Here is a 57,671-nt window from a genome sequence, read left to right on the forward strand (position 1 = left end):
ACAGATGCTTCTTCACCTGCGTTAGTGACGATTTGACGAAGTGGTGCTTCCATTGCACGTAATGCAAGTTTGATACCTACATCTTGTTCTTCATTATCACCTTTTAAGGTTGCCGCGACTTTAGTTGCTGCACGAACTAATGCAACACCACCACCGGCAACAATACCTTCTTCAACTGCGGCTCGAGTTGCGTGTAATGCATCGTCCACTCGATCTTTTTTCTCTTTCATTTCAACTTCAGTTGCTGCACCAACTTTAATTACAGCTACACCGCCAGCAAGTTTAGCCACGCGTTCTTGAAGTTTTTCTTTGTCATAATCAGACGTTGATTCTTCGATTTGTTGACGAATTTGAGCTACACGACCTTTGATTTGAGCTTCATCACCTACACCATCGATGATCGTGGTATTGTCTTTGTTGATGACTACACGTTTTGCTTGACCTAAATCTTCTAATGTCGCTTTTTCAAGTTCCATACCGATTTCTTCAGAAATCACGGTACCAGCAGTTAAGATCGCAATATCTTGTAACATTGCTTTACGACGATCACCAAAACCAGGTGCTTTCACTGCTGCAACTTTCACGATACCACGCATGGTGTTCACTACTAAAGTTGCAAGTGCTTCACCTTCGATATCTTCAGCGATAATTAATAATGGTTTACCCGCTTTTGCCACACCTTCTAATACTGGAAGCAATTCACGGATGTTGGATACTTTTTTATCTACTAAAAGAATGTATGGGTTGTCTAATTCAACAGTTGCCGTTTCTGGTTTGTTGATGAAATAAGGTGATAAATAACCACGATCGAATTGCATCCCTTCCACAACCGCTAATTCATCGTCAAGACCTGTACCGTCTTCTACGGTAATCACGCCTTCTTTACCCACTTTTTCCATTGCTTGAGCAATTAATTGCCCCACAATGCTGTCTGAGTTAGCAGAAATTGTCCCAACTTGCTCAATTTCTTTAGAAGTTTCACAAGGTTTAGATAAATTTTTAAGCTCAGAAACAACCGCACTTACTGCTTTATCGATACCGCGTTTTAAATCCATTGGATTCATACCTGCAGCCACAGCTTTTAAGCCTTCATTTACGATGGCTTGAGCAAGAACTGTTGCAGTCGTAGTACCGTCACCCGCTGCATCATTGGCTTTAGAGGCAACCTCTTTCACCATTTGTGCACCCATATTTTCAAATTTATCTTCTAATTCAATTTCACGTGCGACAGACACACCGTCTTTAGTAATAGTTGGTGCGCCAAATGATTTATCTAAAATTACATTACGACCTTTCGGGCCAAGGGTAACTTTTACCGCATCTGCTAGTACATTCACACCTTTAAGCATTTTTACGCGTGCATCGTTACCAAATTTTACGTCTTTTGCTGCCATTTTCTTTTTTCCTTAATTTAAATTATTCCACAATAGCCAAAATATCGTTTTCAGAAATGATTAACATTTCTTCACCATCAATTTTTTCACTTTTCACGCCATAACCATCATTGAAAATGACTGTATCACCCACTTTTACATCTAAAGGTTGAACGGTGCCATTTTCCAAAATACGACCCTTACCCACTGCCAATACTTTCGCACGGGTGGATTTAGTCGCTGCTGAGCCAGTTAATACGATACCGCCAGCTGAACGAGTTTCTACTTCTTCACGTTTAATGATTACACGATCGTGTAAAGGACGAATATTCATGATTAATTTCCTTCTTAAAAATTAGTTAACGCATTCCCTATATAAGGAGGATTTTTATGATTTCAAGGGGGATTATTAAAAAAATCTAATAAAATATTTTTCCTATTCTGTCGTTTTTTACGTAAAATTCTGCCCGTCTTGCATAATAAACAAAAAAAGGAATAACGATATGCACTTAACTTCCAGAGAACAAGAAAAACTCATGCTTTTCCTCGCGGGCGAACTTGCAGCAAAACGCAAAGCACGTGGCGTTAAATTAAATTATCCAGAAAGTATTGCCTATATTGCGAGCCATTTACAAGAGGCGGCCAGAGATGGAATGAGTGTGGCGGAGGTAATGCAATATGGAGCAACCCTACTCACCGTTGAAGATGTGATGGAAGGCGTTGCTGAGATGGTACACGAAGTACAAATTGAAGCTACTTTCCCTGATGGCACGAAGCTTGTTACCGTGCATAATCCAATCAGATAACCGTAGGGTGGGCTTTAGCCCACCAAATAAAAATATCAATGGTGGGCTTTAGCCCACCAAATAAAAATATCAATGGTGGGCTAAAGCCCACCCTACAAGGAACCAAGATATGATCCCAGGCGAATACCAATTAGCCGAAGGCGATATTCTCGCTAATGTCGGCAGAAAAACCATAAAAATCGAAGTAACCAATTCAGGCGACCGTCCAATCCAAGTCGGTTCCCATTACCATTTCTTTGAAACCAATAATGCTCTTAAATTTGACCGCACTTTAGCGCGTGGAATGCGCTTAAATGTTCCATCTGGCAATGCAGTACGTTTTGAACCCGGTGAAGTGAAATCAGTCGAATTAGTCGCTTTTGGTGGTTCGCAAACTATTTACGGCTTACATAATCAAATTGATAGCAAATTATAAGGTAGGGCAAGATGGCATTAACAATTTCAAGAGCTCAATATGTAGCAACTTATGGCCCAACCGTTGGCGATAAAGTCCGTTTAGGCGATACCAATTTATGGGCAACCATTGAACAAGATTTATTAACCAAAGGTGATGAGTGTAAATTTGGTGGCGGTAAAAGCGTGCGTGATGGCATGGCACAAAGCGGCACTGCAACTCGCGACAATCCGAATGTATTGGATTTTGTGATTACCAACGTGATGATCATTGATGCTAAATTAGGCATTATCAAAGCAGATATTGGTATTCGCGATGGTCGTATTGTCGGCATCGGACAAGCAGGTAATCCTGACACTATGGATAACGTCACGCCAAATATGATTATCGGTGCTAGCACGGAAGTACATAATGGCGCACATTTAATTGCGACTGCAGGCGGTATTGATACCCACATTCACTTTATTTGTCCGCAACAAGCACAACATGCGATTGAAAGCGGTGTTACCACGTTAATTGGTGGCGGAACAGGCCCTGCTGACGGCACACACGCGACAACTTGTACACCGGGCGCATGGTATATGGAACGTATGTTCCAAGCGGCAGAAGCTTTACCTGTTAACGTAGGATTTTTCGGTAAAGGAAACTGCTCAACTTTAGATCCGCTACGTGAACAAATTGAAGCGGGCGCATTAGGTTTAAAAATCCATGAAGACTGGGGTGCAACACCAGCAGTGATTGATTCTGCATTAACCGTCGCTGATGAAATGGATGTCCAAGTGGCTATTCACACCGATACGCTTAACGAAAGTGGCTTTTTAGAAGATACCATGAAAGCGATCAATGGGCGTGTTATTCACACGTTCCATACGGAAGGTGCGGGCGGTGGCCATGCGCCTGATATTATCAATGCGGCAATGTATTCCAATGTATTGCCTGCTTCAACTAACCCAACTCGTCCGTTTACGAAAAACACCATTGATGAACATTTGGATATGTTGATGGTTTGCCATCACTTAGATAAACGCGTGCCGGAAGACGTAGCTTTTGCCGATAGCCGTATCCGCCCTGAAACCATTGCAGCAGAAGATATTTTGCATGATATGGGCGTCTTCTCGATTATGAGTTCAGACTCTCAAGCGATGGGACGTATTGGCGAAGTGGTGATTCGCACATGGCAAACCGCAGATAAAATGAAAATGCAACGTGGTGAGTTAGGCAATGAAGGAAACGATAACTTCCGCATTAAACGCTACATTGCGAAATACACTATCAACCCAGCAATTGCACACGGTATTGCGGAGCATATTGGTTCGTTAGAAGTGGGTAAAATTGCGGATATCGTGTTATGGAAACCAATGTTCTTTGGCGTAAAACCAGAAGTAGTAATTAAAAAAGGTTTTATTAGCTATGCGAAAATGGGCGATCCAAATGCCTCTATTCCAACACCGCAACCTGTATTCTACCGTCCAATGTACGGTACACAAGGTTTAGCAACGGCACAAACTGCCGTATTCTTCGTTTCACAAGCGGCTGAAAAAGCGGATATTCGTGCAAAATTCGGTTTACACAAAGAAACCATTGCCGTGAAGGGCTGCCGCAGCGTGGGTAAAAAAGATCTCGTTCACAACAATGCTACGCCTGAAATTACAGTGGATCCAGAACGCTATGAAGTGCGTGTAGATGGGGAGCTTATCACTTGTGAACCCGTGGATACGGTGCCATTAGGACAACGATATTTTATGTTCTAAGCAGAAAAGAGCGGTCAAATTTTAAGGAGAATTTACGATGAAACTTTGGTACTCTACTACCAGCCCGTATGTACGTAAAGTGCTGGTAACGTTGAAATATCAACAACTCTTAGACAAAACAGAACTGATTAAAATTGGTTCATCATTTGATGCAAGCTCTCCGCATAATCAGGCGAATCCTCTGGGTAGAGTGCCTGCGTTAGAACGTAATTGTGGTAATTGGCTTTATGGCAGTTTGCTCATTTGCGAATATCTCGACCAAAAAGGCAAGGTAGAGCCTAAACTCATTCCAGAAAGTGGCAAGCCACGTTGGGCAGCGTTAGCGTTGCATAATTTAGCCGATGGCATTATGGAAAACACCGTGCCGATGATGGCTGAAAAAATGCTTCGCCCTGAAAGTGAATGGTGGACAGCTCGCCATCAACAACTAACTGAACGCAATCGTCAAAGTTTTGCAAGACTTGAGCAAGACTTAAAACCATTTGGCACGGAATTAAACATTGGTACGTTAACGGCTGTTGCAGTCATTGATTGGTTCTTGTTTAGAGCAGAAAAAATTGGATTAGAGCTTGCAAAAGAATTTCCAAATTTAACCGCTTGGGCGGCAGAGATGAATGAAAAATATGAGGTTTTAAGAGAAACAAAGCCAACTTTGTAACCATTTTTGTGGCGTCACGAAATTGGTCTAAATAACCTAATTTCTCTGTTTTTTCTTTTGCCAAATCTCCCTATCCCTCTTTGCTAAAGAGGGGGAAAGAATGAGCGAGGGTTTATATCATTGTTCTACTTTGATATGGCAAATATAAATGAGTCAGATGACAGAAAATTTATAAGGAAAATCCCCTCTTTAGCAAAGAGAGGTAGGGGGAGATTTGGCAGCCTTAATTAGAGAAGAAAATAAGTAATACAAAAATGAAAATCCTCAACCCCATTCTGCCTATTATGGATACCATTTTAGGTCATTTAACTAGCCTTCAAGATGAAGGCAAAATTACCCATCAAACCATTGAACGCGTGGCATTGCAGTGGTATGAAAGTGAGCGCAACATTCTGCGTAAAACGACGAATACGGGGCGCGAAGTTGCCTTTCGCTTACTCAAAGAGGGGCAACGCTTGAAACACGATGACGTGGTGTTTATCAGTGATGAATTAGTGATTGCGATTGAAATTTTACCGAGTGAAGTCATTGTGCTATCGCCGAAAACCTTGCCAGAAATGGCTCGCGCTTGTTATGAAATTGGCAATAAACATTCGCCACTCTTTTTAGATGGTGATGAAGTGACATTACCTTACGATAAGCCGATGTTTGAATGGCTGCAAGCCGCGGGATTTCATCCGCAAAAAGCAGAACGCCGTTTAAGCCAAGCGTTAAGAGCAAATTCTGCACAAGGGCACGGGCATTCGCACAGCCACGATCACACACATTCATATGGCAGTTATCATCATCACGGAGATGGAAATTGGCACCAGCATTAAACCGAAGCCTAGCAGATTTGGGTGCGTTGTTGCACTTGGTCGATCCCACCCTGCCGATTGGTGGATTTAATCACTCCAACGGCTTGGAAACCTTCGTCCAGCAAGGTATAGTGGAAAACAAAGCGACCCTCGAAGAATATGTGCAAACCCAGCTGTTGCAGAACTGGATTTACAACGACGGAGCGTATCTTTCCCTTGCATTCGATGCAATGTGTGAGGGGAATTTTGACCGCTTGTGCGAACTGGATTGGCAACTTTCCGCCACCAAAGTTGCACGCGAAAGTCGTGAAGGGAGTTTCAAACTCGGCGTACGATTGCTGAAAATTTTTATTCGCTACGAAACACATGCGTTGCTCACAGCTTACCAGCAAGCGATTGCGGAAAAACGCGTGCAGGGCTATTTCCCGATAGTGTTTGCAATGGTTGCCCAAGCCATGGGTTTAAGCAAAGCCGACACACTCTATGCGTTCTACTACAACGCAGCAGTTGGTGCAATCACTAACGGCGTAAAACTTATTCCGCTTAGTCAAATGGACGGGCAAGATATTTTGTTCGATTTACGAGCATCTCTTGTTCAAGCAGTGGAATTAAGTTTAGAACCCGATTTAGATTGGCTTGGTGCGGCAACGCTGGCGAATGATATACGAGCAATGCAACACGAAGTACTTTATACGCGACTTTATATGTCGTAAGTGCGGTCATTTTTTATTGAGATTTTACTATTACAGAAGTGCTTATGAGTTTTTTCTGTGATCATCAAAAACGAAAGGAACATTATGCGTAACTACATTAAAATTGGCGTGGCAGGCCCTGTTGGTGCGGGCAAAACAGCCTTAATTGAAAAACTCACTCGCGAAATGGCGAGTGAATATAGCGTGGCAGTGATTACTAACGATATTTACACCCAAGAAGATGCGGAATTTTTAACTAAAAATAGTTTACTTCCGCCAGAGCGAATTATGGGTGTTGAAACGGGCGGTTGCCCACATACTGCAATTCGTGAAGATGCGTCAATGAACTTAGAAGCAGTCGATGAAATGGTTGCACGCTTCCCTGATGTAGAAATCGTCTTTATCGAATCGGGTGGTGATAACTTATCTGCCACCTTTAGCCCTGATTTAGCAGATGTGACTATTTTCGTGATTGACGTCGCACAAGGCGAAAAAATCCCGCGTAAAGGTGGTCCTGGCATCACCCGTTCTGATTTATTAGTGATTAACAAAACTGACCTAGCGCCATTCGTTGGGGCTGATTTAAGCGTTATGGAAAGCGATGCACGCCGTATGCGTAACGGTCAACCGTTTATTTTTACCAATTTAATGAAAAAAGAAAATCTCGATGGCGTGATTGGCTGGATTGAAAAATATGCTTTATTGAAAAATATAGAAGAACCTAAAGCCTTAGTGAGATAAAGCACTCTCCTCTCTTCTTTTGAGGAGGGGGAATTTTACAAATTTAATCGATTATGAACAGTACGCTCAAACTCTCAACTAAACTTTCTCCAAGCGGTAAAACTCAGCTTGCGGAATATTTTGCCACCCCACCTTTCAAAGTGATTACGTTACCTGCTTATGCTGATTCTTGGGAAAATGGACTTAGTGCAATGCAAATGTCTTCTTCGCCAGGATTATTGGCAGGGGATCGAGTTGATATTCAAATAACGCTCGAAAAATCTACCGCACTTTCTTTAAATACGCAGGCATTTACTCGAGTTCAGGCAATGAATGAGGGGGATTTTGCCGAGCAAAATACATTGATTCAACTTGCTGAGAAAAGTCGTTTATTTTACTTACCTCATCCATTGGTTTTGCACAAGAATTCTGCTCTTAAGCAAAAAACGTTAATCAATGTGCAACCTGAGAGTACGCTCATTTATGGTGAAATTGTGGCTATTGGCCGAGTGGCAAATGATGAACGTTTTGAATTTCGCCAATTTTCTTCTCATTTAAAAGTTCAGCTTGTGCAAGAAAATGGGAAAGTTAAACCGCTGATGTTGGATTGTATTCAGTGGTTGCCGGCTAAAATGAATTTAACCGCTTTAAGCCAAATGGAAGGTTTTTCACATCAGGGATCATTGGTTTACATTAACTTACAAAAAACATCTGCAGAAATTAAGAAGATAGCGCAACAGCTTCAACAGCAAGAAACAGATAAATCCTTACTTCTTGGTATATCTCAGTTGAATGAAGGTGGGGTGATTGTGCGAGTGTTAGGGCATAGAGCAGAGCAAATTCAGAACCTGTTTGAGAAAATTGGTGAGCAGTTAAAAGCTGCGTAAGATTGATAGAAAACTTGTTTTCCCCTAAAAAAACTAATCCGAAAAATGAAAATATGTCTTGAGAGCATTTCTTGAAAATGTGATCTCGGTCAAGTTTTTTCCCCTTAAAATTTCTATAATGGCATCAAATTAACTAACCAGAAAAGGTGATTCAAATGACTCAATTTAGAAAAGAAGTAGATTTACTCGGTGAACGTGATGTACCAGCAGATGCATACTGGGGTATTCATACATTAAGAGCGGTAGAAAATTTCAATATTTCTAACGTAACTATTTCTGACGTACCAGAATTTGTACGTGGCATGGTGATGGTGAAAAAAGCAACGGCTTTAGCCAATGGTGAATTAGGTGCAATTCCAAGTGATATTGCAAAAGCGATTGTAGCAGCTTGTGATGAAATCCTTACCACTGGAAAATGCTTAGATCAATTCCCATCAGATGTATATCAAGGTGGTGCAGGTACGTCTGTCAATATGAATACCAATGAAGTGGTTGCTAACCTTGCCCTTGAAAAAATTGCCCATAAAAAAGGCGAATATAACGTGATTAACCCAATGGATCACGTTAATGCAAGCCAATCAACCAACGATGCGTATCCTACTGGTTTCCGTATTGCGGTGTATAACAGCATCTTAAAATTGATCGATAAAATTCAATATTTACACGACGGTTTTGATAATAAAGCAAAAGAGTTTGCGAATATTTTAAAAATGGGTCGTACCCAATTACAAGATGCGGTGCCAATGACTGTTGGTCAAGAATTCAAAGCTTTCGCCGTATTACTTGAAGAAGAAGTTCGTAACTTAAAACGTACTGCAGATTTACTCCTTGAAGTAAACCTTGGTGCGACTGCAATCGGTACTGGTTTAAATACTCCACAAGGTTATACAGAATTAGTTGTAAAACATCTTGCTGAAGTAACAGGATTAGCTTGCGTACCAGCAGAAAACTTAATTGAAGCAACATCTGACTGTGGTGCTTATGTCATGGTTCACGGTGCATTAAAACGTACAGCAGTAAAACTTTCTAAAGTATGTAATGACTTGCGTTTACTTTCTTCTGGTCCACGTGCTGGTATTAAAGAAATTAACTTACCTGAATTACAAGCTGGCTCTTCTATCATGCCTGCAAAAGTAAACCCAGTTGTTCCAGAAGTGGTGAACCAAGTATGCTTTAAAGTAATTGGTAACGATACCACTGTGACTTTCGCATCTGAAGCAGGTCAATTACAATTAAACGTAATGGAACCAGTGATTGGTCAAGCAATGTTCGAATCTATCGACATTTTAACGAATGCTTGTGTGAACTTACGCGATAAATGCGTGGATGGCATCACTGTAAACAAAGAAATTTGTGAAAACTACGTGTTTAATTCAATCGGTATCGTGACTTACTTGAATCCATTTATCGGTCACCACAACGGCGACTTAGTGGGTAAAATCTGTGCTCAAACAGGTAAAGGCGTACGTGAAGTGGTATTAGAAAAAGGTTTATTAACAGAAGAACAATTAGATGACATTCTTTCTGTAGAAAACTTAATGAACCCAACTTACAAAGCGAAATTAAATAAATAATCTCGCTGAGAGATAAAAAGAGCGGTCAATCTGATCTGCCCCCAAAAAGTTAGACTGTTATTTAAAGGATTGTTTTCGATATTGTATCGGACTCAGTCCTTTTAATTTTAGTTGAATCCGTCGATGATTATAGTAATCCAAATAATTTATGACAGCATCAACTATCTCTTCTTTTGTTTTAAATTCTCGACCATAAAAACATTCCGTTTTTAATCGCCCAAAGAAACTTTCCATCGCGGCATTGTCCAAGCAATTCCCTTTTCTCGACATACTTTGAATAATGCCATATTCAGCCAAGATTCGACGATAAGCTACCATTTGATATTGCCAACCTTGGTCTGAATGTAAAATGACACCACAAGCTTTATTTAATCCTTTGACGGCTTGCATTAACATGTCCTCTACTTGCGCCCAGTTTGGGGAATAGCTGAGATTATAGGAGACTATCTCATTGTTAAATAACTCTAAAATTGGAGATAAATAGACTTTACTCCCATCTTTCGCCTTAAACTCGGTGATATCGGTCACCCATTTTTGTTTCGGGGCTGTTGCGCTAAAATTACGTTCAATATGATTTGGGGCAATCACCCCTATCGTGCCACGATAGGTCGTAAATTTCTTGCTTTTTCTTGACCGCACTTGAAGCCCAAGTGTCTGCATTAAACGTTGAACTTTTTTATGATTCACGCCTGGCAAGCTGGCATGAACACGTCGGTAGCCATAATCAGGATGATTGGCTTTGATGTGTTGAATGGTCTTTTTCAACAACTCATCCTTATCCGGTTTAATCTGAAGTTTCGCAAAAAACGTACTACGCGCTAACTGTGCAAAGCCTAAAAGCCATTTTAACGGATAGCGTGTTCTTAACCTTTGGATAATTTCTGTTGCTCGGCTTCGTCCTGAAGTCTGAGCCTTCTCAACTCCTTTAGGTAGGCCACCTCCGCTTCAAGCTGTAAAATTCTCAGGCGTAAACGGTCTTCTTCAGTTTTGGGGGGCGGTGGCATTCTGGCGTATTTAGGTTTCATTGGCGGTCTTCCTGATGGTTTACGGGGAATCAGTCCTTTTATGCCACTTTTTTCAAACCGTTTCAACCATGTCCCGACTAGGGCGTTGGAAGGAATATTGTAAAAACGCGCGGCTTCTCTAATACTCATTTTCCCATTCAAAATAGGTTGAAGAACCTGTAATTTAAATTCGATTGCGTAGTGTTTACCCATAAAAAAATCTGCACCTCAATTGTTGGTTTGTTGAGTCCAACTTTTGGGGTGCAGATCAATCTGATCGCTCTTTTTCATCTAAAATGGAAATAATATTGGCACAATAAAAACAGTTACCAACATAACAATTAAGGTAAACGGTACGCCGATTTTAATAAAGTCAGCAAATTTATAGCCCCCGGCCCCACCACCATGGTATTCACTGGAGAAGAGACTGGTGTCATAAATGCAGCAGAAGCGGCTATGGCGACGACCATCGCAAATGGCACAGGAGACACATTAAGTTGCTGAGCAAGAGAAATCGCAATGGGTGCCATCAAAGTTGCAGTGGCTGTATTCGAAATAAACAATCCGACTAATGCACAAAATACAAAGAGCACAATCAATACAGGATACATTCCCCAGCCATCAATGATTTGAGTCAGCCATTTCACCGCAAACTCTACCCCACCTGTTTTTTGAAGTGCGGTCGAAAATGGCATTATTCCGATAATCAAAATAAGACTTGGCCACTGAATGGAATCGTAAGCACTTTTAGCGTCCACGCAACGGAAATAAGCCAACATTAAACAACCAATCAAGGCAGCTATAACATTCTGCACAGCACCTGAAACCATCAGTACCACCATAGTTAAAATGGATAGTAAGGCTAGTGGTGCTTGACGTTGAGCGGGTAAGGCACGCTCTATTTCTTTCGGATAATTCAATACAAGGAAATCTTTTCAACGATCACGCATTGCTTGAATGAGACGCCAATCGCCAATACATTTAATTGATAGCTAGAACGCAAATGAAGTTGATCTAAGGTTTTACCCACGAAAAGGGACGTGCTTTTCACCACCAAACGTTTGGTACGATCTTTCAAACCATATTCATTAATTAGCTCATTCATGGAGCTTTGCATGGTATCTTGATTGCTTTCATCGTTATTATCAGAAAGCCATCGACGGGCAATAAGCATATAACCCATACCTAGCACTAAGATCAATAATCCGATTGCGTGAAATCAAAAAATTCAAGGCGAAGATTCGTATCTTTCACTAATTCCGCATTCACCACAAGGTTAGGGGCTGTCGCGATTAACGTCATCATCCCACTGATTAATCCTGCCACGCTTAATGGTATCATTAAGCGTTTTGGTGAAATATTCATTTGACGACAAATCATTATTACAACAGGGATAAACACCGCAACCACGCCAGTGGAGCTCATAAATGCGCCTAATCCAGCCACTGAAAGCATCAGTAAAATAAGCACTTTAGCTTCACTATTTCCCGCAACTTTCAAGATGCCATCACATCCATACGAATTTTATTATGCACAAATAAAATGATCGCTGCGCCAAGCAACATTAATGTCCAAAATAATGGGCTCACCCAAAGTGCATGATCAAGAATGGTATTCACACTCTATCCTTTAATCTTACGACCTTTCACTCTAACTATTCTTCTATGCCTAATGCTTTCTTCACGGGTGAAAAACTACGACGATACTCTGATAAAGGACCAAGCTCAGCTAATTTTTCTAAATGTAATTTGGTCGGATACCCTTTATGTTGAGCAAAGGCATATTCAGGGTGTTTTTTATCTAACTCTTCCATTTCCTGATCTCGCGCAACTTTTGCCAAAATAGAAGCAGCACTAATTTCAGCGACAAGTGAATCCCCCTTCACTACCGCTTGAGCTGGTAAATCAAGGTTAGGCGGAACACGATTGCCATCCACCAACACAAAGTGCGGTTGAATTTTTAAGGCTTTTACTGCTCGTTCCATCGCTAGCATGGAAGCATGAAGAATATTCAGTTCATCGATCTCAGCTGGCTCTGCTCGTCCCATTGCCCAAGCTAAGGCTTTCTCTTTAATTTCTGCTGCAAGTGCAAGACGTTTTTTCTCACTGAGCTTTTTAGAATCTGTTAAACCTGCAATCGGATTATTAGGATCTAAGATCACTGCAGCCGTTACTACTGCCCCTACTAAAGGCCCACGTCCTACTTCATCCACGCCCGCAAATACTTGATAACCTTCAGGATAAACAAAATCAGTCATGTTTTTGCTCCAATAAATCAATTACAGCTTGTGCGGCTTGGCTATCCGCATCACATTGAATTAATTTGTGTAATTCAGTAAAACGTTGAATTAAAACACTGCGAGATTTGACCGCACTTTCGTCATCGCCCAAATACTGAGCAAGTTGTTCTGCTAATTTTTGCGGTTCGCAATCTTCTTGAATCATTTCTGGTACAAGCATTTCATCCGCTAATAAATTAGGTAATGAAATATATTTTGTTTTGACTAATCTTTTTCCCAAGAAATACGTGAACGGCTTCATTCGATAGCCCACTACCATTGGTGATTTACACAACATCGCCTCAAGCGCTGCGGTACCCGAAGCAAGTAAAGTCGCTTCGGCGGCAATCATCACTTGGCGTGCTTTACCATCAATTAAATGCATATCGAGATCAGGTGCAATCTGAGCCCTTATTTCCTCAAATTGCTGGCGACGTTTTTCATTCACCAAAGGAACTAAAAACTGCAAGTCTGGATATTTTTCTTTTAATAACAAAGCAGTTTTTAGAAATGGTTCAGTAAGAAACCCGACTTCGCTACCACGGCTTCCCACTAAAATGGCAAGATAACGTCCTTTTTCATCAATACCTAAGGTTTGGCAAGCTTCCGTTCTATTTGGTTTTAATGGAATCGCATCTGCCATAGTATGGCCAATAAAACGACAAGGCACATTAAAACGATCATAAAAGGCTTTTTCAAAAGGAAGAAAAGCTAATACTTGATGGGTTGCTTTAGCAATTTTATAAATACGATTTTGACGCCAAGCCCAGACAGATGGACTCACGTAATGAATGGTTTTAATTCCTTTTTCTTTTAATTTCAGTTCAACAGTAAGATTAAAATCCGGTGCATCAATACCGATAAATACATCCGGTTTAATATCAGAAAGTTGTTCGATAATACTGCGACGAATTTTTAGCAATCGGGGCAAATGTTTGAGGACCTCTACTAGCCCCATGACAGAGAGCTCTTCCATATCAAAAAAGCTTTCAAAACCTTGAGCAATCATTCGCTCTCCGCCAATCCCGACAAACTTAGCTTGCGGATAGTAGCGTTTAAGCGCTTGAATGAGACCTGCACCAAGAATATCGCCAGATACTTCACCGGCAACAATCGCAATAGTCGGATTTTCTTTTATCATTAAATTTATCCTAAAAAACGACCGCACTTTGAACAAATCATAGTGCGGTCTCTTTGTTATTCATCACTTTCTCTTAATGAGAAAAGAAACGTTAATTAGCGAATAATGCCACGGGTAGAACGTTTGAAGAACTCCACAAAGAAACTAATTGCAGATTCAGTTTGTGCAATTTGTTCAATTTCAGGCAATACTTCTTCAAGGGTTTTACCACTGCGGTAAATCATTTTATAGACGTTACGAATCGCATGCATGGTTGGTTTATCAAAACCACGACGTTTTAATCCTTCAAGGTTAACACCAAAAGGTTGTGCATGGTTACCTTGAGCCATCACATAAGGTGGCACATCTTGGCTAACCATAGAACCACCACCTAGCATAACGTGTGCCCCTACAATCACAAATTGATGAATCGCAGACATTCCACCAACAATCACAAAATCGTCTAATTCAACATGACCAGCAAGTGTTGCGTTATTTGCTAAGATACAGTTGTTCTTGATTTGGCAATCATGCGCAACATGTACGTTTACCATGAGTAAATTGTTATTACCAATACGTGTTACACCACCACCTTGGATAGTGCCGCGATGAATCGTCACATGCTCACGAATACGGTTTCCATTACCAATAATGGTTTTTGTTGCTTCACCCTTATATTTTAAATCTTGGTTTACTTCACCAATGCTGGCAAATTGATAAATCTGGTTATCTTCACCAATCACGGTGTCACCTTTCACGACAATGTGAGAATTTAAAACAGTACGTGCTTTAATCTCAACACTTCCTTCAATAATACAAAAAGGACCGATAACAACATCTTCGCCAATAACTGCGCCATCAGCGACAAGCGCGGTCGGGTGAATTTTTGCACTTGGGTGGATCATACTTACCCCTTAATTTTCTTTAATTATCGACGAGCACACATTAATTTGGCTTCACAAGCTACTTCACCGTTTACGGTTGCAATACCCGTGAATGCTGTAATACCACGACGTTCTTTAATCACTTGAACGTTCAATTCCATTTGATCTCCAGGTAATACTGGGCGTTTGAAACGCGCCTCATCAATACCTGCGAAATAGAATAATTCGCCACCTTTTAATTCATGGGTTTTAAATGCAAGCAATCCCATTGCTTGTGCCAAAGCTTCAAGAATTAACACACCAGGTAAAATCGGTTCACTCGGGAAATGACCAGTAAAGCAAGGTTCGTTTACACTAATATTTTTAATTGCTTTTAACCACTCACCTTCTTTGTAGTCCAACACGCGATCCACTAATAAAAATGGATAACGATGTGGCAATAAGGTCATAATTTCTTTTGCTTCAATCACTTTACTTACTCGATTCTCTGACACGTCTAATACCTTTAAAATAAATAATAATAAAACATTGAGATTATACGATATTTCTGTATAAAAATAAAACGCACCCAAAGGTACGTTTTAAAATCTTAACCAAGTTTTTTCTCTAGGGCTTTCAATCGTTTATTCATACCATCAATTCCCAAGGTAAGTGCGGCTGTTTTTCGCCACTCTTTATTGGTTTGTAATGGTATACCTGATGAGTATACGCCTGGCTCAGTAATTGGACGCATCACCATGCCCATGCCTGTCACGGTTACTTTATCACAGATTTCCATGTGACCATTAATCACACTTGCTCCGCCAATTAAACAATAACGGCCCACTTTTAAGCTACCCGCCATAATCACACCGCCAGCCACCGCTGTACCTGTACCAATATGAACGTTATGGGCAATTTGACAAAGATTATCAATAATGACGTTGTCTTCAATGACAGTCGCATCTAAGGCACCACGATCAATACAAGTGCAAGCACCGATTTCGACATTATTACCAATAATCACTTGACCTACCTGTGGAATTTTCACCCAGCGACCACGATCATTCGCATAACCGAAACCATCACTACCGATGACTGCTCCTGATTGAATTAAGCAATTTTGTCCAATTTCTACTTCATGATAAACGCTTACGTTTGCCCAAAGCTGTGTACCCTCACCAATTTTTGTGAATTTACCCACAAAACAACCCGCGCCAATAATCACGTTATCGCCTAATACAACACCTTCTTCAATAACGGCATTTGCACCAATTGATACATTTTTACCAATTGACGCTTTTTCAGAAATAACAGCACTTGGGTGGATATTTTGAGCCGCTTTCGGAGTGGTATCCATATATTGAGCTAATACGGCGTAAGCAACATAAGGATCTTTGACGATAAGTAAGTTACTTTCAGGTGAGCAAAATTCCACATCCGCTTCTGACACGACAACAATACCTGCTTTAGATTCAGCTAATAAAGGACGGAATTTTGCATTAGAAATGAAGGTAAGCTGGTTAGGTTCTGCTTTTGACAATGCGGCAATATTATTAACGACAACGTCGGCGTTACCGCGAAGGGTACCGCCGACTTTTGCTGCTAATTCCTGTAAAGAATAGGATTTTTGCATTATGAGAACCTATTATTTTTTCTCTTCAGTTTTTACTGGAGCTGCTTTTTCAGTTGCTGGAATAGATTTTAATACTTCTTCAGTAATATCTTTACCATCTATTGCAAAGACTACAGAGTTAGCATCTAGAACATAAGTATAACCTTTTGCTTTTGCTAAATTATTAGTTGCAACTTGAATGCTTTCTAATAATTTACCACGCTCTTCAGTTTGACGTTTTTCGTTTAACTCTTGGAACTCTGCCACTTTTTTATCTTGCTCTTGCATTAATTTATTTAATGCAGCTTCTTCATCTGAACCAAATTTAGTGATTTCTTCTTGGCGTTTTTGAATTTCAGCTTGACGTAAACGAGGTGCATCTTTTTGTAAAGCTGCAACTTTTTCTTCTACTTTTTTACGAGATGCTACAATTTTGTCATCAATTTCTTTCTTACTTGCAGCAAGTTTATCCGCCATTGGTTTGAATTCTGCATCTAACTTATCTGCTACAGCTTGACGATCTGGGTGATTTTGAAATAAATAACCCGCGTTGATGAATGCGATATTTTCATCTGCAGAAGCAAAACCTGATGCAAGTGCAAGACCTAAAGAAAGTGCGGTAACTTTTACTACGTTTTTCATATTTGAATTTCCTTAAATTAGTTTAGTGAATATTTCTGTGTCAGCTAACTCACTGACACAGAACGAAGATTTTGACTTAAATAGAACGTAAAAGTTCAATTTATTAGAAAGAACCACCAATACTAAATTGGAATTGTTCTACATCATCATTTTCATATTTTTTGATTGGTTTCGCGTAAGAGAATACCAATGGTCCAATTGGTGATTGCCATTGGAAAGCGACACCAGTTGAAGCACGGACTCGACCTGCTTTACTGTAATCAGGTAATGTTGCATAAATCGGAGATGATTTTAAGCCTTCTTTATCTGATTTCCATTTTGTATTCCAAACGCTCGCTGCATCAACGAAAAGTGAGGTTCTTACGCTATTTTGGCTTTTATCTCCAACAAATGGGGTTGGAACAATAAGTTCCACGCTTGCTGTAGCCATCGCGTTACCACCAACGACATCTGTACTTTGATACCATTGGTGATATTTATCTTGATAAATCGCATTAGGGCCTACCGCACCATAAGCAAAACCACGTAATGAACCGATACCACCTGCCGTATAAAGTTGATAGAACGGTACACGTTTACCGCCTAGGCCATTTGCATAAGAAGCGGTTGCTTTTCCTGATAATACCCAACGATGATCACGATCTAATGGGTAGAAGCCTTGAAGCTCAGCACTTAATTTATAATATTTATTGTCAGATCCAGGAATGGTGACACGACCACCTAAACTTGCTTTTACCCCTTTAGTTGGGAAATAGCCACGGTTTAGGCTGTTGTAGTTCCAACCAAATGAGAAATCAAAATCATTAGTTTTGATTGAGTTTCCAGTTAAATTCATTGACTTCATGTATAAATCACGGTTGTATTCATACGCGAAGTTACTGATTTTATTATAAGTATAACCTAATCCCACATAATATGAGTTGTTCTCATTAACAGGGAATCCTAATGTGACATTACCACCGTAAGTTGTACGTTTATAGGTTGATGAAGTATCACTTTTCGAGTTATCGTAAGTTTCATAGAATACGTTTCCACCTAAACTTACCCCATCTTTAGTAAAGTATGGTTCTGTATAACCCAAATTTACACTTGTACCATAGTCATTACGTGTACCGGCTAAACTTACCGCGGCACCAGTTCCCAAGAAGTTATCTTGTTTCACACTTGCTTGATAGCTGATACCACTCTCTGTACCATAACCGATACCAAAGTTAATACTACCAGTATTACGTTCTCTTACTTTATATACGACATCTACTTCATCATTAGAACCTTGAATTGGTTCAATACGATTTTCTACGCTCTCAAAGAAGCCTGTTCTATCTAAACGTACTTTACCTAACTCAACTAATTGTGAGTTATACCAAGTCCCTTCTTGCTGACGCATTTCTTGACGCAATGTGCTATCTGCAGAAACCGTATTACCTTCAAAACGAACTTGACGTACAGATAAACGACGTCCTGCATCAACTACAAAGGTTAATGCTAATGTTTTATTTGCATCATCAAAAGTTGGTACAGTATTCACTGTTGCACTACCGTAACCACGTTCACCTAATTTATCTTTAATTAAGCTTTCTACGTATTGTACATCTGAACGTCTGAAAGTATCATTTAAGTGAAGTTCACTTAATAATGGTTGTAACTCATTAGCCATACCACCTAAGTTACCAACAATACGAGCAGAACTTAAATTGTATTTTTCACCTTCACTTACATCAATAGTCACATCTGCTTTTGTATGTTCTTCATTTAATTGAACATCTGTTTTTGTCACTCTAGCTTTGGCATAACCATTATTTTGGTAGTAATCTTGGATAGCTTGAATATCTTTATCAAACTGAGAACCATCAAACTTATTCCCCCAAAGTTTCCACCAAGAATCTGGTTGAAGCTCCATTTGTTCTTGTAACTTACTGCTAGAAATCACTTCATTTCCATTAAAAGTCACTGAACGAAGTTTTGCCGTATCATCTTCATCAATTTGAAGCGTAATTTCTGCGCGGTTATTTGGTAAAGTTGTCACGATCGGATCAACTTTCGCATTATAACGACCTACACTCTTATAATGTTCTCTTAAGGTTTTCGCAAACTCTTCTAATTTCGCACGATTTAAAACATCACCACTCTTGAAACCATTTGCATCAAGGTTTTGTTTTAATGCTTCTGTTGGAATAACTGAATTACCTTTAATATTCACTTCAGAAATGATTGGTTTCGCAATAACGCTCACAACTAATGCATCGCCATCCTGGAAAGCTTTAACATCATCAAACTGTCCACTTACGAATAATGAACGTACAATATTGGCTACATCTTTATCCGTTACACGCTGACCACTACGAACAGGAAGGCTTGCTAGAATTTGCTGTTCTAAGTCTCCTTGAGCACCGTCAACACGAATGTCTTTTGCTACAAAGGGTGCCGCAAATACACTCGTTGTAGTACCGAATAATAAACTTGCGATTAGAAGTTTTTTCATCGACTTTATCCTATAAAAAACAATAGTTATAAACGTAAGAAATCATTAAAAAGCACAAAAATTGTTTGAATTAACAAGATTATGAGCCCTATACGATAACTTAAATTTTGTACCCGTTCTGAAACAGGTTTTCCTTTGATAGCTTCCGCCGCCAAAAATACGAGATGTCCACCATCTAAAACTGGCAACGGAAATAAATTCATTATGCCTAAATTCACACTAATCAACGCAAGAAAACTTAAGAAATAAATCACACCTGCGTTAGAAGATGCGCCTGCACCTTGTGCAATTGAAATTGGCCCCGCCAAACTGGAAAATGAAAGCTCGCCACTAAATAATTTTCCGATTGCCTTCACAATAAACCAAGAAATTTGGCCTGTTTTTTCCACACCCTTTTGTAGGGCATCAAGAATACCATATTTTAATTCAGTTCGATACTGTTCGCCAACTTTTAAGAAAGTCGGACTTAGCCCAACAAACCATTTACCATCTCGATTCTTCTCAGGTTGCAAGGTTTTATTAAAAATTTCTTGATTACGTTCGACCTTGATTGTAAAAGGCTGACCTTGTTGTACCTGTGCAACAAAAGCTTTCCAGTCAAGTGCGGTCGAATTTTCTGATAAAATTTTATCACCAATCAATAAGCCCGCTTTTTCTGCTGGAGAGTTTTCCACCACTTTTGATAATGTCATCTCCACTTTACTTGAAACGGGATTAATCCCTAATGTTTCAAATGCTGTTTCTTTATCTGGTTCAAATGTCCAATTTTGCAGATTAATGGTTCGTTGATAAGGTTGGTCTTCACCAAAAGGCGTTAATGTGAGTTCAACCGAATCAGAACCTAACTTATCAGTGAGCAATAAATTAATGGTTTCCCAATCGGGGGTATTCTTCCCATCAATTGCCAAAATCTGGCTATTCGGTTCAATTTGAGCCATCGCAGCTGGAGAATTTGGTGTGACGTTTTCAATGACCGGTTTAACACTCGGAATCCCAACAGAATAAATCACCCAATATGCCAAAATCGCAAAAATAAAATTAGCAAGGGGACCTGCAGCAATCACAAAAGCACGTTGCGCAACAGATTTACTTTCAAATGCCTGCGATTTTAATTCTGCGGGAACTTCTTCATTTCGCCCGTCAAGCATTTTTACATAACCGCCAAGCGGAATGGCTGAAATCGCAAATTCAGTGCCTAATTTATCTGTGCGTCGCCAAATCACTTTACCAAAGCCAATCGAAAAACGATGAACTTTAATACCGCACTTTCTTGCGGCCCAAAAGTGACCGTATTCATGTACAGCAACCAGCACAGCAATTGCAACAATAAATGAGCCAAGCGACCACAAAAACGACATGTTCTATCCTATAACACAAAGAAATAGAAGTATGTGAAGAATGGTACTGCGGCTGTTAAGCTATCAATACGATCTAAAATACCGCCATGGCCTGGAATTAATTGACTACTGTCTTTAATGCCTGATTCACGTTTAAACATACTTTCGGCTAAGTCACCCAATACAGAAATAGCCACTGTTGCCACAGAAAGCACAATAAAACCACTCATTGCACGACTACCTAATAAGGTTTCACCTGAGAAATGGATAAATACAAATGCCAATACAGCTGCAGTGATCATGCCACCAAATACGCCTTGCCATGTTTTCCCAGGTGATACTTTCGGTGCAAGTTTGTGCTTACCAAAAGCTCGTCCAGCAAAATATGCACCTGAGTCAGCTGCCCATACTAATACAAATACATATAGTAATAAGAATAAACCATGATGTGGATCAGCAGTGTAATTATCTAAACGTAGACGTAAGACGGCGGCAACAAAAGGAATCAACGTAGAAAACGCAAACAAGAGTTGTAAAGGAATATTTTTGCCCCAAAACTTCGCTGAACTTGGATAAGTCACCACTAACACCAATGCAAGTGCCCACCAACCGACAGAGTTTAGCAATAACAACGGTAAGTAGTTTTCAAATACCCGACCCGCATCCAAATAATTACCTTCGTTATAAAGCCAAAGGAAAATAAATGCACCTAAAAATGCCGCGATACAAAGGCGTGCTAAAGGATTTTTAAAACGAGCAAATTGAGCCCACTCCCAGATACCAAGCGTCGCCACAAAGCCTAGGGCTAGGGCAAAATAAAATGGGGTAAATAAGAACAAGGCACATAATACCAAAGCAATCAACACAATGGCTGATAATACACGTTCTTTAAGCATAAGTTCTCCGCTTATTCTGTCCCGCCAAAACGGCGATGACGTTGTTGATAGCAGGCAATAGCCTGATTAAAATCTTTTTCACTAAAATCCGGCCAAAGCACATCTAAAAAACACAATTCCGCATACGCAATTTGCCAAAGCAAGAAATTGCTAATACGCTGCTCACCGCTTGTGCGAATTAATAAATCGACTGGCGGCTCATCTTGTGTGACTAAATGTTGCTGGAAAAGTGATTCATTAATATCACTCACCGAAATCTCATTATCTTTTACTTTTTCAGCTAATTGTTGGGTCGCTTGAACAATATCCCAACAACCACCATAATTCGCCGCAATATTTAAGGTAAGTGCGGTATTATTTTCCGTTAAATTTTCTGCTTTTGCGATCTTCTCTTGCAATTTTTCACTAAAACGAGAAACATCACCGATAATCTTTAAACGAATATTATTTTTGTGTAATTTTTTGACTTCTCGATCAAGCGCTTGCATAAAGAGTGTCATTAAAGCGCTCACTTCTTGCTCGGGACGATTCCAGTTTTCGCTGCTAAATGCATATAACGTCAAAAATTTAACACCAGTTTGTCGTGCATAACTCACCGCACGGCGCACTGCTGCCACACCATTTGTATGGCCAAAAATACGCAGCTTATTTTGTTGCTTCGCCCAGCGCCCATTACCATCCATTATGATGGCAACGTGTTCGGGAATATTATTGTTATCAAGTTCTTTCATTCTAAAACATTCGGATTTTATGACCGCACTTTGGTGTATTCTACATTAACTTTTTAATCAGCGAAGCTGCTAATTCACGTGCTTGCTTATCTACGGCTAAGACATCATCAATGCTTGAAATAGTAGAAGCTGGCATTTGCTCAACCGCTGCTTGGTTAATTTTCGCAATATCCGTAAATTTAATATAGCCATCTAAAAAAGCTTGTACGGCAATTTCATTTGCCGCATTCATTGCGGTTGTCGCATACTGCCCTTCTGCAAAAGCATCGATCGCTAATTTTAAATTTGGATAACGATTAAAATCAGGTTCGATAAACGTCAATTCTTTGATTTTAAAGAAATCTAATGGTTCCACACCACTGACTGTACGATTTGGATAAGCCATAGTTTCCGCAATTGGAGTACGCATATCCGGATTGCCCATTTGAGCGATGACCGAACCATCTACATAACGCACCATTGAATGAATAATAGATTGAGGATGAATAATCACTTCCATTTCATCAGCCGATGCATTGAAGAGCCAGCGGGCTTCAATGTACTCCAAACCTTTATTCATCATCGTGGCAGAATCCACAGAGATTTTTTTACCCATTGACCAGTTTGGGTGAGCGACGGCTTGTTCTGGCGTAATATGTTCAAACTCGTTTAATGGCGTATAACGGAAAGGGCCACCAGAACCAGTTAAGACAATTTTACTGACCCCTAATTCTTTCAAAGGACAGAATCCGACTTTTTCTTGCGCTTCAGGCGGTAAAGATTGAAAAATCGCGTTATGCTCACTATCAACAGGCAATAATTTTGCTCTTGACTGTTTCACTGCATCAATAAAGATCTGGCCACAAGTCACCAACGATTCTTTATTCGCAAGCAAGACTTTCTTACTCGCTTTTACTGCTGAAAGAGTTGGTAGTAATCCAGCCGCCCCAACAATGGCTGCCATAACTTGATCGGCATCTGGATGTGCTGCCAACTCACAAATGGCTTTCTGCCCAGCTAAGACTTCCGTTTTAATGTGGTGTGAGACTAATTTCTCTCGCAATACCTTTGCTGCATTTTCATCATCTAATGCAGCAAAGTGCGGTTGAAATTTCACGCATTGTTCAAACATTGTCTCAACATTTTTGCCTCCCACTAACGCAAAGGCATGGTATTTGTCAGGATTATATTCGATAACAGAAAGGGTGCTATGACCAATAGAACCGGTTGATCCTAAAATAACAAGATTTTGTTTTTGCATAAAATTTCGACCGCACTTTGTGCTTTTATTTTTTTATCAGAATAGAACAAGGGCAGACACTTGGTCTGCCCCAAAACATGGTTCGACAATTAGAAATCCATTAATTCTTTTTCTTTATCTGCTAAGATCTCATCCACTTTTTTGATATAGCTATCAGTCACTTTTTGAATAATTTCTTCTGCTTTGTGTTGATCGTTTTCGCTGATTTCTTTGTCTTTTAATAATGCTTTGATTTTATCATTTGCATCACGACGTACGTTACGAATCGCGACTTTACCTTGCTCACCTTCGCTTTTTACGATTTTGATTAAATCACGACGACGTTCTTCAGTTAATGGAGGAAGAGGCACGCGAATTGTTGTGCCTGCTGAAGATGGGTTTAAACCTAAATCAGAAGTTAAAATCGCTTTTTCTACTGCACTGATTAAAGAACGGTCAAATACTGTTACCGCTAAAGTACGCGCATCTTCTGCAACAACGTTAGCTAATTGACGAAGTGGTGTCGCTGCACCATAGTATTCCACTTGGATCGCGTCTAATAAGCTTGGTTGTGCACGGCCTGTACGGATTTTTGCAATATGCCCACGCAACGCTTCGAGGCTTTTTTCCATACGAGCTTCAGCATCTTGTTTGATTTCATTAATCATTCATCTGTCCTTTTAATAAATAAAGATAAAACACAGTGATTTTACTGGATTTTTAGGGAGTTTTGAATAAATTTATTCATAAAAAAGGCGAGATTGTCTCTCGCCATTTTATTCTTTAAAAAATCAACTAATCGTTGTGCCTTCTTCTGTGCCAAGTACCACTTTGCGTAACGCACCTGGTTTGCACATATTAAATACACGAATTGGCATACCGTGGTCACGAGCGAGTGTGAACGCAGCTAAATCCATTACTTGTAATTCTTTATCAATTACTTCTGCATAAGATAATTTATGGTATAACTTCGCATTAGGATTTTTTGCTGGGTCGCAATCATACACACCATCAACTTTAGTCGCTTTTAAAACGATATCCGCTTCAATTTCGATACCACGTAAGCATGCCGCAGAATCTGTAGTAAAGAACGGGCTACCTGTACCGGCTGAGAAAATAACTACACGTTTTTCACGTAACATTTTAATCGCTTCAGACCAATTATAGGTATCGCAGATACCATTTAATTGGAAAGCAGACATTAATTTTGCATTCACATCTGCACGGTGAAGCGCATCACGCATCGCCAAGCCATTCATCACAGTTGCAAGCATCCCCATATGGTCTCCTACTACGCGATTCATGCCGGCTTTAGCTAATTTTGCGCCACGGAATAAGTTACCGCCGCCGAGCACAACACCAACTTCCACGCCCATTTCAATTAATTCTTTAATCTCTAACGCCATACGATCAAGGATTGAAGGATCGATACCGAAGCCCTCATCTCCTTGTAATGCTTCACCACTTAATTTCAATAAAATACGTTTGTAAATTGGTTGGCTCATTTGTCTTTTCCTTTGTCGGTTACAAAATTTGGCTTATTCTAGCAAAAGAGCGAAAAAGTTAAAAATGGAAATTGGTCAGAAAAGTGCGATAAAATATCGCTGTCTTGATTTTATAGGTAAACTTTATGAAGATTTCAAAAACCTCACAAATTTTAACCGCACTTTTTTCTTTGGCTTGTGCCATTGCTGCCGGTTATTTGATTTTACGAGGTTCAGGGATGTTTCCTGAGCCATCTATTAGTCTGATTTTACTCACGGCTATTTTCATTATTTTATTAAGTAGTAGCCGAAAATCTTTCTATTTTATTTTATTACCCTTAGTTTGCTTACACGCAATTTATACGCCGACAGGCTTAAATTTTGGTGCGCCAAGCTACCAATATATCGCTTCGGTTCTTGCAACAGATATGTTAGAGACCAAAGAGTTTCTCATGCAAATCCCTATGAGCAGCTATTTAGCAGCCTTAGCTATTCCAGTTTTAGTCTTTTTACATTACAAAAGTGCGGTCAAATTTGGGGTGAAATTTTATCGCAATAAAACATTCATTGCTCTCGCTACCCTGTTGATTGGCTACAACTTACCGATTGCTGCGCCATTAAAAGAAACAATAGATTCGAGTGTACAAATTGTTAATGAATGGCAAAAATTGAAAAAAATGTCACAGGAAAGCAACTGGGGACAATCCACATTAGAAAATTCTAAATACCAAGATTATGTGATTATTTTGGGTGAAAGTGCGAGAAAAGATTACTTGCATGCGTATGGATACCCCGTAAATGACACACCATTTATGTCATCAGTAAATGGTACACTGATTGATGGTATGACATCTGCCGGAACCAACACTGTGGCCTCATTGCGCTTAATGTTAACGTTACCTGATAAAGAAAAATGGGAACCAAACTATGATTTAAGCTTAGTGGATCTCATTAAGTCTGCAGGTCTGAAAACCTACTGGCTGTCTAATCAAGGTTTCTTAGGTGAATATGACACGCCAGTCGCTTCGCTTGCATCAAAATCTGATGAAACCATTTTCTTGAAAAAAGGTGGGAGCTTTAATTCGACAAACTACAGCGACTTTGATCTAATCCCTAAATTTGCCCAAGTTTTAGAAGATCCAACGCAAGGTAAACGCTTTATTGTATTACACATTTATGGCTCACATCCGCTTGCTTGCGATCGCGTTGAAGATTACCCGAAAATTTTCAATGATAATGACATCGAAAAAAAGAATGAATACTTAAATTGCTATATTACATCCATTAAGAAAACCGATGATTTTATTAAGAAAGTGTATGAAACCCTCAAAGAAAACGAGCAAAAAACACACCGCACTTTCTCGATGGTTTATTTCTCTGATCATGGCTTGTGCCATCAGGAAGATGATAAACATGGTGTGACTTTATTTAACCAAAACTGTCACAGCCAATTACATCATAATATTCCGCTCTTTAAAATTTCATCTGATGATACGGCACGTAAAGAATACAAAGCCTTTAAATCTGGTTTGAATTTCTTAGAAGGTATCGCTAATTGGATAGGGATTAAAAATCCGAAGCTCACTTTGGAGGAAGATTTATTCTCTGAACAAGCTGACAAAGACGATTATGGACTGAAAAAACTGATTGAAGAAAAATATCGTAAAGATGCAGACCCTGCCATCGATATTCGTCCAAAGAAATAAAGCATCTCAAATTTAAGATAACAAAAAAGCCGATATTGAATATCGGCTTTTTTATAATATCTCAATGGAGAAAATTAAGCGTTACCGCCAGTGATTTTTGCTACTTCAGCAGCAAAGTCTTCTTCTTTTTTCTCGATACCTTCACCTACTTCTAAACGGATGAAGTTAGACACTGAAGTATTTACTGATTTTAAGAAGTCGCCTACAGATACAGAAGGATCCATTACGAATGGCTGACCTGTTAATGAAACTTCACCAGTGAATTTCTTCATACGGCCTTCAACCATTTTCTCTGCGATTTCTTTTGGTTTGCCAGAGTTAACTGCGATATCAATTTGGATTTGACGCTCGTGTTCAACTACTTCTGCAGGTACATCTTCTGGGTTCACGAATTCTGGTTTAGATGCCGCTACATGCATTGCCACTTTTTTAAGTTCATCAGCTGAACCTTCACCCGCAACTAGCACACCGATTTTCGCGCCGTGTAAGTATTGAGCAATAACTTGACCATCTAAGTAATCAACACGACGGATGTTCATGTTCTCACCGATTTTAGCCACTAATGCAGCACGTTTTTCTTCAAATTGTGCTTGTAACGCTTCGATAGTCGTACCTTTGTGTGCTGCTGCGAAATCAGCTACTTCGTTTGCTAAACCTAAGAAACCAGCATCTTTTGCTACGAAGTCAGTTTCACAGTTCATTTCAACTAATACACCGAAACCATTTTCTACACGAGCAAGGATAACACCTTCAGCTGCAACACGACCTGCTTTTTTAGCTGCTTTAGCTTGACCAGATTTACGCATGTTGTCGATTGCTAACTCGATATCACCGTTTGCTTCAACTAATGCTTTTTTACATTCCATCATACCGGCACCGGTACGTTCACGAAGTTCTTTTACTAATGATGCTGTGATTTCAGCCATTTTAAAAATCCTCTGTCGAAAGTACGATTTATTTTGACCGCACTTTTAGATAAAAATATAGGGGCTAAACTTTAGCCCCTATGCCAATTAATCGTTTGATTATTAAGGGCTTCGCCTTACTGCAAAACTTAAATTATTCTGCGTCAGCTGCTAATTCTTCAACAACTTGAGCTTCGTTACCACGACCTTCTTTAACTGCCGCTGCAGCTGCAGAAACGTAAAGTTGGATAGCACGAGTCGCATCATCGTTACCAGGGATAACGAAATCTACGCCAGCTGGAGTTGAGTTAGTATCAACGATAGCAAATACAGGAATACCTAGGTTGTTTGCTTCTTTAACCGCGATATGTTCGTGGTCTGCACCGATAACGAATAACGCATCTGGTAAGCCGCCCATATCTTTGATACCGCCAAGGCTTAATTCAAGTTTTTCCATCTCACGGGTACGCATTAACGCTTCTTTTTTGGTTAATTTGTCAAAAGTACCGTCTTGAGATTGAGTTTCTAAATCTTTTAAACGTTTAATTGATTGACGAACGGTTTTCCAGTTAGTCAACATACCACCTAACCAACGGTGGTTTACGTAATATTGTTGACAGTCTAATGCTGCAGCTTGTACTGCTTCTTGAGCCGCACGTTTAGTACCAACGAATAATACTTTACCGTTGTTGCTAGCAATACGGGTTAATTCCGCTAAAGCTTCGTTGAATAAAGGTAAAGTTTTTTCTAAGTTGATGATATGAACACCGTTACGAGCACCAAAAATGAAAGGTTTCATTTGTGGATTCCAGTAACGAGTTTGGTGTCCGAAGTGTACGCCCGCGTTGATCATGTCGCGCATTGAAACTTGTGCCATAATATTTTCCTTTTGTTGGGGTTGAGCCTCCACATATCAGCTAATCGACCGTTTGGCACCCCGATTAAGCCTTAATGATATGTGTGTGTTGTTAATAATTAAAAACGCTGCTTTTGAAACCCAAAAACAGCGGTGCGATTTATACCATAAAGTGCGGTCAAAAACCAGTTTATTTTGTTAAATTCATCACTTTTCTTGCTTTAATAAACAATAAAGGGGGACGATGCCGCAAATCTTTAAATTCATCATGCCATTGTGGCTGCTCGGCTAACATTGGTTCAGCCATTTGTTCAATTTGAAAGCCCTCAGCAATTAAATCATTAATAATCGTTGCTGTCGTGCGGTGATACGTTTTAAAAGGTTGTTGAAACCAATTTCGCTCTCTTAACCCTTCATCACGGTAATGATTTAAACGATAAGCGACTTGCTGTTTTTTCTCATTTTTTTCCCAGCGCTCCCCTTCTTTATGGCAAGTTGTAATCGGATGCTCTTGGGAAAAAACTAATGTGCCATTAGGCTTAAGCTTGTTGCCTATCATCGCTAATAAAGCGGGAAAATCTTCAATATAATGAAAAGCAAAAGAGCTGGTAATGACATCAAAATCACTTTCTGGCAATTCCGTTAATTTTTCCATCGGTAACTGATATAACGAAAAACATCCTGAAAATTGACCGCACTTTTGCAGATCTTGTTCAGCTTGCTCTAGCATTTTAGCTGAAAGATCTGTTCCCACTACGCTCTTCGCATTGTTTTCTAAATAGAGTTGTAAGTGTCCACCCGTTCCACAACCTAGATCGAGTAATTTTTTTCCTTGTAAATCAGGTAACAGGGAAAGCATAGTCGGCTTTTCCACTATTTCATTGAGACTGATTGGGTTAGATCGAAGTTTTTGATAAAGTGCAAAGAAATTTTCTTTATCATAAACGCTCGTTTTGTTACTCATCTCGTTTCCTATGTAAAATTAAAAAGGGCGTATTCGATATGCCCCTACAATATTAACGCAAAAACTTATCCTGCGAAACTTGCAAACCATCCTAAGTTTGCGCCTACTTGTGCCACAATATTTAACACACCGAATAAGATCACAAAGCCAATCATAAAATTACCGCCATATACTTTATAAGTTGCATTTGGAAATTTTTGGCGACTGGCTTTAGCAAGTAGTGCTGGCACGATTGCTGCCCAAATGGTTGCAGCTAATCCAGCATAACCAATGGCAATCACGAAGCCATAAGGGAATTGTAAACTTAACAATAGCGGCGGTAAGAATGTCACCAATGTGGTTTTTGTTCTACCTAATACGCTGTCATCAAATTTAAATAAATCGGCAATATAGTCAAATAAACCTAACGTTACCCCTAAGAATGAGGTCGCAATGGCCATATAAGCAAAGAAATTCAATACGACGGCAAGGTATTCCACTTCAATATATTTGTGTAATGCTTCTAATAATGCCGATACATCACCGCCTTTTTCAATTACGGGTGCAAATTCTGTACGTGGTAAATTACCTTGCACCGCAAGCTGCCATAAGATGTAAATCACTAAGGCTAAGCCTGTACCGATAAAGATCGATTTCATTACACGACTACCATCACGATCGTAATATTTGACGAGGCTCGGTACATTTCCGTGGAAACCAAAGGACACTAAACAAACTGGAAGTGCGGTCAATAAATAAGGTAAATAAGTTTGCTCACCTTCTACAATACTATTGAATAACACCTCTGTTTTCACCGAACTCAATAAACCTGCGGTAGAAAGGAAAAAAGCGACTACCATTCCAACAATCAATACAGTTGTGAAACGATCCACAGCTTTAGTAGAAAGCCATACAAAAGCTGCAAGAATAAAACAGAAAATTAAGGATCCAGAAGTACGTCCAATATCGACCGCACTTTCAGCAGAACCAAAAGCTTGATTAAGCAAGTTTTGTGTAATACCGCCGCCAGAGGTGATATAAGCATAAGTTAAAATATATAAGACGAAAGCAACAGAAAGACCGTTGATAATATTCCAACCTTTACCTAACAAATCTTTCACGATGGTGTCAAAGCTTGAGCCAGTAGGATAATGTAAGTTGGCTTCTAAAATCATCAAACCTGATGTGGTCATACAGAACCAAGTGTAAACCAAAGCTAGAATAGAGCCGATAAACCATACACCTGCTGTCGAGGTTGGGTTAGCAAGCATACCTGCACCAATCGCGGTACCCGCAATAATCATGGCACCGCCTAATAAAGAAGGAGATTTTTTTATTGTCATAGTAAAGTCCTAGAATAAGATTTGCACTATTATAATAGTACAAACTTAAAAAACAATCTTTTTGTATCGACAAAACGCAATAAATTCATATAATCAGCCATCTCAATAAAAGGATAATTCATGAAAAAACAACTCAAAAGTTTTGCTTTTGCTGTATTAGCAGGGGCGGTTATCACGTCTTGTGCGGATTCTGCCTCAATCAATCAAGAAGCAGAAAGCAGCTATACACAAGAAATGGGGAAAATTCGCTCACAAGGTGCGATTGATACCACATCAAATACCGCAAGACGTATTCATCATGTCTTTAACAAAATGGTGCCTTATGCTAACCAAGAGAATGAGACAGGCTTGGAGTTTAACTGGCAAATTAATGTTATTAAATCTAAAGAACTCAATGCTTGGGCTATGCCTGGCGGGAAAATGGCTTTATATACAGGTTTAGTGGATACCTTACAACTAAGCGATAATGAAATCGCCGTTGTAATGGGCCATGAAATGGCACATGCTCTAAAAGAACACGGTAAAGCCAAAGCTAACTTCGGCACAATAAGTGCTATCGCTGGTGCTGTGGGTGGAACAGCATTATCTGCCGTAGTAGGTGCGGATATGACTGATTTAGTTGCACTGACCAAAGACTTTGCTTTAGATAAACCGTACTCTCGTAGCGCAGAAACTGAAGCGGATGAAGTTGGATTAATGCTAATGGCTCGCTCAGGTTACAATCCACAAGTTGCGCCTGGTTTATGGCAAAAAATGGCTAAAGCCTCTGGTGGTTCTCAAGGCGTTCTTGACGTATTAGCTTCTACTCACCCGAGTGATGAATCTCGCCAAGAAAACTTACAACGCTTATTACCAGAAGCGATGGAACTTTACAAAGCTGCTAAAAATAAAAATGGCTAAATAAAACGGTTTAAAATTGACTGCACTTTCATAAATAAAAAGCGAACATCATGTTCGCTTTTTTAATATCTAAAAGAAAACCGCACTTAAAAAATCAAAGTGCGGTTTGTTTTTCTCGTATTTTCAATTAATGTTGTTCGTTAATGTGACCTTCGATTGGTTTTACATTTTTATCAAACACTGGTAACGGTTTGTGTTCGCTTGCAATATATGAATAAATCACTGGCAACACGAATAAGGTAAACAATGTACCGATTGCCAAACCTGCCACGATAACAATACCAATACTGAAACGAGATACCGCACCCGCACCTGTTGCATAAAGCAACGGTACAAGACCTGCAATCATCGCAGCGGTTGTCATCAGAATTGGACGTAAACGTACTTTAGCCGCTTCGGTAATCGCTTCAATACGGGTTTTACCATGATTTAACTGCTCTTCTTTCGCTACTTCACACATCAAAATACCGTGTTTTGTGATAAGTCCGACTAAGGTAATCAAACCAACCTGTGAGTAGATATTTAGCGTTGTACCTGCAATACCCAAAAATCCGAAGACATTTAAGGCTAACAATGCACCACTCACCGCTAACGGAACAGAAATCATAATCACGATTGGATCGCGAATTGATTCAAACTGAATTGCTAACACTAAGAAAATAATCACTACCGCAAGTAAGAACGTTACAGCAAGTGCATTACCTTCTTGTACTAACTGACGTGCTTCACCTTTAAAGTCATAGTTATAACCTTGTGGTAAGGTATCTTTCGCATTGTCTTGCAACCATTGGATTGCATCACCAATTGAAGTACCTGGCATTGGTACTGCACTGATTACCGCGGAATTCAATTGGCTAAAACGCGATAATGAACTTGGTTGTGGTTCTAATGTGGCTGTCACTAAACTGCTTAATGGTACAGAGGTACCATTTTCCGCAGTGACGTAATACTTATTAAAACTTTCTGGTGATAAACGATTGTCACGTTTTACCTGGGAAATAATTTTATAAGCACGGCCATCAATATCCACTCGTTCAATAGTTGCAGCAGATAAGAAGCTACCTAACGTACGGCTGATTTGTTGCATTGTAATACCGTAAGTCCCTGCTTTTTCACGGTCGATCTTAATACGCATTTGAGCGGTATCAAATTTAAGATCGAGGTTGGTATAAACGAACTTACTGGATTTCTGCATATCCTCTAAGAATTTACCTGCCACATTCGCTAAATCGCCATAGTCTTGTGATGTGCTGATCACAAAGCCAATTGGAGGACCTTGCTCACCCGTTTCAATTTCAGGGAACGCAAAGCCTTGTACAGATACTTCAGGAATGGATTTCGCTTTTGCATTCAATTCATTCATGATAGCTGTTTGGCTTTTTGAGCGTTCTGTCCAATCTTTTAAAGTCACAACGTTTAAAGATTGGTTAGAACTTGGTGCGCCTGAAATTGTCATCGCAAACTGCACTTCTGGCGTATTCGTTAAGATCTCTTGATAAGGTGCCATCGCATTTTGCACATAATCTACGTTCACATTCGAAGGTGCAGAACCGATTGCCAAAAATGCGCCCTTGTCTTCCGTTGGTGTTAATTCACTCGAAAGTGATTTAAACAATACCGGTAAGGTTGCAAAGATAATTGCCGCAAACATCAACATACATTTACGATTTGCCATCACCAAACCAAGTACATAGGCATAAGCCGCATTCACTTTACTAAGGGTATGCTCTACTCGTTGCTCTAATTTACTTGGTGCCTCGTTGGATTTCAGCAATTTACTGGTCATCATTGGTGAAAGCGTTAATGCTACGATACCCGAAATAAATACCGCCCCCGCAAGGGTTAAAGCAAACTCTTTAAACAACGTACCCGTAATACCGCCCATTAACGCCATTGGAGAATATACCGCAATCAAGGCAATGGTCATGGAAATAACTGGGACAGCAATTTCACGCGTACCAATAATCGCCGCACGGAATGGCGTTTCACCTAACTTAATATGGCGGTCCACGTTTTCCAATACCACAATCGCATCATCCACCACCAAACCGATAGCCAGAATCAATGCCAGCAAAGTCATCAAGTTAATGGAGAAATCAAATGATTGAAGCAACATAATTACCCCAATCAATGAAATCGGAATGGTGATAACCGGGATTAAAATCGCACGGAATGAACCAATAAACATGGTAATCACCACCAATACGATCACCGTTGCTTCAACAATCGTTTTGATTACTTCATTAATTGAGTTATTAATCGCAATTGTACGGTCATATAAGATGTCAGATTCAATAGCATCCGGCAGATTATTTTTAATACTGTCATATAGCGGACGCACTTTCGCAGCTACTGTTAATGGGTTTGCTGACGAGGTTGGGTTAATCGCTAATACAACAGAATCTGCGCCATTCGCTACCGCACGTGAGCTATCGCTTGATTTATTTAATTCAATATCAGCGATATCGCGTAAACGTACTAACTTATCACCACTAGACTCTACAATTAAATTACCTAATTCTTCAACCGATTTTGTCGTAGTTTCTACTTTGTTTTTATAGGTCACAAAATAGCCATTATCATTACCTGCCGCTGTTTGAACGTTATTTGCCGATAATGCTGACATCACCTGTGTCGCCGAAAGGTTTTGAGCCGCCATTTTTTCTGGGTCTAACCAAACACGAAGTGCATACTCTGATGCACCAAAAATATCAACACTTGCCACACCTTCTACGGTAAAGAACTGTGGTTTCACCACTCGTTCAATGTAGTCAGTTACTTGGCTTGCATCAAGTTTGTTAGAACGGAAACTAATATACATAATCCCCGAACCACCCGTTGATGAAGAAATCGTAGGATCTTCAATACCACTTGGTAATTCAGAACGAACTGAGTTAACTTTAGCTAACACATCTGCCAATGCCGCATTCGGATCCGTATTTAATTTCATTTTTACGGTGACAATCGATGCACTCGGGCTAGAGCTTGAAGACATATAGTCCACATTATCCGCTTGCGCTACCGCCTCTTCAATTTTGGAAGTAACAAACGCTTGAATTAAGTTTGCATCCGCCCCTGGGTAAACCGTGCTCACCGTAATCACCGTCGTGGTCATTTTCGGATATTCACGCACAGCCAATTTCGAGATCGCTTGTAATCCTAAAATAATGATTAACAAGCTAATCGAAACCGCCAAAACAGGACGACGAATAAATATATCGGTAAATCTCATTCGCTTTTCCTAATTAAAGATTCGTTTTATTCGCAGGTTGTTCAGTACCCACGCCCGCTTTATCTGCAACAGAGACTAATGAACCGTTACTTAAGTTTTGCTGGCCACCCGTCACAATTTTATCGCCAACTTTAACTTCATCACCTTTTAATTGTGCATAAATACCTTGACGATCTTTCGTAAATACAGTGATTGATTTTGCACGGTACATATTTGCTGCTTTTTCTGCGCCGCCTAATTTCTCAATATCTTCATCGGAAAGTGAGGTCAAAATATAAAGCGATTCGCCATACATGTTGTAGCTCACTGCCACTTGTGGCACAACGATTTGATTATGCTCAGTTGGTAAAGCGACATGTAAGCGGGTAAACATACCGGATAATAATTTTGCCCCATCTTCTGGCTCAAATGTTGCTTGAACATCCACTAAACCCGTTGAAGAATTAATTGCCGGCTCAATTGCAGTAACCTTCGCGGCAAAGGTTTCACCTTTACGTGCGTCTGCCGTAGCCGTTACTTTTTGACCAATATGCAATTTATCTAATAGGTTTTGAGCGATCGCAAAATCCACTTTCATAGAAGAACGATCTTCCACTCTCACAATTTCAGTACCGTTTGAAACGTACTGACCGACATTCACTTTCACGATACCCGCTTTACCATCAAATGGCGCGACGATTTGGCGACGTTCAATTGTTGCTTTTAATGACTCAATATTTGCCGCTTGTGCTTCATAAGCTGATTTTGCATTATCTAATTCTTGACGAGAAACAGCCCCGCTGCCCGCAAGGTTTGCATAACGTTGATAAGTTTGACGTAATGACACCACCTGAGCTTGTGCGGCTTGTAAGCTTGCACGCTCAACTGAGCTATCTAACTCAACTAACAAATCCCCTTTTTTCACGCTCTGACCATTTTGCACGAGCACTTTAGACACCGTTCCTGCACTTTGAGCACTTAACATCGCCCCTTGATTCGGACGAACAAGACCTGTCGTTTCAATGATTGGCGTCCATTCTGAAGCCTTAACTGTCATTGCAGTCACAGGAGAAGCTGTTTCTGGTTTATTTGCTAAGAAATCAGCAATGCCTTTTGCTTTCATATGATTAAGAAAAATCATTGCAGCAAAAATTAACACAAATACGCCTAACGCTAATTTCAAAAAGAAAACGTGTGAACGCTTCGGTCTATTAGTTTGAGCTATACTCATTTGGAAAACTCCATTAAGACAATAAAATTACTACTTCTGAATTGCACGCCAAGAGCGTTCAATGACAGATTCTAACATCGCATCGGTTACTGCTGTACCGAGAAATTTAATATCTGAGGCTAAAACCATTGCCGTTTTAAGACTCAGCAAAAATAACATGTGAGGATCTAAATCAGCTAACACATTTGCTGCTTGTCCCTTGAGACAAAACTGATCCCAACACGAATGTTCCATTTCTTTACAGGTTTCAATAAACCTTGGTAAAGATCGATATTGGTTCATGTTTAACAGAATCGTTGGATTTTCTTGAAGAAAATGCCAAATATTCCACCACATTTTTCTGTATTGTTCGAAAAAAAGTTGGCTTTCATCAAAACCTTCTTCAATCGCCACAACAAACTTATTGAACACTCGACGAGCAAATTGTGCTAATAACTCGTCTTTACTCTTAAAATAAAGATAAATCGTACCCGCTGCGATGCCTGCTTCCTTGGCTAACTTATGCATAGAAAGATGATGTAATCCTTCTTTTGCCATAAGACGATCTGTTGCATCAAAGATCTGCTCACTGACATCAAGCTTCGTTTTAGAGGCTTTTACTTGTCGCATAATAAAAAATTAAATTCTTAGGGTTATATATGAGAAAGGTCATTTAAGATGAACATCAAAAAATGAATGAACGTTCATTTTATTGATTTTTCGTTTTTTGGCAAGTGAAAATATAAAAAAAGTGCGGTTATTTTGATCTGCACCCCAAAAGTTGGACTCAACAAACCAACAATTGAGGTGCAGATTTTTTTATGGGTAAACACTACACAATCGAATTTAAATTACAGGTTATTCAACCTATTTTGAATGAGAAAATGAGTATTAGAGAAGCCGCGCGTTTTTACAATATTCCCTCCAACACCCTAGTCGGGACATGGTTGAAACGGTTTGAAAAAAGTGGCATAAAAGGACTGATTCCCCGTAAACCATCAGGACGACCGCCAATGAAACCCAAATATGCCAGAATGCCACCGCCACCCAAAACTGAAGAAGACCGTTTACGCCTGAGAATTTTACAGCTTGAAGCGGAGGTGGCCTACCTAAAGGAGTTGAGAAGGCTCAGACTTCAGGACGAAGCCGAGCAACGGAAATTATCCAAAGGTTAAGAACATGCTATCCGTTAAAATGGCTTTTAGGCTTTGCACAGTTAGCGCGTAGTACGTTTTTTGCGAAACTTCAGATTAAACCGGATAAGGATGAGTTGTTGAAAAAGGCCATTAAACGCATCAAAGCCAATCATCCTGATTATGGCTACCGACGTGTTCATGCCTGTTTACCAGACGTAAATCATAAAAAAGTCCAACGCTTAATGCAGACACTTGGGCTTCAAGTGCAGTCAAGAAAAAGCAAGAAATTTACCACCTATCGAGGCACGATAGGGGTGATTGCACCGAATCATCTTGAACGCGATTTTAGTGCAACGGCCCCGAAACAAAAATGGGTGACCGATATCACAGAGTTTAAGGCGAAAGATGGGAGTAAAGTCTATTTATCTCCAATTTTAGACTTATTTAACAATGAGATAGTCTCATATAATCTCAGCTATTCCCCAAACTGGGCGCAAGTAGAGGACATGTTAATGCAAGCCGTCAAAGGATTAAATAAAGCTTGTGGTGTCATTTTGCATTCAGACCAAGGCTGGCAATATCAAATGGTAGCTTATCGTCGAATCTTGGCTGAACATGGCATCATTCAAAGTATGTCGAGAAAAGGGAATTGCTTAGATAACGCCGCAATGGAAAGTTTCTTTGGACGATTAAAAACAGAATGTTTTTATGGTCGGGAATTTAAAACAAAAGAAGAGATAGTTGATGCTGTCAGAGATTATTTGGATTACTATAATCACCGACGGATTCAACTAAAATTAAAAGGACTGAGTCCGATACAATATCGAAAACAATCCTTTAAATAGCAGTCTAACTTTTTGGGGTCAGATCATTTTTAACCGCACTTTTAAATTCTGAATTACATTCCAATCACTACGCAACTCGCCACTGATTTTGCTTTATCTTGTGCTGCTGTTGCTGCATCTCGACTACCAAATGGTCCCACTCGTACGCGGTTCCATTCTTCACTTGTCGCAATTTGCGCATTCACGCCTGCCATCGCAAGGCGACCTTGTAAACTTTCTGCTTGGGCGCGATTTTTAAATGCACCACATTGTAAACCAAATTTTTTACCGCCAGACTGCACTTGTTGTTCAGCGGGTTTTGGATCTGTTTTTTTCGGTTGCTCAGTTTTCGCAGGTTCCGTTTTAGCTGGTTCCGCCTTCACTACTTCTACTTTTTTCGGAGGTTCAGGCTTTTTAACTGGCTCAGGCTTTTTCGCCTCTGGTTTTTCTGTTTGCTGAGCTTGAGCTGTTTGTTGTGCAGATTGAGCTGCGGCTTTTTCCGCATTCGCCGCTTCTTGCTCTTTACGTTGAGCTTCTAATTTTTTCGCTTCCTCTGCTGCCTTTTGCTCTTTTTCCATTTGAATCAGCACTTGACGCTGCTCTTCCGTCAAACGCATATTTTTTTCAACAGAAGAAGGATTATTATCCACCGGCACAGTACGGGTTTCTAATTCTTTAATATAGTGCCATACTTCTTCTGGACGATTCGGCAACACGCTTTTCGGTTGCTGTTTTTCTGGTTGAACCGTTGTTGTCACTACAGGTTCAGGCGTTTTACTTTTTAAGAAGTAAAGCCCTAAACCAAAACCTAATACCGCCACCAACGCAAGAGCAATTAAGGTATTGCGATTAAAACTTTTCTTTGCTTTCTTTTTATTATTTTTTGAGCCGCTTCGACCGGCAAAATCTCGATGAGCCACGATAAAATCCTAAAATATTCGATAAATTAAACTTAGAGTATAAAAAACGCTTAATTCTACTGAAAAACAGTGCATTTTTCTAGGGAATTTTTGCTAACTCAAATCCAATGGATCCACGTCTAAAATCAACCGCACTTGAGAAGACTTTATCAGCTCTGGTGAATATCGACTCAATGCAGACTGTAATTGTTTCCGAGAAGCGTGCTGTAATAATAACTGCCAACGATACTGCCCCGCTTTTTTGCTGAACGGTGCGGGAATCGGCCCCAACACTTGCAAGCCTTCTATTTTTTGTTCATAGAAGAAGGATGCTAATTGCGACAATGCATTTTCCGCCTCTTCAGAATGACGACATTGTGCTTTAAACAACGCTTGGAAACTAAATGGAGGCAAGCCCATATTATGACGTAGCTTCAAAGTTTCTTCTGCAAAGGCTTGATAACCTTTTTCAAGTAATGTGGTTAATAACGGGTGATCCGGATAATGTGTCTGCAAAACCACTTCACCCTGTTTTTCGGCTCTGCCTGAGCGTCCTGCAACTTGTACATAAAGCTGCGCTAAACGTTCTTCGGCTCTGAAATCAAGGGAAAATAAGGCATTATCTACATTCACTAAAGCAACCAACGTGACATTCGGAAAATGGTGTCCTTTAGCTAACATTTGTGTGCCAATTAAAATCTGACTTTTACCTTGCTGAATATCCTCTAAATAACCTTCAAGCTTGCCTTTTCGAGCTGTACTATCACGATCGATGCGTGCAATATTATATTGCGGGAAACGTGCTCTTAGGGTTTCCTCCAGTTGTTCTGTACCTAAACCCGTTGTGACTAGATGTGTTGAACCGCAATGGCCACACTGCATCAGCACTGTTTTTTGTGCACCACAATGATGGCATCGTAAAACGCGCTGATGTTGGTGATAAGTATAAGGTTTTTCGCAATGATGACATTCATCAATCCAACCACATTCATGGCATAACAACACAGGGGCAAATCCACGTCGATTAAGGAACAACAACACTTGATTACCTTTTTCTAAGTGTTCTTGCATACGTTGCAATAGCGGTTCGGATAAACCGTTTTGAATTCGTTGATGTTTTAAATCAATCACAAACTGGCGAAGTGAGGTCGCATTTCCAGCCCTTTTTGATAGCACCAAATGATGATATTTACCATTTTGTACGTTATTCACACTTTCCAAACTTGGGGTCGCAGAACCTAATAAGATAGGAATATTGAGCTTTTGAGCAAGCACAATACCTAAATCTCTCGCATGATAACGCCAACCATCTTGCTGTTTAAACGAACCATCATGCTCTTCATCTAAAATGATTAAGCCTAGATCTGAAAACTGAGTGAAAAGCGCCGATCTCGTACCAATCACGATTGCACTCTGTCCTGTTCTTGCACGCTCCCAAACATTTAAGCGCTGCGTATCATTCAAGTTGGAATGCAATACATCAATTTCCACATTAAAGCGAGCTTGGAAACGTCTCACAGTCTGAGGAGTAAGCCCAATTTCCGGTACAAGAACCAAAACCTGTTTGCCTTTCTTTAAGACTTCTTCAATATACTGCAGATAGATTTCAGTTTTGCCCGAACCGGTCACGCCCTCTAACAACCACACATTAAAGCCTTCTTGGAAAAGCAACTGGCTAAATGCAAGGGCTTGTTGCTTGTTTAAGGTCAATCGGTTATCAAGATTAACTAAAGGATTATCCCCTAGAGCTTGCTGCCAACTTTTTTGTTCAGTAGACACAATAATCTCTTCCACATAATCTTTGCCTTTAAGGGCTGACCAAATTGCGGAACTGATCTCATTGTTACCTTTTTCTAGATCTTGCGTTAGTAACAAATTTAAGGCTTCAATTTGTTTTTTGGCACGTTTTAATTCACCCGATTCTAACGCTTGTTTTCCAAGGTCCGTAATACGCCAAAAAGTGCGGTCATTTTTAACCGCACTTTCTCCATTACGAAGTTTGACTGGCAAGGCTTGAAACAACACATAGCCTAATGCTGCACGATAATAATTAGCCGACCAAGCTAACCAATCCCAAGTTGTGGAATTAAAGAGTGATTCAGCATCAAGTACATCAATAATCGGTTTTAACTTTTCTTTTGCTACATCCGAAGAAGCTGGCAAATCTACCACGATCCCGACTCGTTTTTGCGAACCCAAAGGCACCAATACTCGTCCACCAACGATTGGCGTCAAGTCGGGCGAATAGAGATAATCAAAAAATCGGGGAAGCGGTACGGCTAATGCAACTCGGACAATATTCATAACAAAAAAACAATTAAAAATTTTCGCTATTATACGGGAATTAGGTGGAAAAATCCCACAACCTTGCCTTTTAGTGTATAATCGCCGCCAATTTTAATTAAGCGAATAAAAACCATGACAGAAGCGCAAAAAACCTTTGCTGATCAAAAACGTAAAACCGTTGAAACGGCTGAATTTACAGAAGATGGTCGTTATAAACGTAAAGTTCGTAGCTTTGTGTTGCGGACAGGTCGCTTAAGTGATTTTCAAAAAAACATGATGAACGATCACTGGGCTGATCTTGGATTAGATTATCAAAACACCCCTTTTGATTTTGCCGCGATTTATCGCAATACGAATCCCGTTATATTAGAAATTGGCTTCGGGATGGGGAAATCTTTAGTGGATATGGCTGAAGCGAATCCTGATAAAAATTATCTCGGCATTGAAGTGCACACGCCTGGTGTGGGAGCCTGTATAGCTTATGCGGTAGAAAAAGGCTTGAAAAACCTTCGCGTGATTTGCCATGATGCCACTGAAATTTTACGTGATTGTGTGAAAGATGGCGAATTGGGCGGTTTACAACTATTCTTCCCCGATCCTTGGCACAAAGCGAAACATCATAAACGCCGCATTGTTCAACCGCACTTTGTAGAGCAAGTTGTACAAAAATTACAACCAAATGGCTTTATTCATATGGCTACGGACTGGGAGAACTATGCAGAACAAATGCTCGAAGTGCTTTCAGCCAATGAAAATTTAGTCAATACTGCCGAACAAGATTATATTCCACGCCCTGATTTCCGCCCTCTTACAAAATTTGAGACGCGCGGTCATCGCTTAGGTCACGGTGTGTGGGATTTATACTTTAAGAAAAAATAATCATCGAGATGATGACTATGCCCATTACCTTAACATAGGAGAACATTGAAAATGAAAACTCGTAATCAACGTCAACGTAAAAAACTTCACTTAGCTGAATTCCAAGAATTAGGCTTTTTAGTGAACTGGCAATTTGCTGAAGGAACCAGCATCGAAACTATCGATGAAACCGTTGATCGTTTTATTGCTGAAGTGATTCAACCAAACGGCTTAGCTTATGAAGGTAGCGGCTATTTACATTGGGAAGGTTTAGTTTGCTTAGAGAAAATCGGCAAATGTGATGAAAGCCATCGCCAATTAGTACAAAAATGGTTAGAAGAGAATAAATTGCAACAAATCGAAATCAGTGAATTATTTGATATTTGGTGGGATTACCCAACAAAAAACGCATAATATTTTAAGCACACGTCAGGGCGGATTCTCCGCCCTATTTAATAATCATTTTCACTTATTTTTTAACAATTTATTTACATTGATAGCATATTTTAAAAATATCCTTGATCTAACTCAATAAAAGTGTATATTTTTTGAAAATTACTCCTTTTAGGTAGTTACTATCTTGTCATTAGAACTAGATAATGCACCATCTAAAAATACCGAATTTTAAAGAAAAATATGGCGATTGAAAATCCTTCTCGCAGACAATTATTACGTGGGCAATTTTTACAATCGTTACATTCTGAGAGCGCGAAAATTCAAGGTATTAATGCTATACGCCCACCTTGGTCGACAAATGAGAACGACTTTACGGATAAATGTACACGGTGTGGTGATTGTATACTAGTATGTGAAACCCAAATTATCGTGAAAGGCGATGGTGGTTTTCCTGAAATACAATTTGACAAGGCCGAATGCACTTTCTGCCAAAAATGTGTTTTAGTCTGCGAACAACCGATTTTTCGTTCATTAGAAGAAGAGCCTTGGGCACATAAAGTTGAGATTACAACGCAGTGCCTAACAGAAAATCAAGTGGAATGTCGAAGTTGCCAAGATAGCTGTCCGATGAATGCTATCCGTTTTCGATTACAACTTGGTGGCGTAGCAAAACCCATATTGGATTTAGAAAGCTGTAATGGTTGTGGTGCTTGCTTAAGTGTTTGCCCAACAAAAGCAATAAAAATTTTTAATATTGAAACAAATATCGATGAGTCAATTTAGCGAAAATGAGAACTGGTATGTATGCAGCATTGTTGTGCAAGCCAGACCAGAAAAACTTAACCAAGTCAAAGAAGCCATTTTAGCGATTCCAACTGCTGAAATTCATGGCGAAAAATCTGATGAAGGCAAATTGGTGGTCACCCTTGAAAGTAACCGTCAATTAGCATTAGCGGATCTTATGGATGAAATTAAAGATATCCCAGGAGTGATTGTCGTTTCTTTAATTTCTAATTACTTAGATGAAAAATAAATAATTTAGGAATACATACTCTTTTGTATATTCTAAAAAATTCAACAACGAGTGGGGAAAACTATGGAACTTAATCGTAGAGATTTTATGAAAGCCAATGCTGCGCTTGCAGCGGCAGCGGCTGCCGGTATGACTATCCCTGTTAAACAGGTTAATGCGACCGAAGATATGGGCATCAAATGGGATAAAGCCCCATGCCGTTTTTGTGGTACAGGATGTAGCGTATTGGTAGGAACCAAAGATGGTCGAGTTGTCGCAACTCAAGGTGACCCAGATGCAGAAGTAAACCGCGGTTTAAACTGTATCAAAGGTTACTTCCTTTCTAAAATCATGTACGGTGCTGACCGTGTACAAACTCCGTTATTACGTATGAAAGATGGCAAATTCCATAAAGAAGGTGACTTTACACCGGTTTCTTGGGATCAAGCTTTCACTATCATGGCGGAAAAAATCAAAGACATCTTGAAGAAAAAAGAACCAAATGCTGTAGGGATGTTCTCTTCCGGTCAAACGACTATTTATGAAGGCTATGCAAAAGTAAAACTTTGGAAAGCTGGTCTTCGTTCAAATACTATCGACCCGAATGCTCGTCACTGTATGGCATCAGCAGCGGCTGCGTTTTTGCGTACCTTTGGTATGGACGAACCTATGGGCTGCTATAACGATATCGAAAAAACCGATGCGTTTGTGCTTTGGGGTTCAAACATGGCGGAAATGCACCCAATTTTATGGTCTCGTATTTCTGACCGTCGCCTTTCTTCTGATAATGTGAAAGTTGTGGTTATGTCAACATTCGAACACCGTTCGTTTGAATTAGCTGATGTGCCTATCGTATTTAATCCACATTCAGATCTTGCAATTCTTAACTACATTGCAAACTACATTATCCAAAATGATAAAGTGAACTGGGACTTCGTTAACAAACACACCAAATTCAAACGTGGTGAAACCGATATCGGTTACGGTTTACGTCCAGAACACCCACTTGAAGTTGCAGCAAAAAATCGTAAAACTGCAGGTAAAATGTATGACTCTGACTTCGAAGAATTCAAGAAAATCGTTGCACCTTATACATTAGACGAAGCACACCGTATTTCTGGTGTACCAAAAGATCAACTTGAAACCCTTGCGAAAATGTACGCCGATCCAGAACAGAACTTAGTTTCTTACTGGACAATGGGCTTTAATCAACACACTCGTGGTGTATGGGTTAACCACATGATCTATAACGTACACTTATTAACCGGTAAAATTTCTAAACCAGGTTGTGGTCCATTTTCATTAACTGGTCAACCTTCAGCTTGTGGTACAGCACGTGAAGTCGGTACTTTCGTTAACCGTTTACCTGCGGATATGGTGGTAACAAACCCTAAACACGTTGAAATTGCTGAGAAAAAATGGAAATTACCAAAAGGCACCATTCCAACTGTACCTGGATACCCAGCTGTACAGCAAAGCCGTGCATTAAAAGATGGCAAAATGAATTTCCTATGGCAGATGTGTACCAACAATATGCAAGGTGGTCCAAATATTAATGAAGAAATTTTCCCAGGCTGGCGTAACCCTGAGAACTTTATTGTGGTTTCTGACCCATACCCTTCGGCTTCAGCGGTTTCTGCTGACTTAATTCTTCCAACTTGTATGTGGGTAGAAAAAGAAGGGGGCTATGGTAACGCAGAGCGTCGCACTCAGTTATGGCGTCAACAAGTGAAAGGTCCAGGTGAGTCTCGCTCTGACTTATGGCAAATTGTTGAATTCTCAAAATACTTCAAAACTGATGAAGTATGGGGTGAAGAGTTATTAGCTCAAATGCCAGAATATCGTGGTAAGACTTTATATGAAGTGCTTTACGAAAATGGTGAAGTAAACAAATATAAAGTACCAACAGATGTTCCAGGATACATCAATGATGAAGCTGATCACTTTGGTTACTACTTACAAAAAGGTTTATTTGAAGAATACGCTGATTTCGGTCGTGGACATGGACACGACTTAGCACCATTTGATACTTATCATAAAGTGCGTGGTTTACGTTGGCCGGTTGTTGATGGTAAAGAAACCTTATGGCGTTACCGTGAAGGCTTTGACCCGTATGTAAAAGCAGGTGAAGATGTTGCGTTCTACGGCTATCCTGATAAAAAAGCAATTATCTTAGGTGTACCTTATGAAGCACCTGCAGAATCACCGGATGAAGAATATCCACTATGGTTATGTACTGGTCGTGTACTTGAGCACTGGCATACCGGTACCATGACTCGTCGTGTACCTGAATTACACCGTGCATTCCCAAATAACTTAGTGTGGATGCACCCAGCGGATGCGAAAAAATATGGCTTACGTCATGGGGATAAAGTGAAATTAACAACTCGTCGTGGTGAAATGATTTCATATTTAGACACCCGCGGTCGAAACAAATGTCCTCCTGGTTTAATTTTTACAACATTCTTCGATGCAGGACAATTGACGAATAAATTAACCTTAGATGCAACCGACCCAATTTCTGGTGAAACCGACTACAAAAAATGTGCGGTAAGAGTGGAGAAAGCCTAAGCCAGAATAAGGTTAAGCGGGCAAAATAGCGAAATTTTTGCAAAATTTGACCGCTTACAAAGGAAAACAAGATGAAACTGGATCCAAACCGCCGTCAATTTTTGAAAAATGTGACACGAATTGCGGCAGGGGTATGTGGAGCAGGCGTTATTCTTGGATTGCAACAACAGCAGGCTAAGGCGAAAGAAGGCGTGACTCTGCGTCCACCTGGGGCGTTACCAGAAAACGAATTCTTAGCCGCTTGTACCCGTTGTGGGCAATGTGTGCAGGCGTGTCCTTACGATATGTTGCACTTAGCTTCGCTGATTGCTCCAATGGAAGCAGGAACACCGTATTTCGTAGCACGCGATAAGCCTTGCGAAATGTGTCCCGATATTCCTTGTATGAACGCTTGTCCGAGTGGTGCATTAAGCGAAGAGCTTAAAAATATCAACGATGCCCGTATGGGCTTGGCAGTGTTACTTGACCACGAAACCTGCCTCAACTGGCAAGGTTTGCGTTGCGACGTGTGCTACCGAGTTTGTCCGCTGATTGACAAGGCGATTACACTTGAGAATGTCCATAACGATCGCACAGGCATTCATGCCAAACTGATTCCAACCGTGCATTCTGATGCTTGCACAGGCTGCGGTAAATGTGAACAAGCATGTGTGTTGGAAGAGGCGGCGATTAAAGTGTTGCCGATGGATCTCGCTAAAGGCTTACTCGGTCGTCATTACCGCTTAGGCTGGAAAGAGAAACAAAATGCAGGTAAATCGTTGATTGAGGCACAACATCCTGATGGACTGCGTCCGCAATTTGAGCCAAGAATGCCAGAGGGGATGAGCGAAGCAAGCTATAAACCAATGCAAGTGAAGCCAAATCAGAAAGTGGCAACGCCAAACCGAGCTTCTATGGATTATGTGCCAAGTTCAACTACGGTGCCTGAAGCTGAGCACTTCCCGAATTTGGACTTAAACATTAAGGGGGTGAAATAATGGCAGTTGCACCAAAATATACCCCAAATAAACCCAAAGATGCGGGCTTGGAAGCTCGGCAAAAATTGGGCTGGTGGCGAGCTTATCGCTTCCTGCTTTTAAGACGGCTCAGCCAATTGAGCATCATTTTGATGTTTTTAAGTGGACCGATGTGGAATGTCTGGATCTTAAAAGGCAATTATAGCTCAAGCATGCTTTTGGATACTGTGCCATTGACAGATCCATTGATGACCGCTGAAAGTTTAGCGACGGGTTATTTACCAGAAATCACAACGATTATTGGCGCCTTGGTTATTGTCGTATTCTACGCCATCGTTGCGAGCAAAGCCTTTTGTAGTTGGGTCTGTCCAATGAACATCGTGACTGATGCCGCAGCTTGGTTACGTAGAAAATTAGGTATTCGACAATCATTAAAAATTTCACACCAACTTCGCTATGTGATTTTAGCCGTGATTTTGGTCGGTAGCGCAATAACAGGCACACTCTTATGGGAATGGATAAACCCTGTTGCTGCACTTGGACGCATCTTTGTCTTTGGAACAGGTGCAACCCTTTGGTTGGTAGCAGCTATCTTCCTATTTGACCTACTCGTTGCTGAACATGGCTGGTGTGGTCACCTTTGCCCAATTGGTGCAATCTATGGTGTTATTGGTGCTAAAAGCCTAATTAAAATTAATGTAATCGATCGCGATCGCTGTGACCGTTGCATGGATTGTTATAATGTTTGCCCTGAACCGCAAGTATTAAGACTTCCTTTACACGGTGGACCTGAAGATAGTCAAATTATATTGGCAAAAGATTGTATTACTTGTGGACGCTGTATTGACGTCTGCGCAGAAAATGTATTTAAATTTGGCTCTCGCTTTGAGAAACAAATAAAAATTAAAAATATTTAATTATTTAATGGAGTGGATTTCATGAAAAAATCATTTATTTTCATGCTTGCTTTATGTAGTGGATTGGCATTCGCCGATGCACCGCAAGTTGCAAACAGCATTGATAAAACAGCAGAAAGTGTTGCACCAGCATTTACGAATCCTTATAAAGATGTTGGTAATATTCCTGTAACCTACCCTCACCAACCACCACTTGTTCCACACAGCATTCGTGGTTTACAAGTGACTAAGAATGCTAACCAATGTTTAGGCTGCCACTCTCCGGATGTTGCCCCAACAACGGGTGCACCTCGCGTACCTGAAAGCCACTTTTTAACACGTGATGGACAAAAAACGGAAGGTACTTCGCCACGTCGTTATTTCTGTTTACAATGCCATGTTCAACAAACTGACGTGAACCCAATTATTCAAAATAAATTTGAAACCATTCGTCAAATGCAAGGTAAATAAGGAGCAAAACAATGATTAAATCAAGCATTCAGAAAGTTTGCCGTTGGTTACGCTCTCCGAGCAAAATGGCAATTGGTGGGGTTATTTTATTAACTATCATTGGTACTATCGTTGGAACTAACCTGTTTAATGCAGGAATGGCAACAACCAATACAGAGCAATTCTGCTCAGACTGTCATACTAATGACGTTGTACCTGAGTACCAAGCGTCAATCCACTTTAGTAACCGTTCAGGTGTGAAAGCAATTTGTTCAGACTGTCACGTTCCGCATGAATTTGTACCTAAAATGATCCGAAAAATGCAGGCATCGACTGAAGTTTATGCTCACTTTACAGGTAAAGTCGATACTAAAGAAAAATTCGAAAAACATCGTTTAGAAATGGCAGAACGCGAATGGGCGCGTATGAAAGCGAATAACTCACAAGAGTGCCGTAACTGCCATAACTTCAATGATATGGACTTTACCCAACAAAAAACTGTCGCACAACAAATGCACGCACTTGCACAGGAACAAAACAAAACCTGTATCGATTGTCACAAAGGTATTGCGCATAACCTTCCACACATGGAAAAAGTACAACAAAGCTTTATTCCTGCGGATATGTTAAAAGCAAATGAAAAACCTGCAGATAACAAAGATACGAAATAATCTAATAAATTGATGATAATAAATCGGCACTCATTTTGAGTGCCGATTTTGTTTTTATTTCTTAAGGAAATCTTTATCAGATAATACCCTTAACGGTTGCATATCACTGTTTCCCATAATGACCAAACTCGGGTCTGAGCGTAAACAGCTACCACCATAATGTCCACCTACAGTAAAAGTACAGACCTGAACATATTGATCTTCCACTTTTGGTAAACACCAAAGCTGTTGATAAATACTCTCTTGCTTATCAAAACGACCGTCTGTGCTATCGAGTACAGATTTACACTCACCTATCAATTTAACATTATCACCTCGACGACCTGCAATTGGTTTTTGTGCATAACCATTCTTAATCAGTTCAGGTGTCAATTCAAATCCTGCTTCGAGTAGATAACGATGATTTGGGAATAATGACCACAACACTGGTAAGATCGCTTTATTACTTGGAATAGCCGTCCATAGAGGTTCGTAAACCAAAACTTCCGGACGAAGTAACACATCAATCAACCGCACTTTATCTTCCGGATAGCCTGTACGAATCGGTGGAGCGACTTCCATACCTGTCGCATCTTCACGAAGTTGCTCTAACATGGTTTCCCAAGCCCATGTTTTCCATACCGTTTTTATCTGGTTATCTTCATCATCAATTAAACGACCACGACTATCCCAATGTAATCCCTCTGTGCCATGAATAATTTTGGCTTGAAATCCCGCTTGAACCAGTGCGTTACGCATAAACAATGAGTGGTAATCTTCTTCATCATCATGATCTTGCATAATATGAACAAGCGACGTAGCTTCACTGTGTTTCCAGCAATCTGCTAGCGCATTACGTAAACCATCAGCAGGATTTTCACCCATATTCAATCCGCCTTGGATTGCCCATCGATTCATAAACTCACCGGCTTCCGCATGACAAGAGGCTGAATCTGCGTTGTATTCATACACTTTCAATCCTCGATTATCCATGCAGAAATCTAAACGCCCCGTAATGGTTTGATAACGACGATTTTGCCAAGACAACCGTAAGCGAGGCCATAATAATTTTGGAATATTGAAATATTCTAATAGCTTATCGTCTTTTAAAACTTTATCTGTGGCATGCAAATACATTAAATGTAATTCATTGGTTGCACGAATCAACTCATGTTGTGCTGTTTCAGATATCGTAAAATAGCGATATTGATCCGAATGGCTGACTTTATGCCCTCCCATAGCCTTCACATAAGCAGCTTCAAATTCATTTTGCTCATTCAGCCATTTATGCTCAAACTGCCTGTTGTTTTCAATATGTTCTGCATTAATCTCAAGTTTCTCTTTTTCAGGAGTTGGCTGCGGCAGACTGTATTCGGTGTCTTCTGTTTGGATCATCCAACCTAAAATTTCTGTATCATCAAAGGTATCATGCAGAAAATAACCACTTTCGGAAACCGTCATCGGTAATTCACGAGTCCATTGCTGCCCGCTTGGTAAGCGAGAGTGAATCACGTTTTGCTCGGCAATACGAATTTTATCTTCTAATACCTCGGTAATGATCGCCACATGCCCCGTATGCTTAAATTCGCCTCCCTCTTGCCAAATTAAAAGGGCTCCTGCTTCAGGTTTACGTTTGCAGCCATTTGCAAAGGCTTGTAAGGGTAATAAGGCATCATTGACCACTTGACGTAAAAATCGTAGAGAAAAGATCTCGTAAGCCATTCCCACATCAGTAAACACCATGCCATGATTGAGGTATAAATAACGGCGCGCAAATTCCACACACTGCCATTTGTAGCCCATGTACTCTCTTCCTAAATAACTGCGAAAGGCGGCATCATCCGGATACTCTTTCTCATCGGCTGTATGATAATCGGATGAATAAATCGCAATGCCACCCGGCGCATAGCCTAATAAGCTCCCGAAAGGATCGTGTGTACTGATGTTTGCTGAACGTTCAGGCATAAAAACTCCCCGTTAAATAACAACTAGAAACAGTATAGATCTTTTGTCTGATTCCCCAAAGGCTTTTAAAAGAAATATCAAAATTTGAATCTCATACAATTTTGAAAAAGAAAAAGGGCTGACAGATGTCAGCCCCAAAACAAACCTAAAAATAACCGCACTTAAGGTTATTTCACATACCAATGTGCTAATAAAATCCCTGTATTTACTGCAATATTTAATCCTGCTTTTAATGGATTGCTTAAAGAAAGACGCACATTTACATCTTGTTTCTCACGAATATCGTCCGTACTACCTTCACTCAATACCAACGCGACTTTCTCTGCAAATTTGAGGTGTTCCAACACAACGCCTTGCTTATTGGTTGATACATGAATAATCTGATAGCCAGCCTTACGTAAAGCCTCTAAAGCGATTTCAGTACTTTCTGTTTCTAAAATACGAATATGCTCCATCCCGCCTTCAGCTACACGCATCGCAGCCGGCGCATAAAGCTGTTCAACTTGATTTGTTACCACATTTTTAATGCCATAGAAGGCACAAGTACGCACAACGCCACCTAGGTTTTGCGCATTATTGACTTGATCAAGCACGACTAAACAGTCTTCTTGACGCGGTACATCTAAATAACCTTACAAAGAAAAAGTACGTTGTTTTTTCACTAACATACAAATTCCGCCATGATGCTCCGTGCCGCTTACTAAGCTTAGCTAATCACTATCCACCACGTGATACACTTTTTTATTTGCGGCTAAATAACTGAAAATCTCGCCAATTCGATGCGCCATTTGCACCGTTGACCATACGCGAACGATGCTCTCCGGACGCTCTGCAAACAATTCCAAGCACGCATTCTCACCATACACTTTCATTTCTTCAGCTCGGTTCTTTTTAATTTTCTCCGGTGCTCGCGGCGATAATGCGCCTGTTTTCTTTTCTTTCGTTTTATAACTCACGCCAGTGCTTTTTACTGTTACTTTTACCGAGCCACTTTCACCATTGGCTTTATTTAATGAAAGTTCAGCAATTTTCGGCTCTCTCACTTCTTGCTGTTGGAAACCTCGAGAAGGTTTACGATCATTCCATTTTTTATCAAAGTGCGCTCGATTTCCCTCACGTTTTTCATTATTACGACGATCATCAAAGCGACGTTCTTTGTCATTAAATACACGTTTTGGGCTACGCTCTTGAAAAGATTTGGTGGAATTTGTTTGGAATGATGGTTTGCGTGAATTGCTCATAATTTGCTTCTCGAAGGAAAAATCGGATAATAATTCGCCAAAAAATGCGAAAATTTGTGAGCATTATAACGAAAAAAAACCTTTTTTCTATCAATCCTCAAAGGAAATATTGTAAACTAGAGCATTAATTTTTAGTGTAGAGATAGATTATGTTAATCAATAAAGCTAAACGAGCAGAACAAAATTTAAAAAATTTACCTTTTCTTCCTTTACAGGCAGAACAGGTTGAGTTTCTGTTTAGTCCACTTGAATTCAAAGCACAAATTATAGAATTAATTCGCCAAGCTAAAAAACGTATTTACGTGACCGCACTTTACTGGCAAAAAGATGAAGCGGGACAAGAAATTCTCAATGAGATTTATCGCGTAAAACAAGATCATCCTGAATTGGATGTGAAAATATTAGTGGATTGGCATCGCGGACAACGCAATTTACTCGGTGCAGAAAAATCTGTCACTAACGCTGATTGGTATTGTGAACAACGCCAAACCTATCAACTTCCCGATGAACCCAATATGTTCTTCGGTGTGCCAATTAATACCCGCGAAGTCTTCGGTGTATTACATATTAAAGGCTTTGTGTTTGACGATACCGTTCTTTATAGCGGCGCAAGCATCAATAACGTGTATTTACAACAACAAGATAAATACCGTTACGACCGCTATCAAAAAATCCATAATGCTGCACTTGCCGACTCGATGGTTAATTTCATCAATGATTATTTATTGGATTTCAGTGCGGTACATCCATTAGATGTGGCTAACCGCCCTCGCACAAAAGAAATTCGTAGTGCAATAAAAGCTTATCGTAAAAACTTATCTGCCCATGCTGAATATCCGTTGGAAAGTGCGGTTGTTTTTTCAGATGTTTTAACCATTTCACCACTTTTTGGTTTAGGTGCATCAGGCAATGAATTAAACCAAGTTATCGAAGATTTATTCTTACAAGTGCAGGAAAAATTGGTGATTTGCACGCCTTATTTCAACTTCCCTCGCACGCTAAGAAGTAAAATTGCCCATTTGTTAGAACAAGGTAAAAGCGTAGAAATTATTGTCGGAGACAAAGTTGCGAACGATTTCTATATCTCACCAGAGCAGCCATTTAAAATGGCAGGCGCATTGCCTTATTTATATGAAAGCAATCTTCGTCGTTTCTGCGAGAAATTTGATGCTTACATTAAAAATGGCCATTTAACGGTGCGTTTATGGAAAGACGGTGATAACACTTATCACCTCAAAGGTGTTTGGGTGGACAATCAGTATATTCTTTTAACAGGGAACAACCTGAATCCTCGTGCATGGCGTTTAGATGCGGAAAATGGCTTATTAATCCACGATCCAAAACAAGAACTTCTGTCACAAGCGGAAAAAGAATTATCGCACATCCGCCAACATACCAAAGTATTGCAAGATTATTCTGAATTAGAAGAATTGACGCAATATCCTGAACCGGTGCAAAAACTTTTGAAAAAGTTTGCTCGGATTCAGGCAGACAAATTGATCAAAATGATTTTATAAATACAAAAAGAAGCCGGCAAATGTCGGCTTCTTGCTTTCATCTTGCGCAAAAATATTGGCTAACATTGCACAAGTGAAATAAGTTGTTATAATCGCCCAACTTTTTAATCTTATCGGAGAAATCAATGAACCCAATTTCTTATTGGCAACGCCTAAAAGTTGCATTTCAATATGTGATGCCACAAATCTATATGACACAAGCAGCAGGTTGGTTAGCTAAACAAAAATGGGGCGCAATGACACATTTTGTGATTAAAGCGTTTACAAAAAAATACAACATTGATATGAGCATTGCTGAAAAAGAAAAATTCAGTGATTACGCCAGTTTTAATGAATTCTTTATCCGTCCATTAAAAGAAAATGCACGACCAATTAACCAAAATCCAACCGCACTTTGTTGCCCTGCGGATGGCCGTGTAAGTGAATGTGGACACATTGACGATGATCGTCTATTACAAGCAAAAGGTCACTTTTTCAGCTTAAATGATTTATTAGCGGAAGATAAAGATTTAACCGAGACCTTTAAAAATGGGGAATTCATCACCACTTATTTATCACCACGTGATTATCACCGTGTACATATGCCATGTGATGGTACACTTCGCAAAATGATTTACGTGCCGGGTGATTTATTCTCCGTCAATCCATTTTTAGCGAAACATGTGCCGAACCTCTTTGCACGTAATGAGCGTGTGATTTGTGTCTTTGATACTGAATTCGGCACCATGGTACAAATCTTAGTGGGAGCAACAATCACTGCGAGTATCGGCACTGTTTGGGCTGGTGTTATTAATCCGCCACGTCATAACGAAGTGAAAGAGTGGACTTATGAAGGTGAAAGTGCGGTTAAATTAAGCAAGGGTCAAGAAATGGGTTGGTTCCAACTTGGTTCTACCGTGATTAATTTATTCCAAGCCGGTCAAGTGAAAATTGCCGATCATTTAAGTGTTGATGAACCTGTTCGCATGGGTGAAATCTTGGCATTGAAAAAATAGTTTTACAACAAAGGGAAAAACAATGACAGCTCAAATTTTTGAACAAGTAAAATTAGAAAGTATTTCTGAAAAAGGCAGCTACGGTATCGGTTTACAAATCGGCCAACAATTAGCAGATAGCCAAATGGATATTTCTGTTGAAGCGGTAGCAAAAGGCATTTTCGATGCGTTAAACCGCAATCAACCTGCATTAGAAATTAATGATTTAATGCACTCTGTTCAAGCACTTCAACAACAAGCGGCCGAAGCACAACAAGCGCAATTTAAAGCGATTGAAGAAGAAGGTAAAAAAATCTTAGAAGAAAACGCGAAAAAAGCAGGCGTAAACGTGACTGATAGCGGTTTACAATACGAAATTTTAACCGAAGGTAACGGTAACAAACCATCTGCAACGGACAAAGTACGTGTTCACTACACAGGTACATTACCAGATGGTACCGTATTCGACAGTTCGGTTGCTCGTGGCACACCAGCTGAATTCCCAGTAAATGGCGTAATTCAGGGTTGGGTTGAAGCATTACAAATGATGCCGGTTGGTTCTAAATGGAAACTCACTCTTCCACACGAACTGGCTTACGGCGAACGTGGTGCGGGTGCATCTATCCCACCATTCTCAACCTTAGTGTTTGAAGTCGAATTACTCGATATCCTTTAAAACGAAAAAGTGCGGTTAATTTTGATCTGCACCCCAAAAGTTGGACTCAACAAACCAACAATTGAGGTGCAGATTTTTTATGGGTAAACACTACGCAATCGAATTTAAATTACAGGTTCTTCAACCTATTTTGAATGGGAAAATGAGTATTAGAGAAGCTGCGCGTTTTTACAATATTCCTTCCAACGCCTTAGTCGGGACATGGTTGAAACGGTTTGAAAAAAGTGGCATAAAAGGACTTATTCCCCGTAAACCATCAGGACGACCGCCGATGAAACCCAAATATGCAAAAATGCCACCGCCACCCAAAACTGAAGAAGACCGTTTACGCCTGAGAATTTTACAGCTTGAAGCGGAGGTGGCCTACCTAAAGGAGTTGAGAAGGCTCAGACTTCAGGATGAAGCCGAGCAACAGAAATTATCCAAAGGTTAAGAACACGCTATCCGTTAAAATGGCTTTTAGGCTTTGCACAGTTAGCGCGTAGTACGTTTTTTGCGAAACTTCAGATTAAACCGGATAAGGATGAGTTGTTGAAAAAGACCATTCAACACATCAAAGCCAATCATCCTGATTATGGCTACCGACGTGTTCATGCCAGCTTGCCAGGCGTGAATCATAAAAAAGTTCAACGTTTAATGCAGACACTTGGGCTTCAAGTGCAGTCAAGAAAAAGCAAGAAATTTACCACCTATCGAGGCACGATAGGGGTGATTGCACCGAATCATCTTGAACGCGATTTTAGTGCAACGGCCCCGAAACAAAAATGGGTAACTGATATCACCGAGTTTAAGGCGAAAGATGGGAGTAAAGTCTATTTATCTCTAATTTTAGACTTATTTAACAATGAGATAGTTTCATATAATCTCAGCTATTCCCCAAACTGGGCACAAGTAGAGGACATGTTAATGCAAGCCGTCAAAGGATTAAATAAGGCTTGTGGTGTCATTTTGCATTCAGACCAAGGCTGGCAATATCAAATGGTAGCTTATCGTCGAATCTTGGCTGAACATGGCATCATTCAAAGTATGTCGAGAAAAGGGAATTGCTTAGATAACGCCGCGATGGAAAGTTTCTTTGGGCGATTAAAAACGGAATGTTTTTATGGTCGGGAATTTAAAACAAAAGAAGAGATAGTTGATGCTGTCAGAGATTATTTGGATTACTATAATCATCGAAGGATTCAACTAAAATTAAAAGGACTGAGTCCGATACAATATCGAAAACAATCCTTTAAATAACAGTCTAACTTTTTGGGGTCAGATCAATTTTAACCGCACTTTTTTATTCTTCGTCATCTTCTCTATAACGATCATCATCGTCATAATCATAGGTTAAGATCGCATCCTCATCATAACCCTCTATATCAATCTGAACGCCATTTGAGCCAGCATCAAATCCATTAAACCATGCGGTTCTCAGCTCTTCAGGTACTCGTCGGCCACAAAAGTTAATTCGTTTATTCAAATGCGATTGGCTTTGCGCTTGGAAATCTTTCCCTACTCGATAACCATCTAAATACCAGTCATCTTTATCATGGCAAGCCGTCGTATTTAAACGCTTTACGTGTTTACTCACTGAAATGGGGCTTACGATGGTTTACATAATAGCCCTGTGTACAAGCACTTAATAGCCCAACAGCTAAAACGGTCGCTATTAATCTCATGTTTGTATCCTTTCACTACTTAATGTCGGGCTATCGCCCTTTTTATGGTTTTATAGACCGACAAAATGAAAGGAAGGTTCAGAAAATATGAGAGATCCGATTTCTATTTTAAGCTATAGCACAATCATGTCATCACGATGTAACGCAACAGCCCCGTATTCATAACCAAGAATTTTCTCAATATCTTGGGATTTTTTCCCTTTGATTAATTCCAACGCATCGCTGTTATAACGTGGCATACCGAGTGCAATCACTTTACCTGAGGTATTCTTAATTTTGACGACTTCACCACGTGAGAAACGC

Annotated in this window: 56 protein-coding genes and 3 pseudogenes (2 of these 59 only partly in view); 27 read left to right on the forward strand and 32 right to left on the reverse strand. The window is 40.0% G+C overall.

From position 1 onward, the window contains the following. Positions 1–1,394, reverse strand: partial view of a chaperonin GroEL gene (groL, locus tag DX522_RS03075; protein WP_005696764.1) — the 5' portion only. 253 nt of this gene lie to the left of the window's left edge; the window shows 1,394 of its 1,647 coding nt (coding positions 1–1,394); its start codon is at positions 1,392–1,394; the stop codon falls past the left edge of the window. Positions 1,395–1,416: 22 nt separating this feature from the next. Beyond that, entirely contained in the window at positions 1,417–1,707 is a 291-nt protein-coding gene (locus DX522_RS03080; protein WP_049374958.1) for a co-chaperone GroES, read from the reverse strand. Between the two features lie 169 nt (positions 1,708–1,876). Between DX522_RS03080 and ureA the strand changes: the two genes are divergently transcribed. From ureA to aspA, 9 genes are all read left to right on the forward strand, one after another. Continuing rightward, entirely contained in the window at positions 1,877–2,179 is a 303-nt protein-coding gene (gene ureA, locus DX522_RS03085) for an urease subunit gamma (RefSeq protein ID WP_049374959.1), read from the forward strand. Positions 2,180–2,288: 109 nt separating this feature from the next. Further along, on the forward strand, positions 2,289–2,594 hold the full coding sequence (gene ureB / locus DX522_RS03090; RefSeq protein WP_049374960.1) for an urease subunit beta: 306 nt from the start codon (positions 2,289–2,291) through the stop codon (positions 2,592–2,594). Between the two features lie 11 nt (positions 2,595–2,605). Further along, positions 2,606–4,324 carry an urease subunit alpha gene (ureC, locus tag DX522_RS03095; protein ID WP_115179772.1) on the forward strand — a complete coding sequence of 573 codons (1,719 nt, stop codon included), beginning with the start codon at positions 2,606–2,608 and terminating at the stop codon, positions 4,322–4,324. A 37-nt stretch (positions 4,325–4,361) separates the two neighbouring features. Beyond that, entirely contained in the window at positions 4,362–4,982 is a 621-nt protein-coding gene (locus DX522_RS03100; protein WP_049374962.1) for a glutathione S-transferase, read from the forward strand. Positions 4,983–5,236: 254 nt separating this feature from the next. Then, positions 5,237–5,800 (forward strand): urease accessory protein UreE, encoded by a 564-nt coding sequence (ureE, locus tag DX522_RS03105; RefSeq protein WP_115179773.1) that lies wholly within the window; start codon positions 5,237–5,239, stop codon positions 5,798–5,800. Next, complete coding sequence (locus DX522_RS03110; protein WP_115179774.1) at positions 5,785–6,492, forward strand: urease accessory protein UreF; 708 nt, start codon at positions 5,785–5,787, stop codon at positions 6,490–6,492. Before ureE ends, DX522_RS03110 begins: the two co-directional genes overlap by 16 nt. Positions 6,493–6,576: 84 nt before the next feature. Further along, positions 6,577–7,212: an urease accessory protein UreG gene (gene ureG / locus DX522_RS03115; RefSeq protein ID WP_115179775.1), complete on the forward strand. Its 636-nt coding sequence runs from the start codon at positions 6,577–6,579 to the stop codon at positions 7,210–7,212. 53 nt (positions 7,213–7,265) lie between these two features. After that, positions 7,266–8,078 (forward strand): urease accessory protein UreD, encoded by an 813-nt coding sequence (locus DX522_RS03120; protein ID WP_115179776.1) that lies wholly within the window; start codon positions 7,266–7,268, stop codon positions 8,076–8,078. 155 nt (positions 8,079–8,233) lie between these two features. After that, the gene (gene aspA, locus DX522_RS03125; RefSeq protein ID WP_115179777.1) at positions 8,234–9,652 is read left to right on the forward strand and encodes an aspartate ammonia-lyase; all 1,419 of its coding nucleotides are present in this window, start codon (positions 8,234–8,236) and stop codon (positions 9,650–9,652) included. Between the two features lie 57 nt (positions 9,653–9,709). On the opposite strand, the gene DX522_RS03130 is transcribed toward aspA, so the two are convergent. The 17 genes and pseudogenes from DX522_RS03130 to pyrH all read right to left on the reverse strand — a co-directional run bounded on the left by DX522_RS03130 (position 9,710) and on the right by pyrH (position 25,344). Then, complete coding sequence (locus tag DX522_RS03130; RefSeq protein WP_115179778.1) at positions 9,710–10,531, reverse strand: IS3 family transposase; 822 nt, start codon at positions 10,529–10,531, stop codon at positions 9,710–9,712. Beyond that, a complete protein-coding gene (locus tag DX522_RS03135) occupies positions 10,516–10,869 on the reverse strand; it encodes a helix-turn-helix domain-containing protein (RefSeq protein WP_115179779.1) in 354 nt (117 codons plus the stop codon). The genes DX522_RS03130 and DX522_RS03135 overlap by 16 nt, the downstream gene beginning before the upstream one ends. Before the next feature lie 78 nt (positions 10,870–10,947). Further along, positions 10,948–12,132: pseudogene (locus DX522_RS03140) on the reverse strand (SLC13 family permease); the annotation flags it as partial. A 20-nt stretch (positions 12,133–12,152) separates the two neighbouring features. Further along, the gene (locus tag DX522_RS12040; protein ID WP_410002735.1) at positions 12,153–12,275 is read right to left on the reverse strand and encodes a hypothetical protein; all 123 of its coding nucleotides are present in this window, start codon (positions 12,273–12,275) and stop codon (positions 12,153–12,155) included. A 35-nt stretch (positions 12,276–12,310) separates the two neighbouring features. Continuing rightward, positions 12,311–12,913: a ribonuclease HII gene (rnhB, locus tag DX522_RS03145; RefSeq protein ID WP_115179780.1), complete on the reverse strand. Its 603-nt coding sequence runs from the start codon at positions 12,911–12,913 to the stop codon at positions 12,311–12,313. Beyond that, positions 12,906–14,075, reverse strand: coding sequence for a lipid-A-disaccharide synthase (lpxB, locus tag DX522_RS03150; protein ID WP_115179781.1), 1,170 nt, complete (start codon positions 14,073–14,075; stop codon positions 12,906–12,908). Before lpxB ends, rnhB begins: the two co-directional genes overlap by 8 nt. A gap of 95 nt (positions 14,076–14,170) precedes the next feature. Further along, positions 14,171–14,959 carry an acyl-ACP--UDP-N-acetylglucosamine O-acyltransferase gene (lpxA, locus tag DX522_RS03155; RefSeq protein WP_049363211.1) on the reverse strand — a complete coding sequence of 263 codons (789 nt, stop codon included), beginning with the start codon at positions 14,957–14,959 and terminating at the stop codon, positions 14,171–14,173. Positions 14,960–14,982: 23 nt separating this feature from the next. Further along, a complete protein-coding gene (gene fabZ / locus DX522_RS03160; RefSeq protein WP_115179782.1) occupies positions 14,983–15,432 on the reverse strand; it encodes a 3-hydroxyacyl-ACP dehydratase FabZ in 450 nt (149 codons plus the stop codon). A 95-nt stretch (positions 15,433–15,527) separates the two neighbouring features. Next, entirely contained in the window at positions 15,528–16,553 is a 1,026-nt protein-coding gene (lpxD, locus tag DX522_RS03165) for a UDP-3-O-(3-hydroxymyristoyl)glucosamine N-acyltransferase (RefSeq protein ID WP_115179783.1), read from the reverse strand. A 12-nt stretch (positions 16,554–16,565) separates the two neighbouring features. Beyond that, a complete protein-coding gene (locus DX522_RS03170; RefSeq protein ID WP_115179784.1) occupies positions 16,566–17,174 on the reverse strand; it encodes an OmpH family outer membrane protein in 609 nt (202 codons plus the stop codon). A gap of 103 nt (positions 17,175–17,277) precedes the next feature. Beyond that, on the reverse strand, positions 17,278–19,656 hold the full coding sequence (gene bamA, locus DX522_RS03175; protein WP_115179785.1) for an outer membrane protein assembly factor BamA: 2,379 nt from the start codon (positions 19,654–19,656) through the stop codon (positions 17,278–17,280). A gap of 26 nt (positions 19,657–19,682) precedes the next feature. Beyond that, a complete protein-coding gene (rseP, locus tag DX522_RS03180) occupies positions 19,683–21,014 on the reverse strand; it encodes a sigma E protease regulator RseP (RefSeq protein ID WP_115179786.1) in 1,332 nt (443 codons plus the stop codon). A gap of 8 nt (positions 21,015–21,022) precedes the next feature. Then, positions 21,023–21,889, reverse strand: a complete 867-nt coding sequence (locus DX522_RS03185; RefSeq protein WP_070591628.1) for a phosphatidate cytidylyltransferase — start codon at positions 21,887–21,889, stop codon at positions 21,023–21,025. Between the two features lie 11 nt (positions 21,890–21,900). Continuing rightward, positions 21,901–22,620 carry a polyprenyl diphosphate synthase gene (gene uppS / locus DX522_RS03190; RefSeq protein ID WP_115179787.1) on the reverse strand — a complete coding sequence of 240 codons (720 nt, stop codon included), beginning with the start codon at positions 22,618–22,620 and terminating at the stop codon, positions 21,901–21,903. A gap of 40 nt (positions 22,621–22,660) precedes the next feature. After that, positions 22,661–23,860, reverse strand: coding sequence for a 1-deoxy-D-xylulose-5-phosphate reductoisomerase (gene ispC / locus DX522_RS03195; protein WP_115179788.1), 1,200 nt, complete (start codon positions 23,858–23,860; stop codon positions 22,661–22,663). 89 nt (positions 23,861–23,949) lie between these two features. After that, positions 23,950–24,507, reverse strand: coding sequence for a ribosome recycling factor (frr, locus tag DX522_RS03200; RefSeq protein WP_005696784.1), 558 nt, complete (start codon positions 24,505–24,507; stop codon positions 23,950–23,952). Between the two features lie 123 nt (positions 24,508–24,630). Next, positions 24,631–25,344, reverse strand: a complete 714-nt coding sequence (gene pyrH, locus DX522_RS03205; protein ID WP_005698626.1) for a UMP kinase — start codon at positions 25,342–25,344, stop codon at positions 24,631–24,633. 125 nt (positions 25,345–25,469) lie between these two features. On the opposite strand from pyrH, the gene DX522_RS03210 reads away from it, so the two are divergent. Then, a complete protein-coding gene (locus DX522_RS03210) occupies positions 25,470–27,029 on the forward strand; it encodes a phosphoethanolamine transferase (RefSeq protein WP_115179789.1) in 1,560 nt (519 codons plus the stop codon). 74 nt (positions 27,030–27,103) lie between these two features. On the opposite strand, the gene tsf is transcribed toward DX522_RS03210, so the two are convergent. From tsf to mtr, 4 genes are all read right to left on the reverse strand, one after another. Continuing rightward, a complete protein-coding gene (gene tsf / locus DX522_RS03215; RefSeq protein WP_115179790.1) occupies positions 27,104–27,955 on the reverse strand; it encodes a translation elongation factor Ts in 852 nt (283 codons plus the stop codon). A gap of 133 nt (positions 27,956–28,088) precedes the next feature. Continuing rightward, complete coding sequence (gene rpsB / locus DX522_RS03220) at positions 28,089–28,811, reverse strand: 30S ribosomal protein S2 (protein WP_115179791.1); 723 nt, start codon at positions 28,809–28,811, stop codon at positions 28,089–28,091. A gap of 169 nt (positions 28,812–28,980) precedes the next feature. Beyond that, positions 28,981–29,754 (reverse strand): class I SAM-dependent methyltransferase, encoded by a 774-nt coding sequence (locus DX522_RS03225; protein ID WP_115179792.1) that lies wholly within the window; start codon positions 29,752–29,754, stop codon positions 28,981–28,983. 65 nt (positions 29,755–29,819) lie between these two features. Further along, positions 29,820–31,076 carry a tryptophan permease gene (gene mtr / locus DX522_RS03230; protein WP_115179793.1) on the reverse strand — a complete coding sequence of 419 codons (1,257 nt, stop codon included), beginning with the start codon at positions 31,074–31,076 and terminating at the stop codon, positions 29,820–29,822. A gap of 120 nt (positions 31,077–31,196) precedes the next feature. Between mtr and DX522_RS03235 the strand changes: the two genes are divergently transcribed. Beyond that, positions 31,197–31,976, forward strand: coding sequence for a M48 family metallopeptidase (locus DX522_RS03235; RefSeq protein ID WP_115179794.1), 780 nt, complete (start codon positions 31,197–31,199; stop codon positions 31,974–31,976). Positions 31,977–32,103: 127 nt separating this feature from the next. On the opposite strand, the gene DX522_RS03240 is transcribed toward DX522_RS03235, so the two are convergent. Genes DX522_RS03240 through DX522_RS03250 form a run of 3 tightly spaced genes read right to left on the reverse strand, consistent with a single transcriptional unit; the run spans position 32,104 to position 37,027 of the window. Continuing rightward, entirely contained in the window at positions 32,104–35,208 is a 3,105-nt protein-coding gene (locus DX522_RS03240) for an efflux RND transporter permease subunit (RefSeq protein ID WP_115179795.1), read from the reverse strand. 13 nt (positions 35,209–35,221) lie between these two features. Continuing rightward, entirely contained in the window at positions 35,222–36,418 is a 1,197-nt protein-coding gene (locus DX522_RS03245) for an efflux RND transporter periplasmic adaptor subunit (RefSeq protein WP_115179796.1), read from the reverse strand. A gap of 30 nt (positions 36,419–36,448) precedes the next feature. After that, entirely contained in the window at positions 36,449–37,027 is a 579-nt protein-coding gene (locus DX522_RS03250; protein WP_115179797.1) for a TetR/AcrR family transcriptional regulator, read from the reverse strand. Between the two features lie 191 nt (positions 37,028–37,218). On the opposite strand from DX522_RS03250, the gene DX522_RS03255 reads away from it, so the two are divergent. Then, positions 37,219–37,572: a helix-turn-helix domain-containing protein gene (locus DX522_RS03255; RefSeq protein ID WP_115179798.1), complete on the forward strand. Its 354-nt coding sequence runs from the start codon at positions 37,219–37,221 to the stop codon at positions 37,570–37,572. Next, positions 37,560–38,378, forward strand: coding sequence for an IS3 family transposase (locus tag DX522_RS03260; RefSeq protein ID WP_262054275.1), 819 nt, complete (start codon positions 37,560–37,562; stop codon positions 38,376–38,378). Before DX522_RS03255 ends, DX522_RS03260 begins: the two co-directional genes overlap by 13 nt. Before the next feature lie 53 nt (positions 38,379–38,431). On the opposite strand, the gene ftsN is transcribed toward DX522_RS03260, so the two are convergent. Continuing rightward, the gene (ftsN, locus tag DX522_RS03265) at positions 38,432–39,277 is read right to left on the reverse strand and encodes a cell division protein FtsN (RefSeq protein WP_115179800.1); all 846 of its coding nucleotides are present in this window, start codon (positions 39,275–39,277) and stop codon (positions 38,432–38,434) included. Positions 39,278–39,370: 93 nt separating this feature from the next. Then, entirely contained in the window at positions 39,371–41,560 is a 2,190-nt protein-coding gene (priA, locus tag DX522_RS03270) for a primosomal protein N' (RefSeq protein ID WP_115179801.1), read from the reverse strand. A 114-nt stretch (positions 41,561–41,674) separates the two neighbouring features. On the opposite strand from priA, the gene trmB reads away from it, so the two are divergent. From trmB to DX522_RS03315, 9 genes are all read left to right on the forward strand, one after another. Beyond that, positions 41,675–42,421 carry a tRNA (guanosine(46)-N7)-methyltransferase TrmB gene (gene trmB / locus DX522_RS03275; RefSeq protein WP_115179802.1) on the forward strand — a complete coding sequence of 249 codons (747 nt, stop codon included), beginning with the start codon at positions 41,675–41,677 and terminating at the stop codon, positions 42,419–42,421. Between the two features lie 51 nt (positions 42,422–42,472). Beyond that, on the forward strand, positions 42,473–42,814 hold the full coding sequence (locus DX522_RS03280) for a YggL family protein (RefSeq protein ID WP_005696799.1): 342 nt from the start codon (positions 42,473–42,475) through the stop codon (positions 42,812–42,814). A 222-nt stretch (positions 42,815–43,036) separates the two neighbouring features. Beyond that, positions 43,037–43,579, forward strand: coding sequence for a ferredoxin-type protein NapF (gene napF, locus DX522_RS03285; protein ID WP_115179803.1), 543 nt, complete (start codon positions 43,037–43,039; stop codon positions 43,577–43,579). Beyond that, on the forward strand, positions 43,566–43,829 hold the full coding sequence (locus DX522_RS03290) for a chaperone NapD (protein WP_049367905.1): 264 nt from the start codon (positions 43,566–43,568) through the stop codon (positions 43,827–43,829). The genes napF and DX522_RS03290 overlap by 14 nt, the downstream gene beginning before the upstream one ends. Positions 43,830–43,892: 63 nt before the next feature. Next, positions 43,893–46,379: a nitrate reductase catalytic subunit NapA gene (gene napA, locus DX522_RS03295; protein WP_115179804.1), complete on the forward strand. Its 2,487-nt coding sequence runs from the start codon at positions 43,893–43,895 to the stop codon at positions 46,377–46,379. A gap of 71 nt (positions 46,380–46,450) precedes the next feature. Beyond that, positions 46,451–47,356 (forward strand): ferredoxin-type protein NapG, encoded by a 906-nt coding sequence (gene napG, locus DX522_RS03300; protein WP_115179805.1) that lies wholly within the window; start codon positions 46,451–46,453, stop codon positions 47,354–47,356. Continuing rightward, the gene (napH, locus tag DX522_RS03305) at positions 47,356–48,252 is read left to right on the forward strand and encodes a quinol dehydrogenase ferredoxin subunit NapH (protein ID WP_115179806.1); all 897 of its coding nucleotides are present in this window, start codon (positions 47,356–47,358) and stop codon (positions 48,250–48,252) included. Before napG ends, napH begins: the two co-directional genes overlap by 1 nt. A gap of 21 nt (positions 48,253–48,273) precedes the next feature. Next, complete coding sequence (locus DX522_RS03310) at positions 48,274–48,702, forward strand: nitrate reductase cytochrome c-type subunit (protein ID WP_070715131.1); 429 nt, start codon at positions 48,274–48,276, stop codon at positions 48,700–48,702. Between the two features lie 11 nt (positions 48,703–48,713). Continuing rightward, a complete protein-coding gene (locus tag DX522_RS03315; RefSeq protein WP_115179807.1) occupies positions 48,714–49,352 on the forward strand; it encodes a NapC/NirT family cytochrome c in 639 nt (212 codons plus the stop codon). A gap of 54 nt (positions 49,353–49,406) precedes the next feature. On the opposite strand, the gene gss is transcribed toward DX522_RS03315, so the two are convergent. Beyond that, complete coding sequence (gene gss, locus DX522_RS03320) at positions 49,407–51,296, reverse strand: bifunctional glutathionylspermidine amidase/synthase (protein WP_115179808.1); 1,890 nt, start codon at positions 51,294–51,296, stop codon at positions 49,407–49,409. A 167-nt stretch (positions 51,297–51,463) separates the two neighbouring features. After that, positions 51,464–52,537 (reverse strand): annotated as a pseudogene (locus tag DX522_RS03325) (TrmH family RNA methyltransferase). Between the two features lie 149 nt (positions 52,538–52,686). Between DX522_RS03325 and pssA the strand changes: the two are divergent. The 5 genes from pssA (at position 52,687) to DX522_RS03350 (ending at position 56,943) form a co-directional block, all read left to right on the forward strand. Then, complete coding sequence (gene pssA / locus DX522_RS03330; RefSeq protein ID WP_115179809.1) at positions 52,687–54,054, forward strand: CDP-diacylglycerol--serine O-phosphatidyltransferase; 1,368 nt, start codon at positions 52,687–52,689, stop codon at positions 54,052–54,054. Between the two features lie 125 nt (positions 54,055–54,179). Next, positions 54,180–55,049, forward strand: coding sequence for an archaetidylserine decarboxylase (gene asd / locus DX522_RS03335; protein ID WP_070591684.1), 870 nt, complete (start codon positions 54,180–54,182; stop codon positions 55,047–55,049). A gap of 22 nt (positions 55,050–55,071) precedes the next feature. Next, complete coding sequence (locus DX522_RS03340; RefSeq protein ID WP_115179810.1) at positions 55,072–55,704, forward strand: FKBP-type peptidyl-prolyl cis-trans isomerase; 633 nt, start codon at positions 55,072–55,074, stop codon at positions 55,702–55,704. Positions 55,705–55,783: 79 nt separating this feature from the next. Further along, a complete protein-coding gene (locus DX522_RS03345) occupies positions 55,784–56,137 on the forward strand; it encodes a helix-turn-helix domain-containing protein (RefSeq protein WP_115179811.1) in 354 nt (117 codons plus the stop codon). Further along, the gene (locus DX522_RS03350; RefSeq protein ID WP_262054276.1) at positions 56,125–56,943 is read left to right on the forward strand and encodes an IS3 family transposase; all 819 of its coding nucleotides are present in this window, start codon (positions 56,125–56,127) and stop codon (positions 56,941–56,943) included. The genes DX522_RS03345 and DX522_RS03350 overlap by 13 nt, the downstream gene beginning before the upstream one ends. Before the next feature lie 43 nt (positions 56,944–56,986). Here DX522_RS03350 and DX522_RS03355 read toward each other — a convergent pair. Both DX522_RS03355 and proB read right to left on the reverse strand, forming a co-directional pair. Next, positions 56,987–57,368, reverse strand: a pseudogene (locus tag DX522_RS03355) (hypothetical protein). Between the two features lie 113 nt (positions 57,369–57,481). Next, positions 57,482–57,671 carry the end of a glutamate 5-kinase gene (proB, locus tag DX522_RS03360; RefSeq protein ID WP_115179813.1) on the reverse strand. Its footprint extends 920 nt past the window's final position, so the window shows 190 of its 1,110 coding nt (coding positions 921–1,110); its start codon lies beyond the right edge, outside the window — the gene reads right to left on this strand; it ends in the stop codon at positions 57,482–57,484.

It is taken from the genome of Haemophilus parainfluenzae, from assembly GCF_900450995.1.
GTDB lineage: Bacteria > Pseudomonadota > Gammaproteobacteria > Enterobacterales > Pasteurellaceae > Haemophilus_D > Haemophilus_D parainfluenzae_O.

Excerpts from the sequence above, each read along its gene's own strand:
- napH (WP_115179806.1), top strand. The coding sequence starts at position 47,356 with ATGGCAGTTGCACCAAAATATACCCCAAATAAACCCAAAGATGCGGGC.
- uppS (WP_115179787.1), bottom strand. The coding sequence starts at position 22,620 with ATGAAAGAACTTGATAACAATAATATTCCCGAACACGTTGCCATCATA.
- pyrH (WP_005698626.1), bottom strand. The coding sequence starts at position 25,344 with ATGAGCCAACCAATTTACAAACGTATTTTATTGAAATTAAGTGGTGAA.
- ureA (WP_049374959.1), top strand. The coding sequence starts at position 1,877 with ATGCACTTAACTTCCAGAGAACAAGAAAAACTCATGCTTTTCCTCGCG.
- DX522_RS03225 (WP_115179792.1), bottom strand. The coding sequence starts at position 29,754 with ATGAGTAACAAAACGAGCGTTTATGATAAAGAAAATTTCTTTGCACTT.
- DX522_RS03100 (WP_049374962.1), top strand. The coding sequence starts at position 4,362 with ATGAAACTTTGGTACTCTACTACCAGCCCGTATGTACGTAAAGTGCTG.
- DX522_RS03255 (WP_115179798.1), top strand. The coding sequence starts at position 37,219 with ATGGGTAAACACTACACAATCGAATTTAAATTACAGGTTATTCAACCT.
- ureB (WP_049374960.1), top strand. The coding sequence starts at position 2,289 with ATGATCCCAGGCGAATACCAATTAGCCGAAGGCGATATTCTCGCTAAT.
- ispC (WP_115179788.1), bottom strand. The coding sequence starts at position 23,860 with ATGCAAAAACAAAATCTTGTTATTTTAGGATCAACCGGTTCTATTGGT.
- lpxD (WP_115179783.1), bottom strand. The coding sequence starts at position 16,553 with ATGCAAAAATCCTATTCTTTACAGGAATTAGCAGCAAAAGTCGGCGGT.
- DX522_RS03135 (WP_115179779.1), bottom strand. The coding sequence starts at position 10,869 with ATGGGTAAACACTACGCAATCGAATTTAAATTACAGGTTCTTCAACCT.
- DX522_RS03250 (WP_115179797.1), bottom strand. The coding sequence starts at position 37,027 with ATGCGACAAGTAAAAGCCTCTAAAACGAAGCTTGATGTCAGTGAGCAG.
- bamA (WP_115179785.1), bottom strand. The coding sequence starts at position 19,656 with ATGAAAAAACTTCTAATCGCAAGTTTATTATTCGGTACTACAACGAGT.
- mtr (WP_115179793.1), bottom strand. The coding sequence starts at position 31,076 with ATGACAATAAAAAAATCTCCTTCTTTATTAGGCGGTGCCATGATTATT.
- DX522_RS03310 (WP_070715131.1), top strand. The coding sequence starts at position 48,274 with ATGAAAAAATCATTTATTTTCATGCTTGCTTTATGTAGTGGATTGGCA.
- trmB (WP_115179802.1), top strand. The coding sequence starts at position 41,675 with ATGACAGAAGCGCAAAAAACCTTTGCTGATCAAAAACGTAAAACCGTT.
- rseP (WP_115179786.1), bottom strand. The coding sequence starts at position 21,014 with ATGTCGTTTTTGTGGTCGCTTGGCTCATTTATTGTTGCAATTGCTGTG.
- DX522_RS03235 (WP_115179794.1), top strand. The coding sequence starts at position 31,197 with ATGAAAAAACAACTCAAAAGTTTTGCTTTTGCTGTATTAGCAGGGGCG.
- DX522_RS03315 (WP_115179807.1), top strand. The coding sequence starts at position 48,714 with ATGATTAAATCAAGCATTCAGAAAGTTTGCCGTTGGTTACGCTCTCCG.
- ureE (WP_115179773.1), top strand. The coding sequence starts at position 5,237 with ATGAAAATCCTCAACCCCATTCTGCCTATTATGGATACCATTTTAGGT.
- napF (WP_115179803.1), top strand. The coding sequence starts at position 43,037 with ATGGCGATTGAAAATCCTTCTCGCAGACAATTATTACGTGGGCAATTT.
- DX522_RS03185 (WP_070591628.1), bottom strand. The coding sequence starts at position 21,889 with ATGCTTAAAGAACGTGTATTATCAGCCATTGTGTTGATTGCTTTGGTA.
- ureC (WP_115179772.1), top strand. The coding sequence starts at position 2,606 with ATGGCATTAACAATTTCAAGAGCTCAATATGTAGCAACTTATGGCCCA.
- pssA (WP_115179809.1), top strand. The coding sequence starts at position 52,687 with ATGTTAATCAATAAAGCTAAACGAGCAGAACAAAATTTAAAAAATTTA.
- DX522_RS03210 (WP_115179789.1), top strand. The coding sequence starts at position 25,470 with ATGAAGATTTCAAAAACCTCACAAATTTTAACCGCACTTTTTTCTTTG.
- lpxB (WP_115179781.1), bottom strand. The coding sequence starts at position 14,075 with ATGATAAAAGAAAATCCGACTATTGCGATTGTTGCCGGTGAAGTATCT.
- frr (WP_005696784.1), bottom strand. The coding sequence starts at position 24,507 with ATGATTAATGAAATCAAACAAGATGCTGAAGCTCGTATGGAAAAAAGC.
- aspA (WP_115179777.1), top strand. The coding sequence starts at position 8,234 with ATGACTCAATTTAGAAAAGAAGTAGATTTACTCGGTGAACGTGATGTA.
- DX522_RS03170 (WP_115179784.1), bottom strand. The coding sequence starts at position 17,174 with ATGAAAAACGTAGTAAAAGTTACCGCACTTTCTTTAGGTCTTGCACTT.
- tsf (WP_115179790.1), bottom strand. The coding sequence starts at position 27,955 with ATGGCTGAAATCACAGCATCATTAGTAAAAGAACTTCGTGAACGTACC.
- lpxA (WP_049363211.1), bottom strand. The coding sequence starts at position 14,959 with ATGATCCACCCAAGTGCAAAAATTCACCCGACCGCGCTTGTCGCTGAT.
- DX522_RS03080 (WP_049374958.1), bottom strand. The coding sequence starts at position 1,707 with ATGAATATTCGTCCTTTACACGATCGTGTAATCATTAAACGTGAAGAA.
- DX522_RS03340 (WP_115179810.1), top strand. The coding sequence starts at position 55,072 with ATGACAGCTCAAATTTTTGAACAAGTAAAATTAGAAAGTATTTCTGAA.
- DX522_RS03280 (WP_005696799.1), top strand. The coding sequence starts at position 42,473 with ATGAAAACTCGTAATCAACGTCAACGTAAAAAACTTCACTTAGCTGAA.
- DX522_RS03245 (WP_115179796.1), bottom strand. The coding sequence starts at position 36,418 with ATGAGTATAGCTCAAACTAATAGACCGAAGCGTTCACACGTTTTCTTT.
- rnhB (WP_115179780.1), bottom strand. The coding sequence starts at position 12,913 with ATGACTGATTTTGTTTATCCTGAAGGTTATCAAGTATTTGCGGGCGTG.
- gss (WP_115179808.1), bottom strand. The coding sequence starts at position 51,296 with ATGCCTGAACGTTCAGCAAACATCAGTACACACGATCCTTTCGGGAGC.
- rpsB (WP_115179791.1), bottom strand. The coding sequence starts at position 28,811 with ATGGCACAAGTTTCAATGCGCGACATGATCAACGCGGGCGTACACTTC.
- DX522_RS03290 (WP_049367905.1), top strand. The coding sequence starts at position 43,566 with ATGAGTCAATTTAGCGAAAATGAGAACTGGTATGTATGCAGCATTGTT.
- DX522_RS03345 (WP_115179811.1), top strand. The coding sequence starts at position 55,784 with ATGGGTAAACACTACGCAATCGAATTTAAATTACAGGTTCTTCAACCT.
- napG (WP_115179805.1), top strand. The coding sequence starts at position 46,451 with ATGAAACTGGATCCAAACCGCCGTCAATTTTTGAAAAATGTGACACGA.
- priA (WP_115179801.1), bottom strand. The coding sequence starts at position 41,560 with ATGAATATTGTCCGAGTTGCATTAGCCGTACCGCTTCCCCGATTTTTT.
- asd (WP_070591684.1), top strand. The coding sequence starts at position 54,180 with ATGAACCCAATTTCTTATTGGCAACGCCTAAAAGTTGCATTTCAATAT.
- napA (WP_115179804.1), top strand. The coding sequence starts at position 43,893 with ATGGAACTTAATCGTAGAGATTTTATGAAAGCCAATGCTGCGCTTGCA.
- DX522_RS03120 (WP_115179776.1), top strand. The coding sequence starts at position 7,266 with ATGAACAGTACGCTCAAACTCTCAACTAAACTTTCTCCAAGCGGTAAA.
- DX522_RS03240 (WP_115179795.1), bottom strand. The coding sequence starts at position 35,208 with ATGAGATTTACCGATATATTTATTCGTCGTCCTGTTTTGGCGGTTTCG.
- ureG (WP_115179775.1), top strand. The coding sequence starts at position 6,577 with ATGCGTAACTACATTAAAATTGGCGTGGCAGGCCCTGTTGGTGCGGGC.